The following is a 56,306-nucleotide window of genomic DNA, read 5'->3' as shown; positions in this document are numbered from 1 at the left end:
AGCACTCCCTGCGGCCGGACGTCCTCGGTGGTCGTCGGTCTCGGCGGTCAGCCGATCTTCTCCAGGGCCGGTTCGCGGCGCTCGGCGACCTGGGGGTTGCGGGTCTTGAGGACCGCCCAGCCGATGGCCAGGGCGGCGGCCCAGCCCGCCATCACGTAGAGGCAGATGCGGGAGTCGGCGTCGTACGCGATGAGGCCGGTGACGAAGAGCAGGAAGGCGATGGCGATGTAGGAGCACACCGCGCCGCCCGGCGCCGGGAAGGAGGAGGCGGGCAGGCGGCCGGCCTCGACCGCGCGGCGGTAGAGGACGTGGCTGATCAGGATCATCAGCCAGGTCCAGATGCCGGCCGCGGTGGCGACGGAGGTGACGTAGCCGAAGGCCTTCTCGGGGACGATGTAGTTCAGGATCACGCCGATGCCCATGAAGAGCATGGAGACGGTGATGCCGATCGCCGGGGTCTTGGTCGAGGAGAGCTTGCTGAAGACCTTCGGGGCCTCGCCGTTGTCCGCGAGGGTGCGCAGCATGCGGCCCGTGGAGTACATGCCGGAGTTGCAGGACGACAGGGCGGCCGTCAGGACGACGAAGTTGACGATGCCCGCGCCCGCCGGGATGCCGATCTTGGCGAAGGCCTCGACGAAGGGGCTGACGCCGGGCGCGAACTCGGTCCACTTCACCACGCACAGGATGACGGTGAGGGCGCCGACGTAGAACAGGGCGATGCGCCAGGGCAGGGTGTTGATCGCCTTGGGGAGGGTCTTCTCCGGGTCCTCGGACTCGCCGGCGGTGACGCCGACCAGTTCGACGGCGAGGTAGGCGAACATGACGCCCTGCAGGGTCATCAGGGACGAGCCGATGCCCTTGGGGAAGAAGCCGTCGAACTGCCAGAGGTTGGCGACCGACGCAGTGTCACCGGCGGAGCTGAAGCCGAAGGTGAGGACGCCCAGGCCGATCACGATCATGCCGATGAGCGCGGTGACCTTGACCATCGAGAACCAGAACTCCAGCTCGCCGAAGAGCTTCACGGAGATCAGGTTGACCCCGAAGAGGATCACCAGGAAGACCAGTGCCGTCACCCATTGGGGGATGGACGGGAACCAGTAGTTGACGTAGATCGCGGCGGCGGTGAGTTCCGCCATGCCGGTGACGACCCACATCAGCCAGTACGTCCAGCCGGTGAAGTAGCCGAAGAAGGGGCCGAGGAATTCGCGGGAGTACTCCGCGAAGGAGCCCGAGACGGGGCGGTAGAGCAGCAGCTCGCCGAGGGCCCGCATGATGAAGAAGATGATCACGCCCGCGAGGGCGTACATGAAGATGAGACTGGGGCCGGCCTTGGCGATGTTCGCTCCGGCGCCCAGGAAGAGGCCGACGCCGACGGCACCGCCGATCGCGATCATCTGGACCTGGCGGCTGCCGAGCCCGCGCTCGTACCCCTCTTCAGGGGTGTTGTCCTTGTCGACCTGCACAGAGGTCATGTGTGGTGCGCCTTTCTCCATACCGAACCGGGCCTTGCGTCGGCCTCGGATCGGGTCTCGATCCCCCCGGATTACTGGAGCTGTGCCTGGCCGGCGATCCGCCGGCTCGGTGGCGCACCCGGCGGAACATGGGTGGTGTTCGCCGGGCGGTCGTGAAGATTTACCACGACCGCAATATTGATCGCCTGGGCGGCGAGTGGCGCATCACACAAGAAGAAGCGGCCAAAGGGTGCACAAAGTGGACACAGTCGGCCGCTGCGGTGATGGGATCGTTATCCGGACTTGAGCGTCCTCTGAGCGAACACCCTGCCGGATGGATCAGGACATACGGGGATCAGGGCATGGGGATCAGGGCATAAGGGTGGAGACCAGCGTCTCCTGGAGCCCGCCCAGCCACAGATACGCCATCACCATCGGCTTGCGCGGGTCCTCGTCCGGGAGGCGGTAGAGGAGGTCGGTGTCGTCCTCGTCGGTGATCTCGAGGCGGGATCCGATCGCCAGGCGCAGGTCGTTGAGGGCCCTCAGCCACTGGAGGGACTCCTGGGGCGACAGCTTGAGCACGCCGCCGCTGTCACCGGCGGCGGCGGTCAGCGCGTCCAGGGTGCGGATCACCGCGAGGGCGTTGTCGCGCTTGCCGGCCCGCAGGTCGTTCTCGGTGTAGCGGCGGAACTCGGCGGAGTGGGCCTGCTGCTCCTCGGCCTCCTTCGCCCCCGCGGTTCCCTCCGGGTCGCTGTAGGCGTCCGGGAAGAGCCGTTTGAGGACCGGGTCGGCGGGCGGCTCGCTCGGGCCCTCGGCGAACAGCTCGGCGAGCGGGTCGGCCGGGGCGTCCTCGGCGGGGCCGGGACCGATGAGCTCCAGGAGCTGCACGGTCAGCGACCGGATGATGGAGATCTCGACGTCGTCGAGCGCGACGGCCGCGCCGCCGCCGGGAAGCGGTTCGAAGTGTCCGGGCATGAAGGCGATTCGCTACTTCCGGTCCTGCTGGAGGGTGGCCCACAGACCGTAGCCGTGCATGGCCTGCACGTCGCGTTCCATCTCCTCGCGACTGCCGCTGGAGACGACCGCCCGGCCCTTGTGGTGGACGTCGAGCATGAGCTTGGTGGCCTTGTCCTTGGTGTAGCCGAAGTACGACTGGAAGACGTACGTCACATAGCTCATCAGGTTGACCGGGTCGTTGTGGACGATCGTGACCCAGGGGACGTCGGGCTCGGGTACGGCGAAGACCTCCTCCGCCGACTCGGTGCGTTCGATCTCCAGGGGTGCGGGTGACGTCACAGAGCCCATGCTGCCACCCGAGGGGGGTGGTCGCACAAACTGGCCGCCCCGCGCGTACCCCGATCCCCTAAATCGTCAGACTGACGAGATGGGAGTACGATTCCCCTCCATGAACACAGCGGACCTTGGGCTGCCGGTGGATGTTCCCTCGACGGCGCTCTTCACTGACCAGTACGAACTGACGATGTTGCAGGCCGCCCTGAAGGCGGGCACGGCCGAGCGTCGCAGCGTGTTCGAGGTCTTCACCCGGCGGCTGCCGAACGGGCGGCGCTACGGCGTCGTCGCGGGCACCGGGCGCGTGCTGGACGCGATCGAGAACTTCCGCTTCGACGCGGACGTCCTCGGCTTCCTGCGCGAGCACTCGGTCGTCGACGAGGCGACCCTGGAGTGGCTCGCCACGTACCGGTTCTCCGGCGATGTCTGGGGCTACCCCGAGGGTGAGGTGTACTTCCCGGGCTCCCCGATCATGCGGGTCGAGGGTTCCTTCGCCGAGTGCGTGCTGCTGGAGACGGTGATCCTCTCCATCCTCAACCACGACTCGGCGATCGCGGCCGCCGCGTCCCGGATGTCCTCCGCCGCCGGGGAGCGGCCGCTGATCGAGATGGGCGCCCGGCGCACCCACGAGCTGGCCGCGGTCGCCGCCTCGCGCGCCGCGTACGTGGGAGGCTTCGCCTCCACCTCCGACCTGGCCGCCGGCTTCCGCTACAACATTCCGACCGTCGGCACCTCCGCCCACGCCTTCACCCTGCTGCACGACCGTGAGCGGGACGCGTTCCAGGCCCAGATCGCCTCGCTGGGCCGGGGTACGACCCTGCTGGTGGACACCTACGACGTCGCCGAGGCGGTCCGTACGGCCGTCGAGGTCGCCGGGCCCGAGCTGGGCGCCGTGCGCATCGACTCCGGCGACCTGCTGCTGGTGGCGCACCGGGTGCGGCACCAGCTGGACGAGCTGGGCGCGACCGGCACGAAGATCACCGTGACCTCCGACCTGGACGAGTACGCGATCGCCTCGCTGGCCGCGGCGCCCGTGGACGCGTACGGCGTCGGTACGCAGCTGGTGACCGGCTCCGGGCACCCGACCTGCTCGATGGTCTACAAGCTGGTCGCCCGCGCCGAGTCCGCCGACCCGAAGGCGCCGCTGCTGCCGGTGGCGAAGAGGTCCACCGGCGGCAAGACCTCCATCGGCGGCCGTAAGTGGGCCGCGCGGCGGCTGGACGAGTACGGGGTCGCCGAGGCCGAGGTCATCGGCACCGGCCCGGTGCCCGGCGAGCTCGCGGACCGGCAGCTGCTGGTCGAGCTGCTCAAGGGCGGCGAGGTCGTCGCCCGCGAGCCCCTGGACGTCGTACGCGACCGTCACACGGCGGCCCTGGCCGGCCTGCCGATGTCGGCGACGCAGCTGTCGCGCGGGGAACCCGTCATTCCTACGGAGTACGTCCAGGGGCTGTCGGGTAGCTAGAGCTAGTGCCCTCACTCCCGCCCGCGCCCGCCCCCTCCCGCGCCGACCCCGAAGTCTCTAGGCTCGGAGGTTCACGGCCGGGCCCGCGCCCCCTCTCCCTCCCCTTCCTCGTCGAGATCCCATAGCCGAAGGACACCGACCATGCGCCGCGCCTTGATCGTCGTAGATGTGCAGAACGACTTCTGCGAGGGAGGCAGCCTCGCCGTGGCCGGGGGTGCCGATGTCGCTGCCGCGATCACCGAGCTGATCGGGCAGGCGCCCGCCGGCTACCGGCACGTGGTGGCCACCCGCGACCACCACATCGCGCCCGGCGGCCACTTCGCCGACAACCCCGACTTCGTCCACTCCTGGCCCGCGCACTGCGTCGCCGGCACGGAGGGGGTGGGCTTCCACCCGAACTTCGCGCCCGTGGTCGCCTCCGGGGCGATCGACGCGGTGTTCGACAAGGGGGCGTACGCGGCGGCGTACAGCGGCTTCGAGGGCGCCGACGAGAACGGCGTCTCGCTGGGCGACTGGCTCCGGGCGCGGGAGATCGACGAGGTGGACGTGGTGGGGATCGCCACGGACCACTGTGTGCGGGCCACCGCCCTGGACGCCGCACGGGAGGGCTTCCGCACGCAGGTGCTCCTCGACCTGACCGCCGGGGTGGCCGAGGAGACCACCGCGCGGGCGCTGGAGGAGCTGCGGGCGGCGGGCGTGGAGCTGACCGGCAAGCCGGTCGTCTGAGCGGCTCACACAGGGGATGCGGGCCGCCTCAGCAGGGCCCTGATCGGGTGCCACAGCTCCGGCGGGGTGACACCGTTGTCGGGGGCCGTGCGCCATATCAGGCCGTCGGGATGGTGCAGGACCGCGGTGATCTCGTCGGGGGTCGGCGGGGCCGCGTTGCCCCGCAGGTAGACGGCGCGCATGCCCAGGTTGCGGAGCCTGGTCAGGGCCCGGGCGCGGTTCCGGGCGTGGATCAGCACGCGGACTCCGGTCGAGCCGTCGATGGCGGGGCTGGGCAGGTTCAGTGCCACCACCACCATGCCGTTCGGCAGTCTGCAGAAACCTCCTGCGGCCATGCGGTCACACCCCCGTGCGCGTCGGCGTCAATAAGAAATCCACAGGACGCACCTAAACACGCTCGGCGGCAACCCGCCAAGGGGTTGCCGCCGATACGCTTCTGACCTGCGAAAACTCTGTTTACTTCACGGAAGGCCCGACCTGGAGCTTGATCGTCGAGCCGCTCAGCGGCTCATCGACGATCTTGATCCGGGTGTCGGTGTCAGTGATCTTGACGCCGGCGAGCGGGTTCGACGTGTCGTAGTACGTCGACGTGCTGTCGTCGAAGACCGGAACGCCGGCCTGCGACTTGATCTTGGCGGCGACGTCGGCCTTGTGCAGCGTGACGGCGTCGGTCGGGTACCAGCCGAACGTGGAGTCGTAGGCCTGGATGCGGTTGCGCATCAGCGTGCCGTCGGACCACTTCAGCGCCGTCGGGTGGGAGTCGATCGGCAGGATCAGGCCCTCACCCGGGTGCGCGCTGGTGTTGTCGTCGGCCTGGGAGGTGTCCCACTTCCAGATCAGCAGACCGTTCTGGTAGGCGTAGTGCTCCACCCAGTCCGGACGGGTCGTCGAGAAGCCGAAGTTGTACGGGCCGGTCTTCAACTGCTTGTCGTACGACACGTACTGGCGGTTCTCGGCGATGTAGTACTGCGCGTAGTCGTCCGTGATGGACGCGCCGACACGGGAGAAGCCGGCCGCCGTCCAGGCCGCGTCGGCGGACTCGGCGTTGTCGGAGAACAGGGCGGCGCCGTCGGCGGTCACCGTGATCCCGTCGGCCGCGAAGCCCTTCAGCGCCACACCGCCGTCGGTCTGGTAGCGGAAGCGCAGGTCGATCTTCTGGCCCGCGTACGCGTCGAGCGGGAACGTCAGCTTCTGGTAGGCGTCCACCGAGCCGGTGAGGGCGGGCTTGTCGCTGCCGTCGCGCGTGATGGCGGTGCCGTCGGCCAGAGTGCCGTCGATCGGGGTCCAGTTGGCGCCGCCGTCGGTGGAGACCTCGGTGTAGAGGTAGTCGTAGTCCTGCTCGATGTCCCACCAGCCGTCGAGGGTGAGGCTCGCGGCGGACTTGCCGGTCAGGTCGACCGAACGGGCGAGGGTGTTGCGCAGGTCGTCACCGCTGCCGCTCCACCACTGCGTGGCGCCCTGCGCCGGGGTGACGACGTCGGTGGTGACCGTCTTCTCCGGCAGCTGGACCACGACGGCCTGCGGGTTCTTGGTGTTGTACTCCGCGACACCCAGCGTGTGCGAGGACTTGGTGCCGGCCTTCGCCACGTCGTAGTCGAGCCAGCCGAGCTGGAGCTTGTCCCAGGCGCCCAGGTCGCCGGGGACGTCGCCGATGGCCTCCTTGCCGGTGCCGAGCCAGGAACCGGAGGACATCAGGGTCCAGAAGCCGGTGGAGTTCTCGCCACCCGCGGTGTCGTACTCGTCGGGCAGGCCGAGGTCGTGGCCGTACTCGTGGGCGAAGACGCCCAGACCGCCGTTCTCCGGCTGGATGGTGTAGTCGCCGACCCAGACGCCGGTGTCGCCGATCTGCGTGCCGCCGAGCTTGTTGGTGTCGGGGCCGGTGGCGCCGGCGTCGGTACCGAAGGCGTACCAGCGGTGCGCCCAGATCGCGTCCTCGCCCTGCGCGCCGCCGCCCGCGGACTCGTCCTCGCCGGCGTGCACGATCTGGAAGTGGTCGATGTAGCCGTCGGGCTCGTTGAAGTCGCCGTCGCCGTCGTAGTCGTAGCGGTCCCACTGGTCGAACTCGGCGAGCTCCGCCTTGATCTCGGCGGCGGTGTCGCCGGCCGCCTCACGCTCGGCGACCCAGGCGTTGACGCCGTCCTGCACCGCGTACCAGGCGCCGGTGGAGGCCTTGTTCGAGCCGTAACGCGCCTCGTTGTAGGGGACCTTGACCCAGTCGGTGACCTCGCCGTCGACCGAGTAGCGGCCCGAGGACTGCTTCTCGTAGTACTTCTTCAGCGATTCGACGCCGGTGCCGGTGCCGAAGTACAGGTCCTGGAAGTGCTCCTGGTTGTAGTCCGCCTGCCAGGCCGTGCTGTTGTCCTGGGTGCGGTCCGGCTCGGCTATCTCGTTGTGCAGCGGGCCGACGGTGCCGCCGTAGCGACTGTCGACCTGGTCGCCGAACTCGACGAGGATCGTGAAGATCTTGTCGGTCTTCTCGCGGCCGAGCTCGACGTACTTGCTGTCGCCCTTCGCGCCCTTCAGCTGGACGACCTGCGAGCCGTCACGGTCCTTGACCGTGGCCTCGCCGGATATGACCTGCTGGAGGGCCTCCTCGCGCTGTGCGTCCTGGGTCTTGCTCAGGGGGCCGTCGAGGTCGTGTTCCTTGGTTTTCACCGGCTGCGGGTCATGCCGGTCCACCGCGGAGGTCTCCGCGGACGTGGTCTCCGCGGCCTGCGCCACCGCGAAGGTCGAGAACGTCGCCGAGGCCGCCGCGATGGCGACGACCGTGGCGGCCGTTCTGAAGGTCCAGGTTCTACCGGTCACTTGATGTCCTCCCCTAACGCGACCGAACGCGCGGAAGGGGGGCCTGTTCATGGAAGGTCCGCGCGCGCGGTTATACGCGTGTAGTCAAGTGACGACATTTGACTACTGGTTTGCGAGAAAAGACAGACCTTGACTTGAGCAGGACAACTGCATTATGCGAAGCGGGAGTTCGTATTACGGACACGAGGTTGTTACACAACCGGCGCGCACCGCCGTCCGCTTGGTGGACGCCATGACTCCGTGCGCCCCCCGTGCACCGGCACTGTTGGTTAGGTCACGCTTACCGTTCGTTCCGCTCGGGCATGCAGCCGATTAGAGTCGACTGGCGGAAGGCCCGGAAGTCGGCGGAAAGCCAGGCCGATAGCCCTGTCTCACCCCTTTTTCTCATCCGAGGACACGATTGCCATGCCTCGTCCGACTGCCGCACAGCTCGCCTACGGTTCCTGCACCGTGATCTTCTCGACGCTCGCCATGCTGCTGCTGTCACAGACGAGTTCGGGCGTGGGGATCGCGGTCATCGCCTTCGCGGCACTCGCGCTCGGGCTCCTCGTCGCGATGACGGTCCCGCTGCCGAAGCCGCGCGCCGTCGCGCCGGCCGAGGTGCCCGTGGTCTCCGATGCGGCCGCGGGCGCCGATGTGTCCGCGGGCGCCAAGATGCCCGAGGTCGTCGAACTGCCCGCGGTCATCGAGGAGCGGGTGCCGACGGCTCCCTGAGGACGGCCCCCGACGAAGCCCGACACGCAGTCGGCGGGCCCGAGTTCGCACGGACCCGCCGTTTCTGCCGGACGCCGGACGCCGGACGCGGGATGCCTCAGACGGTGCTGACCACCACCGTCCTGGCCGCCTTGTCGTGCAGGCCCTGCTTGTAGGGCTTGTCGAAGAAGCTCCAGCCGCCCGCGATGATCGTCCAGACGCAGGCGCAGCAGAAGGCGAACGGGATCCACAGCACCGCCGCGCGAGCCAGCGCGGTCTGCGTGGAGGGCGTGGCGCCGTTGTCGAGGTTGGCCACGCGCATGCCCAGCCACTTCTTGCCGAGGGTCTGCCCCGACTTGCTGATCATGAAGGTGTCGTAGGCGATGTAGAGCACGGCGGCGACCAGGGACTGCGCGAAGGACTTGCCGTAGGAGATCTTGTCGGCGTCCACGTCGTACTCGTGGACGCCGATACCCCAGGTGACCAGCCAGACGACGATGCCGACGAGGACCATGTCGATGATCCGGGCGAGCGTGCGCTTGCCGCTGTCGGCGAGCGGGGGCATGCCGGCGAGCGGGTCGGCGGGGTACTGGCCGCCGCCGTAGGGACCTCCACCGCCGTAGGGGCCCCCACCGCCGTAGGGGCCCTGGCCGCCATAGGGGCCGCCCTCGCCGCCGTAGGGGCCTCCGCCGCCGTAGGGGGGCTGGCTGCCGTACGGAGGCTCGCCACCCGGGGGTGGAGGCTCCTGGCCGCCCGGGGGTGGAGGCTCCTGCCCGCCCTGGGGCGTGTCGTACGGCGAGCCCTCGCCCTGCCCGGGCGGGGGCTTCTTCCTGAACGGGTCGTCGTCCGGTGGCTGCTGACCGGAGCCGGGGGGCGGTTCGCTGCTCATGGGCCGAGTCGACCGCGAACCCTCCGGCTCCGCATCCGGCGAGCGGCCGTCCGGAGTACCGAGTTCGGTGGCTCTCCGTCGTATACGGCCGACCCGCTCAGCCCGCTACGAACGTGTGTGCGGCCTTGTCGTGCCAGCACTGGCGCCACGGCCGGTCGAACAGGCACCACAGGACGCCCACCACACCGATGCCGAGCAGACCGGGCACGCTGTAGACGAGCCAGCGGCGCAGGGCCGCGCCGAAGGCCGGGGGCTCGTGGCCCTCGATGTCCCGCACCTCCAGACCGAGCAGCTTCTTGCCCAGCGTGCGGCCCCACTTGGCGGTGGGCAGCGCCTCGTAGAGGACGCCGAAGACGAGCAGGACGGCGAGGACGATGCCGAGGTACACCGATGTCGTGCCGTCGAGCAGCCAGACCGTGACGGTCTCACCGGACAGCTTGGCCGCGTCGATCTTCTCGTTGACGTGGTCGAGCGCCTTCGTGCCGAGCGGTACCGCGGCGGCGGAGGTGACGGCCGCGAGGACCAGGGTGTCGACGAGCCGGGCGGCGAGGCGCTTGCCGAGGCCCGCGGGCCGGGCCGCGGCCTGCCGCCGGGCGGCCGCCTGGAACACGTCCTCGACCGGCGGCTTCCACGGCGCGACCGGCTGGTCGTCGCCCACGCCCGCCAGCCGGTGCACCTGCTGCGGCCACGACGGCTGACCGCCCCCCGGCCCGCTGGTCATCGGCGCCATCGGCATGGCGCCCGCGGCGGGGGCTTCTGCCTGTGGCTGAGGCTGCTGTGGCTGCGGTTGTGGCTGCGGTTGTGGCTGAGCAGCAGCCGCACGGTCCGCGGCGGCCTTCCCGGCGCCGAAGCCGGGGCGCCCGGTACCGGCGCCGGACGCGGGCGAGCCGACGGGTCCCTGCGGGCCGTAGCCTTCGCCCCCGAACTCTTCGGCCCCGAACCCTTCGGCCGACGGGGCCGAGCCCTGGGCCCCGATGCCCGGCGCCCCGGCAGTCCCTGCCGACCCCACCGGGCCCTGCGGGCCGAACCCGGTGGCCCCGGCACTGCCGTCGGCCGTTCCCGGTGCGCCGCCCGTATGTGCGGAAGCGCCCCCGCGCTGCGCGGTGCGCGCCCCGTCCTGCTGCGCCGTGCGCGGGGAAACTTTGCGGAAGGTCATGGTGCCGTCGTCGCCGACGGGACCGCCGGGGCGGGGGACGCCGGGAGTGGCCCGGTCGGCCGGGGCACCGGAGGCACCGGACCCCGCCGTCGGCCGGCGGAACACGAACGTTCCGTCGGAGGGGACGTCGCCGGAGTCCGCGGGCGGGATCGTCGCCGTGCCGTCCGTGCTGGCGGAGCGGCCGTCGGGCTGGGCCGCGGCGACCCGGGGGTCGGTGTCCTGCGGGCTGCCCCAGGAGACACGGCGGTCATGGTCGCCGCCGAAGCCGGACTGCCGGGAGCGGTCGGCGCCCCAGGCGGACGCCGGCTCGGGACGGCTGCCGTGCTGGGCCTCGGCCGGGGTGGCCGGGAGCTGCTGCCCCGGGTCCTCGTCGAAGAAGTGCGGGCCGGTCTCCTCGACCGGCGCGGGGGCGGGCGCGGACGCCGGCTGGGCGCCGGGCGGCGGCGTGAGCGGCGCTCCGTCGGAAGGGGTCGGACGGCTGGTGCCCGGTACCCAGGAGGCACCGTTCCAGTACCGGACATATCCAGGAATGGACGGGTCCGGGTAGTACCCTTCGCGGGGCCTGTCGTCGCCGGGTGCCGGGGTTGGGGCGCTCATGTCCGTCGTCCCGTATCTGCTCGGGGGTCCAATGGGGCCTCCACATCTACCAGACGAGCGCAACCCCCACCGCCAGTCCCGTCCGACCCGCCCCTTTCCGGGCAACCTCGTACACGTATTTCACACGCCCGGAAGGAAGTCCGGAGAAAAGTTCCGCCAATCCGCGTAATGGTTCCGGCCCTCCCCTCTCTCCTCTCGTACGGGCCCGCCCGCGAGGCCCATACGAGAGAGGACGCACGACATGCACGCCACCGTGGTAGAGCGCGAACTGGAGCTCAAGCTCGTCCTGTCGCCGGAGCGCAGCATCCCCGTCCCGGCCCGTCTCAGCTACCGCAGCGACGACCCGTACGCCGTCCACATCGCCTTCCACATCAACTCCGAGGACCCCGTGAACTGGACTTTCGGCCGTGAACTCCTGGTGGAGGGGGTGTTCCGGCCGTGCGGGCACGGGGATGTGCGGGTGTGGCCGACGAAGGTCGCCGGCCGCAGCGTCGTGCTGATGGCGCTCAGTTCACCCGCCGGGGACGCCCTGCTGGAGGCGCCGACGGCGCAGGTGTCGGCCTGGCTGGAGCGCACGCTGCGGCTGGTGCCCCCGGGGGCCGAGGGTGCGCAGCTCGGCCTGGACGACGGTCTGGCCGAGCTGCTCGCGCCGACGCCCGCGGACGACCTGTGGCTGCGCGGCCCGTGGCCGTCGGACGAGTCCCAGGACTCCAAGGGCGGCGAGTGAACCGTCGGGGTGGGTCAGAACAGCTTGCCCGGGTTCAGGATGCCCAGCGGGTCGAAGACCTGCTTGACCGCCCGCTGCATCTCCAGTCCCACGGGGCCGATCTCGCGCGCCAGCCACTCCTTCTTCAGCACGCCCACGCCGTGCTCGCCGGTGATCGTGCCGCCGAGCTCCAGGCCGAGGGCCATGATCTCGTCGAAGGACTCGCGGGCGCGCCGGGACTCGTCGGGGTCCTGGGCGTCGAAGCAGACCGTCGGGTGCGTGTTGCCGTCGCCCGCGTGTGCGACGACCCCGATCGTGAGCTGGTACTTCTCGGCGATCCGCGCGACTCCTTCGAGCATGTCGCCGAGCCGTGACCGGGGCACGCACACGTCGTCGATCATCGTCGTGCCGCTGACCGTCTCCAGTGCGGTCAGGGACAGCCGCCGTGCCTGCAGGAGCAGTTCGGACTCGGCCGCGTCGTCGGCCGGTACGACCTGGGTGGCGCCGGCGGCCTCGCACAGCGCCCCGACGGCGGCGAGGTCCGCGGCCGGGTCCGGGGTGTCGAAGGCCGCGAGCAGCAGCGCCTCCGTGGTCTCCGGCAGGCCCATGTGCGCGTGGTCGTTGACCGCCTTGACCGTCGTACGGTCCATCAGTTCGAGGAGGGACGGCACGTGGCCGCCCGCCATGATCCGGCACACCGCGTCGCAGGCGGCGGCCGTGGACGCGAACTCGGCGGCCAGCACCAGCTGCTCGGGCGGTTGCGGCTTGAGGGCGAGGACCGCCCGTACGACGATGCCGAGCGAGCCCTCGGAGCCGACGAACAGGCGGGTCAGGTCGTACCCGGCAACGCCTTTGACGGTACGGCGGCCGGTGGACATCAGGCGGCCGTCGGCCAGCACCACGTCCAGGCCGAGGACGTACTCGGCGGTCACCCCGTACTTCACGCAGCACAGGCCGCCGGAGGCGGTGCCGATGTTGCCGCCGATCGTGCACATCTCCCAGCTGGAGGGGTCGGGAGGGTAGTACAGGCCGTGCTCGTTGACCGCCCGGGAGAGGGTGGCGTTGATGACGCCCGGCTCGACCACGGCGATGCGGTCGACCGGGCTGATCTCCAGGATCCGGTCCATCTTCGTCAGGGACAGCGCGATGCAGCCGGCGGAGGTGTTGGCGCCGCCGGACAGGCCGGTGCGGGCGCCCTGCGGGACGACCGGGACACGCAGCTCGGTGGCTGTGCGCATGACGTGCTGGACCTGTTCGACGGTACGCGGGAGCACGACCACGGCCGGGGCGCCGGCCGGGCAGAAGCCGGCCATGTCATTGGCGTACGAGACCGTGACGTCGGGGTCGGTGAGGACGGCCTCGGCCGGCAGGCCGTCCAGGAGACGGTCGACGAGGTTCCCGGTCGCTTCGTCACGAGGCGCTTCGATACGGCTCATGATCACAGGTTCGCACCCGGGGCCATCGGTGTGAACCCCGTCCGCGGCTCCCGTCGGCTGCCGCGATGTGGTCGTCGTACTGCAGCACAGTGAGCGCCATGGACGCAGAACCGATGACCTCTGTGGCCTCGGCCCGCCGGCCGGGTGCCGCCAGGCGTGTCGCCGGGCGGCTGTTGATCGCCTCAGCCATGGTGTGTGTCGCGCTGGGCGCGGCGCTGATGCTCGCGCCGTCGCAGCAGCGTTCCGCGGCGCCGGTGGTCCCGGTGGCGCCGGCCGCACCGCCGGCGCCGGCCCCCGGAGCGCAGGCCCGGGCGGCGGTCGTCGGCGGATTGCCTGCCGCGCTGCCGGACCTGGCGATGCTGATCGGCGAACGCGAAACGTATCTGCGGGTCCATCCGAAGGACGCGCGGTCGTGGGCGGTGCTCGGGGCCGCGTACGTCGAGCAGGGGCGGCGGACGGCGGACGCGGCGTACTACCCGAGGGCCGAGGAGGCGCTGCGCACCTCGCTGCGGACGCACCCGACGGGCAACGCGGACGCCCTGGACGGCCTGGCCGCGCTGGCGAACGCCCGCCGCGACTTCCCGGCCGCCCGGGAGTGGGGCGAGGAGGCGCTGAAGCTGGCGCCGAAGCGGTGGACGACGTATCCGCTGCTGATCGACGCCTACACGGGGCTCGGCGACTACAAGGCGGCCCGGGGAACCCTCGACAAGCTGATGGCGCTGCACCACGCACCCGCCGTGCAGGCGCGGGCCGCGGCCGTCTACCGGGACCGGGGCTGGCGCGAGGACGCGGCGGCCCTGCTGTCCGACGCGGCGGCGGGCGCGCGGGACCCGGCGGAGCAGGCGGCGTACCAGGAGCAGGCCGGACAGCTGGCGTGGGAGCGCGGGGACCGGGAGGAGGCGCTGCGGCGCTTCCGGGAGGCGGTGCGGCTCGACCCCGACCAGCGGGCCGCGCAGGCCGGGCAGGGGCGGGTGCTGGCCGCGCTGGGGCGGACGTCGGAGGCGCTGGCCGCGTACCAGGCGGCGCTGGCCAAGCAGCCGCTGCCGCAGTACGCGCTGGAGCTGGGCGAGCTGTACGAGTCGCTGAGGCTGGAGCATGCGGCGCGGGTGCAGTACGACCTGCTGCGGGCGCGGGTGGACAGCGCGGCCGCGGGCGGGGCCGACGAGGAGCTGCTGCTCGGGCGGTTCGAGGCGGACCACGGTGATGCGATGGACGCGGTGGAGCGGCTGCGGGCCGAGTGGGAGCGGCAGCCGGGGATCGCGGTGGCCGACGCGCTGGGATGGGCGCTGCACCGGGCCGGGGATGACGAGGAGGCGCTGAAGTACGCCACGATCGCGACGGACAAGGATCACGGGGGCGGGGTGCGCAGTGCGCTGTACGCGTACCACCGGGGGATGATCGAGCGGCAGCTGGAGCTGTCCAGCCCCGCGTCGCGGCATCTTCAGGAGGCGCTGCGGATCAACCCGTACTTCTCGCCGCTGGCGGTGCCCGCCGCCCGGACGGCACTGGCGCGGCTGGGCGAGCCGCCGGACGTGGGCCTGGGCGAGGAGGACGCGGGCAGCTGAGCGCTCCGCTGGAGGCGCGGTGACGATCCTGCGGGCCGGTGGGGGCTGGTCCCGGCCAGGCGGTGAGCTCGGCCTACAGGTTGCCGCGCTTCTCCTGCTCCCGCTCGATCGCCTCGAACAGGGCCTTGAAGTTGCCCTTGCCGAAGCCCATCGAGCCGTGCCGTTCGATGATCTCGAAGAAGACGGTCGGGCGGTCCTGGACCGGCTTGGTGAAGATCTGGAGCAGGTAGCCGTCCTCGTCGCGGTCGGCGAGGATCTTCAGCTCGCGCAGGGTCTCCACGGGGACGCGGGTGTCGCCGACCCACTCGCCGAGGGTGTCGTAGTAGGAGTCGGGCGTGTCCAGGAACTCCACCCCGGCCGCGCGCATCGTCCGTACCGTCTGCACGATGTCGTTCGTGTTGAGCGCGATGTGCTGGACGCCGGCGCCGCCGTAGAACTCCAGGTACTCGTCGATCTGGGACTTCTTCTTGGCGATGGCGGGCTCGTTGATCGGGAACTTGACCTTGAGCGTGCCGTCGGCGACGACCTTCGACATCAGGGCGCTGTACTCGGTGGCGATGTCGTCGCCCACGAACTCCTTCATGTTCGTGAAGCCCATGACCTTGTTGTAGAAGCCGACCCACTCGTTCATCCGGCCGAGCTCGACGTTGCCGACGCAGTGGTCGATGGCCTGGAAGGTGCGGTGGGCCGGCGGTTCGACGATCGGGGCGGCGGCGGCGAAGCCGGGGAGGTAGGGGCCGTCGTAGCCGGAGCGGTCGACGAGGGTGTGGCGGGTCTCGCCGTACGTCGCGATCGCAGCCAGGACCACCGTGCCGTGCTCGTCCTTCAGTTCGTAGGGCTCGGCCACCGAGCGGGCACCGTGCTCGATGGCGTAGGCGTACGCGCGGCGGGCGTCCGGGACCTCGATGGCGAGGTCGACGACGCCGTCGCCGTGCTCGGCCACGTGCTGGGCGAGGAAGTGGCCCCAGGCGGTGGCGGGCTTGATCACGGAGGTGAACACGAAGCGGGCGGAGCCGTTCTCCAGGACGTAGCTCGCGGTCTCGCGGGTGCCGTTCTCCGGTCCGGAGTAGGCCACCCGGCGCATGCCGAACGCCGTGGAGTAGTAGTGCGCCGCCTGCTTGGCGTTGCCCACGGCGAAGACGACCGCGTCCATTCCCTTGACCGGGAAGGGGTCGGCCTGCCGGGCGGTCGTGTCGGGAGTGTGGTGTGTGGTCTGCGTCATAGCGGCAGCCTGGCCCGGCCTCGCAAGGTGCGCAATAGTTTGCGTGTTCGCTGGGCAATCTGTGCAGCAGTGAGCTCGTGTCGGCGGACTTTCTGTACATGATGACCATCCGGGAGGTTTCGGCATGGCGATCGATCGTCTGGACGGCCGGATCATTGTGCTGCTGGCGCGCGAGCCGCGGATCGGCGTGCTGGAGATGTCGCGCCGGCTCGGGGTCGCGCGGGGGACCGTGCAGGCGCGGCTGGACCGGCTTCAGTCGAACGGAGTCATCCGCGGATTCGGTCCTCAGGTCGATCCTGCGGCTCTCGGCTATCCCGTCACCGCCTTCGCCACCCTCCAGATCCGGCAGGGGCAAGGGCCCGATGTACGAGCCCACTTGGGATCCGTGCCGGAGGTGCTGGAGCTGCACACGACCACCGGCAGCGGGGACATGCTGTGCCGGCTGGTGGCCCGCTCCAACGCCGATCTCCAGCGGGTCATCGACCTGGTTGTCGGTTTTGATGGGATCGTCCGGGCCTCCACCGCGATCGTGATGGAGAACCCCGTTCCGCTGCGGATCATCCCGCTGGTGGAGCAGGCGGCGGAGGACCGGGACACCACCTGACCGACCGAGGGGGTGACCGCGCTTGAACTTCTGGGAGTACGTGAGCACCCGGCACCAGCAACTGCTCACCGACGCCTACCAGCACGCCAGCGCCGTCTTCCAGTGCATGGTGGTGGCGACCCTGATCGGCGTGCTGATCGGCGTCGTCACCTATCGCAGCGTGTGGGCCGGCAACCTGGCCACCACGACCACCTCCACCCTGCTGACCATCCCGTCGCTCGCCATGATCGGTCTGCTCGTCCCGATCGTGGGGCTGGGCGTGCCGCCCACCGTCATCGCGCTGACCCTGTACGGGCTGCTGCCGATCGTGCGGAACGCCATCGTGGGCCTGCGCGGCGTCGACCCCTCCCTGGTGGACGCGGCGCGCGGCATCGGCATGTCCCGGCCGGCCCGCCTCTTCCGGGTGGAGCTTCCGCTCGCCTGGCCGCCGATCCTCACCGGCATCCGCGTCTCGACGCAGATGCTGATGGGCATCGCCGCCATCGCCGCGTACGCCTCCGGGCCCGGCCTCGGCAACGAGATCTTCCGCGGTATCGGCTCGCTGGGCAGCAAGAACGCGCTCAACCAGGTGCTCGCGGGCACGCTCGGGATCATCATCCTCGCGCTGTTGTTCGACGCCGCGTACGTCCTGCTCGGGCGGCTGACGATTCCCAGGGGGATCCGTGCCTAAGACGCCTGAGACCCCTATGGCATCTGTGCCGCCTGTGGCATCTGTGCCGCCTGTGGCGCATGCGCATGAGAAGAGCACTGCGGGTGCCTCGATCGAGCTGGAGAACCTCAGCAAGCGGTATCCGGGCAACCCCAACCCCGCCGTCGACAACGTCAGCATGGAGATCAAGGCGGGCGAGACCGTCATCTTCGTGGGGCCGTCGGGGTGCGGGAAGTCGACCACGCTGAAGATGATCAACCGGTTGATCGAGCCGACCGCCGGCCGCATCCGCATCGGCGGCGAGGACGTCACCGACATCGACCCGGTGAAGCTGCGCCGGAAGGTCGGTTACGCGATCCAGGCCTCCGGGTTGTTCCCGCACATGACGGTCGCCCAGAACATCGCCCTCGTACCGAGGATGCTCGGCTGGCCGAAGCGGCGGATCGGGGAGCGGGTGGAGGAGATGCTCGACCTGGTCGGGCTGGACCCGGGCGAGTTCCACGGGCGCTATCCGCGCCAGCTCTCCGGCGGCCAGCAGCAGCGGGTGGGCGTGGCGAGGGCGTTGGCGGCCGATCCGCCCGTCCTGCTGATGGACGAGCCGTTCGGCGCGGTGGACCCGATCACCCGCGACCACCTCCAGGACGAGCTGATCCGGCTCCAGCGCGAGCTGCACAAGACGATCGTCTTCGTCACCCACGACTTCGACGAGGCCATCAAGCTCGGCGACCGGATCGCCGTCCTGCGCGAACGCTCGCACATCGCCCAGTTCGACACCCCGGAGGCGATCCTCACCAATCCGGCGGACGACTTCGTGTCCGGGTTCGTCGGCGCGGGCGCGGCGCTGAAGCGGCTCAACCTCACCCGGGTACGGGACGTGGAGATCACCGACTATCCGACGGCGACCGTCGACCACCCGCTCCAGCAGATCTTCAACAAGCTCCGCGCCAGCGGCACCAACGAGATCCTGCTGCTCGACAAGCGCGGGCGGCCGTACAAGTGGCTGCGGCGCGGCGACATGATGCGCGCCCGGGGCTCGCTGGCCCGCGCGGGCACGCTGGTGAGCGACACGGTGACCCGGGACGCCACCCTGCGCGACGCGCTGGAGGCGGTACTGACGGACAACACCGGGCGGGTGGCGGTCACCGGGCGGCGCGGCGAGTACATCGGCGTGGTCGACATGGAGACGCTCATGAACTCCGTGCACGAGCTGCTGGAGGCCGACCGGCTGGAGGCCATGGAGGCACAGCACGAACTGGAGGAGACGCGGGCCGCACAGACGCACGCCGAACAGGAAGGCGTCGGAGGGGAGGAGAAGGCGTGACCGCTCCCGAGGACACAGAGGCGGAGGGGACCGAGGCGGAGGATGCCGGGGCGCAGGGGACCGAGGCGCAGGCGCCACGGTCGCCGCGGCGCCCCCAGCGCCGGCACATCACCTGGCAGAAGCTGACCTTCCTGCCCGCGTTCCTCGTCGCCCTGCTGCTGGCGACCTGGCTGTGGTTCCGGCAGGCCCACCTGGACACGATCTCCGAGAACGCGCTGTCGCACGGCCAGGTGTCCAAGGCGCTGTGGCAGCACATCGAACTGACGGCGATCTCCACCTTCTTCGTGCTGATCATCGCGATCCCGCTGGGCATCCTGCTGACCCGCAGGTCGTTCCGGAAGGCGACCCCGGTGGCGATGACGTTCGCCAACATGGGCCAGGCCACCCCCGCGATCGGCCTGCTGGCCCTGCTGGTGATCTGGCTCGGCACCGGCATGAAGGCCGCCCTGATCGGCATGATCATCTACGCCGTCCTGCCGGTGCTGTCCAACACGATCGCGGGCCTGAAGGCGAACGACCCCGCGCTCCTGGAGGCGGCCCGCGGTATCGGCATGTCCGGGCTGGGCGTGCTGAGGCGGGTGGAACTGCCGCTGGCCGTCCCGCTGATCCTGGCGGGCGTCCGTACCGCCCTTGTCCTGAACGTCGGTACGGCGACCCTGGCGACCTTCGGCGGAGGCGGCGGCCTGGGCGTGCTGATCACGACCGGGATCACCACCCAGCGCATGCCGGTGCTGGTCCTCGGCGCGATCCTCACGATCGCCCTGGCCCTGCTCGTGGACTGGCTGGCCTCACTGGCCGAGCTGCTGCTGCGGCCGCGGGGGCTGGAGGTGAGCACGTGAAGCGCACCTGTCTGGTGGTCGCCGGGGCGCTGGTGGTGGTGTCCGGCTGCGGTCTGACCAGCGGCTCCCCCATGGTCGACGACGTCTCGCCCGGTTCGATCGGGCAGGGCGAGCCGCTCAAGGGGGCGCATCTGACCGTCACGTCGAAGGAGTTCACCGAGCAGCTCATCCTGGGCTCGATCATGGGCATCGCCTTCGAGGCGGCCGGCGCGGACGTCCTCGACCGGACCGGCATCCAGGGCTCCATCGGCTCCCGCGAGGCGGTCAAGAGCAGTGGCGCGGACGGCATGTACGAGTACACGGGCACCGCCTGGATCACGTACCTGGGCAACAGCGAGCCCATCGCCGACCCGCTGAAGCAGTGGGAGGCGGTGCGTGACGCCGACCTGAAGAACGGGCTGACCTGGCTGCCTCCGTCACGGCTGAACAACACCTACGCGCTGGCGACGAACCAGGCCAACTTCAAGAAGTACGGCACGAAGACCCTCTCCGACGTGGCGGCGCTGTCCAAGTCGGACCCCAAGGCCGTGACCCTGTGCGTGGAGGGCGAGTTCGCCAACCGGGCGGACGGGCTGCCGGGCATGGAGAAGGCGTACGGGATGAGCGTGCCGGCGAAGAATGTCACGCAGATGGACACCGGGATCATCTACACCCAGGTGGCGAAGGGGAGTTGCACGTACGGGGAGGTGTTCACCACCGACGGGCGGATCAAGTCCATGAACCTGGTGGTGATGCAGGACGACCAGAAGTTCTTCCCCAACTACAACGCGGCCCCCGTGATCAACTCCAAGGCCCTGAAGAAGTGGCCGGCGATCGCGAAGGTCCTCGACCCGATCACCAAGAAACTGGACAACTCCGTGGCGCAGACGCTGAACGCGAAGGTGGACGTGGACGGGGAGGATCCGCACGAGGTGGCGCTGGACTGGATGAAGGCGGAGGGCTTCGTGAAGTGAGGAAGTAGGCGGGCACCGAACGGAGTTGGCTTACAAAGAAGTTGTTGCAAAGGGTCCTTTGCAACGCTACCTTTGTAAGCATGACGGAGCACGAGGAACGGAAGCAGCGTCGGCTCGACGCCCGCTCACTGCGGGGCCTCGCGCACCCGCTGCGGATGCAGCTGCTGGACACGCTGCGCCAGCGCGGCCCGGCGACCGCTTCCCAGCTGGCCGAACGGTTCGGCGAGTCGAGCGGCGCGACCAGCTACCACCTGCGCCAGCTCGCCGCCCACGGCTTCGTCGAGGACGCGCCGGAGCGCGGAAAGGGGCGGGAGCGCTGGTGGCAGGCGGTGGACCAGGGACTGGTCTTCGACACCGCCGAGTTCGAGGATGCCGGTCCCGAAGTACGGGGACTGGCCGAGGTGTTCCTGTACGAAGTGGCGAACACCCACGCCCGCGAACTCTCGACCTGGCTCGGCGCCCGGAAGGACTGGTCCGAGGCCTGGTCCCGAGGCTCCGACATGAGCGACGCGACGCTACGACTGACGCCGGAGCTGGCCGCCGAGCTCGTCACCAGGATGCACGCCCTGATCGACGACTACCGCAGCCTGGCCGGCGACGAGGACACTCCGGACGCCGAGACGGTACGGATCCACACGCACCTCTTCCCCATCAGCACGGACTGAGAGGCCACACCGAGATGCACATCGAGACCCAGCTCGCCGCGCACCACACCACCGACCTCCGCGCCCGGGCCGACGCCGACCGCCTCGCCACGGAGGCCAGGCAGCCCGGTGAACTCCGCGCCCGCCTCGGCTGGACCCTCGTGGAGCTGGGCCTGCGCCTCGCGACCCCGCCCAGGCCGGCGCTCGCGCACTGAGCGCTCCGCTGGAAGCGCGATGACGATCCTGGGGCGGTGGGGGCTGGTCGCGCCCACGCGGCGGAGCCGCATATCGACACAGCCCCGCGCTCCTTACGGGGCGCGATACCGCACCGGACTTCGTCAAGGCTGCTCAGGACAGGCCGAGGACACCTAGCAGCTCGGAACCGAGCCCTTCCCCTTCTCCAGTGCCACCAGCGCGCCGACCGCGCTCTTCAGCGTGGTCACCGGAACCAGCCGCAGCCCCTTGGGCAGCTCGGACTTGGCGTCGGAACACTCGTCCTTCGGCACCAGGAACACCGTCGCTCCGTCCCGCCGCGCGGCCTGCGTCTTCAGGGCCACGCCACCGACCGCGCCGACCTTGCCGTCGGCGGTGATCGTCCCCGTGCCGGCCACGGTCCGGCCGCCGGTGAGGTCGCCGCCGCTGCCGTCGCCGTCGAGCTTGTCGACGATCCCCAGGGAGAACAGCAGCCCCGCGCTGGGCCCGCCGACGTCGGCGAGCTTCAGCGAGACCTTGACGTTCTTGTCGCTGAGGTCGAGGTAGTTCAGCGCCGCCTCGGCCGCCGCGTTCTGGGACTCCTTCATCTGCTCGGTGTTGTGCCGCTCGATCTCCTTGGTGCTCTCGCCGCTCGGGTAGACCGAGTCGCGCGGCATGATCGCCCGGTCCTTGGCGAACCAGGCGTCGATCACATCGGACAGCGAGACGCGCGTATCGGGGCTGGTCGCCTCGATGGTCGTCATGCGCAGTTGCCCGCTCGTCCCGCGGACCGGCGCACCGGAGATCGTGATCACCGGGGTGCCCTGGTTCTTGCCGAGGACGTTGGCCGTCATACCGGGCTGCGTGACCGAGAACGGCAGCGGCGCGAGGGCCGCCGTGGCGATCAGGGCCACGACGGGCAGGCCACAGACGGCGAGGGCCTGGGGGCGTGTGAGGCGAGAGAGCACGAGGTCAATCTAACGCGGCGGCGCCGGCCGGCCGGGCGCGCGGTCAGCCCTGGCGGCCCTGGCGGCCTGGACGGCCCGCTCAGCCCGCGTAAAGCTCCCGCCGCTCCCGGGTGAAGCGGCGCAGCGCGTCCGGCAGGGGTTCCGTGCCGATGCCCGGGGTGCGCGGGACCGGGAGGTGACCGTCCTCCAGGACGAACGGTTCGGTGATGTCTTCGGCGAAGTAGCGGGAGGAGGCGGAGGTGTCGCCGGGGAGGGTGAAGCCGGGCAGGGCCGCCAGGGCCAGGTTCGGGGCGCGGCCGATGCCCGTCTCCAGCATGCCGCCGCACCAGACGGGGACACCGTGCGCGTGGGCCACGTCGTGGATGCGGCGGGCCTCGAGGTAGCCGCCGACCCGGGCGGGCTTGACGTTGACGACCCGGCAGGCGTCCATGGCGATGGCGGAGGCGGTGTCGCGGGCGTTGTGGAGGGACTCGTCGAGGCAGACGGGGGTGGCGATCCGCTTCTGGAGCTGGGCGTGGGCGTGGAGGTTGTTCTCCTCCAGCGGCTCCTCGATCAGCAGCAGCCCGAAGTCGTCGAGGCGGCGCAGGTGCTCGGCGTCCGCGAGGGTGTACGCCGTGTTGGCGTCGACCTGGAGCGGCAACGCGTCCCCGAACCGCTCGCGCACGGCGCGGACCGGCTCGACGTCCCAGCCGGGCTCGATCTTCAGCTTGATGCGGACGTAGCCCTCGGCGAGGTAGCCCTCGACGTCGTCCAGGAGCTCCGGCAGGGAGTCCTTGATGCCGACCGAGACCCCGGCGGGCACCCGGTCGCGCACCGCGCCCAGATACGTGGCGAGCGGCATGCCGTGCGTGCGCAGCTCCGCGTCCAGGACCGCCGTCTCCAGGGTCGCCTTCGCCAGCTCATGGCCCTTGATCTTCGCCATCGCGGGGGCGAGCGCGGCGGTGGTGAGGCGCGGCAGGGCGGCGACGCGCGGCAGCAGGAAGTCGCGCAGCACGATCTCGGCGCCGGCGACGAACTCCGAGCAGTACAGCGGCTCGGGGTCGGCGGCGAACTCCGACCAGCCCTCGGCCGTGTCCGTGACGACGTGGAGAAGGAAGGTGTCCTTGGTCGTCATGGTGCCGAAGGACGTACGGAACGGGGTGACCAGCGGGATCGCGACGTGCACGATCTCGACGCGTTCGAGCTTCACGCGGCGCCTTCCGGGGAGCGGGTGAGGGTGTACCAGCCGTCGCGGGACATGCCGGTGGCGGTGAAGCCCTGCGCGAAGGCCTCCGTGAACACCTCGCGCACGGCCCGCCGCCAGCGCAGCGCCAGCACCGGGTCGGCGGCGCGCAGCTGGACGACATCGTCGGGCACCCGGCACCAGACGTGCAGGTCACCGGGGTCGCGGCGGGCGAGCGGGGCGCCGTCCGGGGCGAGGTGGGTGGTGGGGGCCGCCTCGCGGTCGCGGGTCTCGTACGGCTCCCTCGGCTCCCTCGGCTCCGTCAGGTCCCAGGTCACCGTCAGCCGGTCGCTCTCGTCGCCGTCGTTCACGCCGTCGGCCATCGGCCCGTAGAAGTCGACGAGGTACTCGGTGCCGACCGCGCCCAGCTTGACCAGGTTGAAGCGGGCGTTGCGGCCGACCAGCGGGTCGAAGGTCCAGCGCATGGTGCGGGCGCCGCGCTCCAGCGCCCAGGCCCGCTGCGCCTGCTTGACGGCGTACCCGAGGCCTCGGTCGGCGGCGGCGACGAAGGAGTACGTGTCCTGCTCGGCCGGCGGCCCGAACACGGCGACGGACGCCCCGGCGAGCCGCTCGCCCTCGGCGTAGGCGGCGTGCACGGCGCCGCCCGCGTGGACCAGGCTGTGCAGCACCTCGGCCGGGTAGGGCGGGGTGGTGCGCGGGGTCTGCCAGACGTCGCTGAAGAAGTCGGCGACGGCCGCGATCCCGGCGACGTCGTGAACGGTACGGATGGTGACTCCGGTCATGGATCGAGTCTCGGAGCCGATGACCTGCCCCGGGTTGTGCACCTGGACAAGGGATGCGTACGTTCCTTTATGGATCGGCCAATCAAGACCGGCCGAACCAGACCGGCCGAACCAGACCGGCCGGTCAAGACAGTGGCCACCCCCCTCCACCCACTGAGGAACCTCATGGACGCCTGCACCCTCGGCGAACTCCTGGACGTCATCGGCGGCCACTCCGTACGCCTGGACACCGCCCCCGCCGCCGGCCTGACCGCCCCGGTCACCGAGGCGCTGCTCTACGACGCCCAGAGCCCCCTGCCGCGGGTCTCCGGCGCGCTGCTCCTGGCCGTCGGGGTGCGGGCGTCGGCCGCCGGGCCGCTGGTGCGGGCGGCGGCCGAGGCCGGGATGACCGGGGTCGTGGTGCGCGGCACGGACGGGCCGATCGGCGAGGCGGAGGCGCGGGGCGTGGCGCTGCTGTCGGTCGACGAGGACGCGGCCTGGCACCACGTGCATCTGCTGCTGGCGTCGGCGATCGGCGCGCGGCCGACCCCGGCAGCGGGCGGCCTCGGGGACCTGTTCGCGCTGGCCGACGCGATCGCGGCCGCCACCGGCGGGGCGACCGCCGTGGAGGACCCGCGCCAGCGGATCCTGGCCTACTCGACCGTCCCCGGCCAGCCCGTCGACGACGACCGCCGGCAGGGCATCCTCGGCCTCCAGGTGCCGGGCAGCCCGGAGAACACCGAGCAGTACCGGATGCTGTTCGCGGCCGACGAGCCGCTGCGGCTGCCCGCCCTCGGCCCGGACGACCTGCCCCGCCTCGCGGTCGCCGTACGGGCCGGCGGCGAGACGCTCGGCTCGGTCTGGGTCGTCGACGACGGCACCCTCGCGCCCGACGCCGACGACATCCTGCGCCGGGGCGCGTCCACGGCCGCGCTGCTCCTGCTGCGCTCCCGGGCGGCCCAGGAACTCGCCCGCCACCAGAACAGCGACCTGCTGCGCCGCCTGCTGGAGGGCACCGCTGACGCGACCGCCGCGGCCCACCGGCTGGGCGTCGAGACCGTGCGGGTCGCCGCGTTCGTCCTGGACTCCGCCGCGAGCGTGCCCGACAGCGAGCAGACCGCCCGGCGCCTGCTGGACGTCGTACGCCTCCAGTGCGAGGCCCGCTACGGGCGGCACGCGTGCGTGCTCCTCGACGGGGTGGTGTACGCGCTGCTGCCCGTGCCCGGCGAGAGCGGCGGAGCACGGCACCGGCCGCTCGCCGAGGACATCGTGCGACGGGCCGGGCAGGCGTTGCGGGTGCCGGTGCGGGCGGCGCTCGGCTCGGTGGTGCCGGACCTCGGCGGGGTCGTGGCGTCGCGCGCGGACGCCGACCTGGTGCTGCGACTGCTGGACGCGGACCTGCCGGTGGCGACCGTCGACGAGCTGCGCCCGCGCGTCACCCTGCTGCGGCTGACCGCAGTGCTGGGCGAGCGGGGTGAGTTGAGCGCGGGCGCGTGGCGGCGGGTGCTGGCGTACGACAGCGAGCACGGCACCGACTACGCGCGCACCCTGGTCTGCTGGCTGGACGCGGGCTGCGACATGGCGGGCGCGGCGAAGCTGCTCGCCGTGCACCCCAACACCTGCCGCTACCGCCTGAAGCAGGCCCAGCAGCAGGTCGGGATCGACCTCGACGATCCCGACGAACGGCTGGTGCTGTGGCTGCAGCTGCGGACGCTGGCAGGGCTCAGAGGCTGACGGGGCTGACGGGGGCGGGCTTCACCCCAGCCATGTCCTGAGCCGGTCCTCGCACTCGCGCAGATGCGCCACCGGTACGTACTCCCCCGCCGTGTGCGCGAGCGACGGGTCGCCGGGGCCGTAGTTGAGGGCGGGCATGCCGAGCGCGGCGAACCGGGCGACGTCCGTCCAGCCGAGCTTGGGCCGGGGCTCGGCGCCGAGCGCGGAGACGAGCCCGGCGACCCGGTCCAGCCGCGGCAGCGCACCCGGCACGACCTCGGTGACGCGGACCTCGTACCCGGCGAAGAGCTCCCGTACGTACGCCTCCGCCTCCTCGGCCGAGCGACTCGGCGCGAACCGCGAGTTGACGGTGATCACGCACTCGTCGGGTACGACGTTCCCGGCGACCCCCGCCCGCACGGCGACGGCGCTCAGCCCCTCCCGGTACTCCAGCCCGTCGATCACGACCCGCTCGGGCGTGTGGTCGTCGAGCCGCTGGAGGACCCGGGCGGCCTTGTGCGCGGCGTTGACGCCCTTCCACGCGCGTGCGGTGTGCGCGCGTTCGCCCCGTACGACGATGTCGGCGGTGAGGATGCCCTGGCAGCCGGCCTCGACGCCGGCGTCGGAGGGTTCCATGAGGACGGCGAGGTCGGCGTCGAGGAGGTCGGGGCGTTCCCTGGCGATGGTGTTCAGCCCGTTGCGGTCACCCTCGATCTCCTCGCACTCGTAGAAGACGTAGGTGAGGTCGCGGGTCGGGTGCTCCAGGTGCGCCGCCAGCCGGAGGGCGACGGCGACGCCGCCCTTCATGTCGCAGGCGCCGAGCCCGTGGACGCGGCCGTCGGCGAGCCGGGAGGGGAGATTCCCGGCGGCGGGGACGGTGTCCAAGTGGCCTGCTATCAGGGCGCGTTGCGGTCGCCCGAGGTTCGTACGGGCGACGACCGAGTTGCCGACGCGCTCGACGGTGAGGTGGGGAAGGGCACGCAGGGCGCCCTCCACGGCGTCCGCGAGCCGGCCCTCGTCCCCGCTCTCGGAGGGGATGTCGACGAGGGCGCGGGTGAGGTCGACGACGTCGGCGGTGAGGTCGAGGGGCGGTGGGGTGAGGGGGTTCAGGGGGTTCACACGAGTTCCTGGTGCTGATTGAGCTCGTTGGGCTGGTTGAGCTGGTTGAGCTTGGAGTGTCGGATGCCGTAGAGGCCGTAGATCACCAGACCCACGGCCATCCACGCCCCGAACGCGATCCAGGTGTCGGCGCCCAGGCTGAACAGCATGTACACGCAGAAGCCCACGCCCAGGATGGGCGTCACCGGGGAGAAGGGGACACGGAAGGAACGGGGCGCGTCGGGGTTGCGGCGGCGCAGCAGCACGACCGCGAGATTGACCAGCATGAAGGCGAAGAGGGTGCCGATGCTGGTGGCGTCGGCGAGGCTGCCCAGCGGGACGAGCGCGGCGAGGACGGCGATGAAGCCGGAGACGATGACGGTGTTGGCGCGCGGGACCCCTGTGGTGGGGTGCACCTTGGCGAACAACGGCGGCACGAGCCCGTCCCGGGCCATGGCGAACAGGATGCGGATCTGCCCGTACTGCACGGTCAGCACGACGCTGGTGGTGGCGACGACCGCGCCGACGGACAGGAGGATCGGCCACAGGCTGCCCCCGCCTACGGACTGCACGAGCACCTCGCTCAGCGTGGCCTCCGTCCCCTCGAACTTCTGCCACGGCATGGCACCGAGCGCGGCGACGGCGACGATGACGTACAGGGCGGTGACGAGGACCAGGGAGAGCAGAATCGCCCGGGGCAGGTCGCGCTGCGGGTTCTTGGCTTCCTCCCCCGCGGTCGACGCGGCGTCGAACCCGATGTAGGAGAAGAAGAGCGAGGCCGCTCCGGCGCTCATGCCGGCGGTGCCGAGCGGGAAGAGGGGCTGGAAGTTCCCGGCGTGGAACGCGGTAAAGGCGACCGCGCAGAACATCACGAGGGCGGCGATCTTGACGGCGACCATGATGGTGTTGGCGACCGCGCTCTCCTTCGCGCCCCGCAGCAGTACGACCATGGCGAGTACGACGATGAGGGCGGCCGGGATGTTGAGCGTGCCGCCGTCCCCGGGCGGGGCGCTGAGGGATTCGGGCAGGGTCACCCCGAGGGTGAGGTCGAGCAGCTCGTTGACGTACTGCCCCCAGCCGACGGCCACGGCGGCGACGGACACCCCGTACTCGAGGATGAGACACCAGCCGCAGACCCAGGCGACCAGCTCGCCGAGGGTGGCGTAGGCGTAGCTGTACGACGATCCCGAGCCGGGGATCATGCCGGCCAGCTCGGCGTACGACAACGCGGAGAACAGTGCCGTCACTCCGGCGAGCACGAAGGACACGATGATCGCCGGCCCCGCCTCGGGCACGGCCTCGCCGAGCACGACGAAGATCCCGGTACCGAGGGTGGCGCCGACGCTGAGCAGCGTGAGCTGTGCGACCCCCATGGTCCGCCTCAGCGAACTCCCGGCGGCGTCCTCCACCAGCGCGCCGACATCCTGCCGCCGCGTGAGCCGCCACCCGCCGGACCGCGCCTCCGGCCCACTTCGGGGCCGTGTTCCCACCGTGTCTGTGTCCACCCTGCCACTCCGTCCACCGCATCGGGCCTGTCTGGCCTGATGATGCGGAGGGGAGAGCGGGTGACGGTGGGGGGATCGGCCAGAGGTGGGGGTGGGGGTTTGGGGGATCGGCCAAAGCCAGGGGGAGCTTGGAAACACGCCCGTTCAGGCCGGCGGCTCAGCAGGGCCTCCGTGCGGGCAGGCGGCTCAGCGCAGAGCCTCCGTTCGGGCAGGCGGCTCAGCGCAGAGCCTCCGTTCGGGCAGGCGGCTCAGCGCAGAGCTTCCGCGACCTCTCGAGCCGCATCGACAACCCGCGGCCCCACCCTCTCCGGCACCGCGTCCGCCAACATCACCACACCCACACTGCCCTCGACACCGGTGACCCCGAGCAGGGGAGCGGCCGCCCCGCTGGCCCCGGCCTCCAGCTCCCCGTGCGTCAGGGTGTACCCCGGCTCCCCCGAAGGCTTCTGCCGCGCGGAGAGAATCGCCTTGCCCGCGGCCCCCCGCTCCAGCGGATGCCGGAACCCGGCCCGGTACGCCACGTGATAGTCCGTCCACGTCGGCTCGACGACGGCCACGGCCAACGCCTCCGACCCGTCCACCAGTGTGAGATGCGCCGTCGCTCCGATGTCCTCGGCCAGCGACCGCAGCGCCGGCAACGCGGCCTCCCGTACCAGTGGATGCACCTGTCGGCCGAGTCGCAGCACCCCCAGCCCGACCCGTGCTCGCCCGCCCAGGTCACGCCGTACGAGCGCGTGCTGCTCCAGCGTGGCGAGCAACCGGTACACAACGGTCCGGTTCACGCCCAGTTTGTTGGAAAGCTCGGTGACGGTCAGCCCGTGGTCCGTGTCGGCGAGCAGCTTGAGTACTTTGAGTCCCCGGTCGAGCGTCTGAGAGGTCTCCGCGGTCACGACGCCCACTCCTTAGGTGGTGAGGTCGGCAGCCCCCTCGCGGCGGATGCGTCACAGAGTCCCGTCCCTGACGCGCTTCAGAGGCCGCCGATCGGCAGGACGGCCCGGTCTGTCCGGGCCCAGTCGCTTCACGGCTGCGCTCCGCGGCGGCGCTGCCACGGGGCGTGTGCGTAGCCGGACAGTAGCGAAGCCGGTTCGCTCAGCGGAAGGCTCCGTCCAGAATCCGGTCACCAGCCGGTATGGACTACCTGTGTTTGTCCCGATACGTACAGCGCACGACTTACCATGCGCGCCACCCCCGCACCTCGAACTCCTCACACCACAGCCGCTCACACCACAGCCGCTCACACGCCGGGCGTCACCGCATCCGGGTGGCCCACTCCTGCACCTTGGCGATCCGCTGCCGCAGCTGTCCGGCCGTCGCCTCGGCGCTCGGCGGTCCGCCGCACACGCGTCGCAGTTCGGTGTGGATGACCCCGTGCGGCTTGCCGCTCTGGTGGACGTACGCACTGACCATCGTGTTGAGCTGCTTGCGCAACTCCATCATCTCCTTGTGGGAGACGACCGGCCGCCGCTCGGCGGGCAGTTCGAGCAGGTCGGCATCCTCGTCCGGCTTCTTGCGGCTGTGCGCGATCTGCCTGGCCTGCCGCTTCTGCAGCAGCAGCTGCACCTGGTCGGGTTCGAGGAGCCCGGGGATACCGAGGTAGTCCTGCTCCTCCTCACTCCCCGGGTGGGCCTGCATACCGAACTCGGCGCCGTCGTAGAGGACCCGGTCGAAGACGGCCTCGGACTCCAGGGCCTCGAAGGAGAACTGCTCCTGCTCCCCGGTGTCCTCGTCCTGCTCCTTGTTCGCCTCCTCCATCTCCTTCTCGGACTCGGCGTACGGGTCCTCCTCGCCCTCCTTCTTGGGCTTGTCGAGGGCGTGGTCGCGCTCGACCTCCATCTCGTTGGCGAAGGTGAGGAGGTCGGGGACGGTCGGGAGGAAGACGGAGGCGGTCTCGCCGCGCCGCCGGGACCGCACGAAGCGTCCGACGGCCTGGGCGAAGAAGAGGGGAGTGGAGATGGTGGTGGCGTACACCCCGACCGCGAGCCGCGGCACGTCGACGCCCTCGGACACCATACGGACGGCGACCATCCAGCGGTCGTTGCTCGCGCTGAAGTCGTCGATCCGCTTCGAGGCACCGGTGTCGTCGGAGAGGACCAGCGTGGCCTTCGTCCCCGTGATCTCACGGATCAGCTTGGCGTACGCGCGCGCCGAGTCCTGGTCGGAGGCGATGACGAGGGCGCCCGCGTCCGGGATGGCCTTCCTGACCTCGGTGAGCCGCCGGTCGGCGGCGCGCAGCACGCTGGGCATCCATTCACCGCGCGGGTCCAACGCCGTACGCCAGGCCTGGCTGACGGCGTCCTTGGTCATCGGCTCGCCGAGCCGGGCGGCGATCTCGTCGCCCGCCTTCGTCCGCCAGCGCATGTTGCCGCTGTAGGAGAGGAAGATGACGGGCCGGACGACGTGGTCGGCCAGCGCGTTCCCGTAGCCGTACGTGTAGTCGGCGGCGGACCGCCGGATCCCGTCGTTCCCTTCTTCGTACGTCACGAAGGGGATGGGGTTGGTGTCGGACCGGAACGGCGTACCGGTGAGCGCGAGCCGCCGCGTGGCCGGCTCGAAGGCCTCCAGGCAGGCCTCGCCCCAGGACTTGGAGTCACCGGCGTGGTGGATCTCGTCGAGGATGACGAGGGTCTTGCGCTGCTCGACCCGGTTGCGGTGCAGCATGGGCCGCACCCCGACGCCGGCGTACGTGACGGCGACGCCGTGGTACTCCCTGCTGAGCGGACCCGCGCTGTACTCGGGGTCCAGCTTGATCCCTATCCGCGCGGCCGCCTCCGCCCACTGCTTCTTCAGGTGCTCGGTCGGGGCGACCACGGTCACCTGCTGCACGACGTGGTGGTGCAGCAGCCAGGAGGCGAGCGTCAGCGCGAAGGTCGTCTTGCCGGCGCCAGGGGTGGCGACGGCGAGAAAATCACGCGGCTGCTCCTGGACGTACCTCTCCATGGCCCCCTGCTGCCAGGCACGCAGCTTGCTGGCGGTACCCCAGGGGGCCCGGCCGGGGAAGGCGGGTGAGAGGTGATGGGAGTGCGAGGCAGAGCTGGCGGCGGCGGTAGTCACGGTCTCCGGTTCGGGGGGTAGGGCGGCTCGGCTACGTATGACAACCGGGCCACCCTACCGGCGGGCCGGTGGTGGCAATGTGCGGACGAGGCCGGGTCACCCGGGGATGGGACTGAGGTCACAGTCAGCGCGCGAAACGCGGCAACTGGGCTGCGATCTTGGGCACGTCCAGGGCGCCCTGACAGACGTCGAACACGAACCTCTCGGCCTCGTCGACGTCGAAGTCCGCGTCCAGTGGATGGCCGTTCACGTGCAGGAAGACCCAGGTCGCGTACCAGGCGATGCGCTTGTTTCCATCGACGAGGGCGTGGTTGCGCGCGAGGGACTCCATGAGCGCGGCGGCTTTCTGCCACACGTCCGGATAGGCGTCCTGCCCGAACACGCTCGACTGTGGACGAACCAGCGCCGAGTCGAGCAGCCCGTAGTCGCGTACCTCGTCCGCCCCGAGCCGCTTCGCGAGGTTCAGCAGCTCGGGGAGCGTGAGGTAGTGCATCAGGCGAGCCTCCGGTTCAGCTCTGCACTGGCCTTCAGCACATGTTCGGCCGCCTCGTCGAACAGTCGTGAGTGCTCGTTTATGGCCGCGATCACCGCGTCATGCGCGAAGGCCTGCATGCTGCGCCCTTCCGCGGCCGCACGCTCACGCAGCGCGTCGAGCTCTTCGTCCGTAAACCGCAGATTCAGTCCAGCCATACGGTGATGGTACCGCGTGGTACCACTCTGGCATCACCGCGGATCGGCCCGCAGCCGCGTGGTCACCAAGGCCCCCACCAGCGCCAACCCCGCCATCGGCAGGAACACGACGGCGAAGGCGGCCGGATGGGCGGAGCCGGAGGCCGCCGTGGCCGTCGTGTGCGCGACGGTGCCGCCGCCGAACGCGGCGAAGGCGGCACCCCCGGTCGCCAACAGCAGCGCGTTGGACAGGCCGTCGGAGATCTGGAGGGCGGCGGAGTTGGCACCGGCCTCCTCCGGGGCGGAGAGGTGGAGCAGCAGCACGCTGGTGGAGGAGATCACGAGCCCCATACCGAAGCACCCGAACCCCCACGCCACGGCGACGGTCCAGACGGGCACGGAGTGGATCAGCACGCTGGGCGCCGCGGCGATGGCGGCCGCGACCAACACCATCCCGAGCGTCATCAACCGCTCCCGGTACGGCTCCACCCGTGGCCGCGACTGCACCCACGAACCCAGCGCCCACGTCCCGCCACCCGCCGCGAGCGAGAACCCGGCCAGCGTCGGCGACAGCCCCCGCTGCGTGACCAGCATCAGCGGTACGAAGGACTCGGCGGCGACGAAGGACCCGGCCGACAGCCCGCGCAGCAGCACGACCGAGGGCAGCCCGCGCGCCGCCCGCCAGGTACCGCGCGGCAGCAGCCCGAGTACGGCCGGCACGAGCAGCCCGGCGCCTACGACACCCGGAACGAGCGAGAGGGGACGCAGATCCTGGGCGGCGTACTGAATCAGCCCGGCGCCGAGCGAGATCCCGAGGGCGAGGCGGATACGGCGCCGGTCGAAGGTGGTCGCAGGGCCGAGCCCCACCGGCCCGGCCGCACGCCGCCGTATCTGCGGCAGCGCAAGCGCGAGCGGAAACACGACAAGCACCGGTATCCCGAGGAACACCCACCGCCACCCGAGATGCTCGGTCACCGCGCCGGAGGCAAGCGGCCCGACGACCGACGGCACGACCCAGCTCGCCGCGAACGCCGCCATGATGGCCGGCCGCAGCCGCTCCGGATAGGCGCGGCCGACGACGACGTACAACGCGACGATCACCAGCCCACCGCCGAGCCCCTGCACGGCCCGCCCGACGATGAACAGCCACATCGCCCCGGCGGTCCCGGCCACCACCAGCCCGGCGGCGAAAGCGGCGATACCGCTGGTCAACGCCCCCAGCGGCCCTCTCCGATCGGACCACTGCCCGGCAAGCACCATCCCGGACAGACTCGTCGTGAAGTACCCGGAAAACGCGAACGCGTACAGCGACACCCCGTCCAGCTCCCGCGCCGCGACGGGCATCGCCGTCCCCACCGCCGTCGCCTCGAAGGCGATCAACAGCACGACCGACACGATGCCGATGCTCAGCGCCCGGTAGGACCGGCTCAGCACGGTGGACTCGTCGCGCTCGGCGGCCGACGGGACGTGAGCGAGGTCTGCGACGCCGGTGTCGCGCGGTTCCAGGGCGGTCATGCTGGCCAGCGTAAGGTCCACGACCCACTTTGACCCCTGTCGGGAGGAGGGGGTGCGCCTGGGACCTTGGTCGTACGACCAGAGCGACCAGCGAGACCGGGCGCGGGGCGCGAGGCCCCCGTTCATGAACGGCGTATGGCAGTCCCATTGCAGCCCCGCCCGTCCCCTTGAGCCCCTCCCCCGCCCCGCCATACGGTCATGTCACCGAGTTCGGACCGGAGCAGAACGCTCCACCCGACCCGGCCGTGTGCCCGAGTGGTTTAGGGACTCGCCTGCAAAGCGAGTTACGTGGGTTCGATTCCCGCCACGGCCTCTACAGGCTTCGACCAGGCGACGATGTCGGGTACTGCCTCGCGCAAGCTCCCGAAGTGGCGGTGCACGCCGTCCACCGCGACCGGGGCGTTGACTCCCCACACCGTCATGCCGGCCCGCAACCCGGACTCGACTCCGGACGGCGCGTCCTCGATGACGAGGCAGTCTTCCGGCTCCGCACCGAGCCGCTCCGCGGCCAGCAGGTAGGGGACCGGCGACGGCTTGCCTTCCTCGACCGCGGCGGCGTCCACGAGCACGCCCGGAACCGGCAATCCGGTCCGGGAGAACCGTCCGCGCACCCGGTGCTCGTAGTTCGAGGTCACCAGCCCCCAGCACCCGGAGGGCAGAGCGGACAGCAGTTCCGACGCACCGTCGAACGCGGCATAGACGCCGGACCGGACGTCGTCGTCCTCCAGTTCATGCAACGCGGCCAGGCACTCCTGCGGATCCCGACCGGGGACGACCGCCTCGAAGGTCTCCATCGGCCGCGTCCGCAGCGCCACTTGATAGACCTCGTCAGGGTCCAGCCCGTAGCGACCCGCCCACGTCGCCCAGACCCGGCGCTGGTTGTCCACTGCGTCGATCAACGTACCGTCGACATCGAACAGGACATACTTCCCGGCACCGGGCCGGGTTGGTTCGCTGGTCACGCCTTGATCATGTCAGCAGCCTGCTTCCGGGCCTCATCCCCGAACACCCCCGGCCAGTACCGCCACCCGTCGTCCGACGGCGTCGACGGAGTCGGGTCGCAGGCGATCGGGTCGGCTGTGGCGAGGGTTCGGGACATCGTCTCGGCCAGTTGGTCGTAGGCGTCGGTCAGGGCGTGGATCGTGGCGAGGGACTTTTCGCGGTTGATCAGCCACAGGGTGAAGGCGAGCGTGGACACGTCGGCGTTGAGGGGGCGCAGGGTGGTGTCGGGCTCGCTCCAGCACAGGACCGCGCCGGTGGTGCCGTCGATGAGGAGGCTGGTGTCCTCCAGGAGGTGGCCGAGGCGGATCAGGCGGTCCGCGCCGGCCGGGAGGTGGGCGGCGGTGATGCCGTCCTCCCGCTCGGTCGCGCAGATCGCTTCGTACTCGGCGAGGGTCGGCAGTGGCACGTCCGTGTCCAGGGAGAACCAGTAGCCGTCCTCCGGCAGGCCCGTCTCCCGCAGGAAGCGGCGGGTCGGCTCGTGGGTGAGCGTGGACGGGAAGTCGACCTCCTCGAAGCGGGCGATCCGGCCGGGGCCGAACGCCTCGTCCAGCAGGCGGGGTGGCAGGTCCAGCGCCAGCCCGGATGTCGTGCCCGGGCCCGCCACCAGGGACAGGGGGCGGATCACCGCCGTCATCTTCCAGAAGGGGCCCGGGTCGCCGTCCGTGCCCTCCTCGAAGAGGGCGAGGAGTTGGCGTGACGCCTCCGCCACCGCCTGCGGTCCCAGTCGGCCCGCGTACGAGGCGAACTGGCCTCGCAGCGCCGCCAGCTCGTCCGCCGCCGTCGCGAACCGCACCAGCTTCTCCAAGGAGGGCGCCAGCGGGCGGGTGTCCATCAGGTCGGGGCGGTCGTGCAAGAAGTACGTCGTCGAGATCTCGCCCGTCGCGCCGTCGAGCAGGACCGAATCGGTCTCGCGGCCGTCCGCGCCCAGGATCCCGCCTATGACCAGCCGGTCGCGCAGCTCCGCCGCCAGTTGGTCGGGGTCGCCCATCGAGTCCCCGACCGTGCGCAGGCCGTCCGTGCGCAGTGCGTCGAAGGACAGCAGGTCTCCGTCGGCGGGCAGTCCGGGACCGCTCAGCCAACGGCGCGTCGGTGCGTGTGTGACGTATGGATCCAGATCGTCCTCGGTGAGTGTGATCACCGCGGTGCCGACGGTGCCGGCGATGTCGGTCGTGCTCATTGTTCCCCCGTGCGTGAAGTCGCCATCCCCCGGGAAGGTCGTCCAACTGGCGCCGTCCCACTGCCCAGAACACTATGCGGCACCACTGACAACGGCCCCAGTCAGAGAGACGTCAGGCAACCCTCGCGCGTTCCCGTCCCGCCAGGATCGCCTCCACCGTCTCCCCCACGGTCAGCTCCGAGGTGTCCAGCCACAGGCCGAGGCGTGGGGTGACAACCACCTCGCGCATCAGGTGAAGTACACGCCGCCCAGCACCACGACCACCGCCGCCAGTACGAACAGCAGGACCCACATCAGCAACTTGCCGACGCCGGGTGCCGGTTCGTAGCGCGGGTGCTCGGGCTCGGGCTCGGGCGCGGTCACTGTGCCGTCACCACCGCGGCCTGCGGGCGGATCGGCAGCCGGTTCACGGGGCGGCCGGTGGCTGCCCGTACGGCGGAGGCGATCGCCGCGGGCGACGTCACCACCGGAACCGCGCTGACGGCTTTCGCCCCGAAGGGCGCGACCACGTCCCGTTCCTCGACCAGCTTGACGATGCGGATGTCGGGCGCGTCCAAGGCGGTGGGCAGGGCGTACCCGGTGAGGTCGGGGTGGCGGACGAGGCCGCGCGGGGTGCGCAGGTTCTCCGTGAGGGAGATGCCGACGCCCTGGGTGACGCCCGCCTCGATGCGCGCGGCCAGCTGGGTCGGGTTGAGGATCCGGCCGACGTCCTGGGCGACGGCCAGTTCCACGACCCGTACCGAGCCCAGTTCGATGTCGACGTCCACGACCGCGCGGATCGCGCAGAAGGCGAGTCCTACGAAGGCGTCGCCCTGGCCGGCCTCGTTCAGTGGCTCCGTGGGGTGGGGGCGGCACTGGGCCGTGGCCCACAGTTCCTTGCCCTCCAGGGCCTCCGTGACGGTGGTGGACAGGACTCCGTCGTACGACGTGATCTTGCCGTCGGTGATCTGGAGCAGTTCGGTGGACATGCCGAACTTGTGTGCCAGGGGCTGGAGCAGTTGCGTACGGACCATCTTGGCGGCCCGTTCGACCGCGCCGCCGGACACCCAGGTGTGACGGCCGCGGCAGCCCGGCCCCGCGGGTGGCTGGTCGGTGTCCACCGGTGCCACGTGCACCTCGTCGATGCCGAGGGTCTCCTGGACGATCTGCCGGGCCAGCGTGGTGAAGCCCTGGCCGGTCTCCACCGCCGCGCAGAGCACGGTCGCCACTCCGTCGTGGACCTTCACCGTCGCCGTGGACACCTCGTCGGCACCCTCCGCGCCGAGCATGTGCACCATGCCCACGCCGTAGCCCACGCCCCGGCGTACCGCGCCCGGTTCGCCCGCGCCCTCGGGGCCGCCGGGCAGCAGCCACTCGTCCTCGGGGGCGTCCTTGGGGAGCTGCGGGAGGGGAAAGTCGCGTACCGCCTGGAGGAGTTCGGCGACCGGTGCCGGGCAGGTCACCGTCTGGCCGGTCGGCAGGACGTCTCCCGTGGCCATGGCGTTGCGCAGACGCAGTTCGGCGGGGTCGAGGCCCAGCTTCTTCGCGAGCTTGTCCATCTGTGCCTCGTAGGCGGCGCACACCTGCATGGCGCCCTCGCCGCGGACGTGGCCGGAGGGCGGGTTGTTGGTGCGGACGGCCCAGCCCTCGATGAAGGCGTTCGGGACGACGTACGGGCCGCAGGCGAAGGAGACCGCGGCGGCCAGGGCCTCGGCGGAGGTGTCGGCGTACGGGCCCGCGTCCAGCAGGATCTGCGCCTCGACCTTCACCAGCCTGCCCTCGGCGTCGGCGTGGTGGCGGTAGCGCAGCAGCGTGGGGTGCCGGTGGACGTGGCCGAGGAAGGACTCCTCGCGCGTCGCGGTCAGTTTCACCGGGCAGCCGGTCTTCAGCGCCAGCAGGCCGAGCGGGAGTTGGAAGCCCTGGTCCTCGCGGTCGGCGGTGGCGCCGGGGACACCGGTGACGACGATCTTGACGCGTTCCGGTTCGAGGCCGAAGCAGGCGGCGGCGGTGTCGCGGTCGGCGTGCGGGTCGGTGGAGGCCAGGTAGAGCTCGACGCCGCCGTCGGGGCGGGGCACGGCGAGGCCGGCCTCGGCGCCGATGGGGGCCGGGTCCTGGCGGCCGATGCGGTACTGGCCCTCGACGACGACCTCGCCGACCACCTCCGCGTCGCCGTGGTGCAGCGGGATGTGGCGGATCAGGTTGCCGTCGGGGTGCAGGGGTTCCGCTTCGAAGGCCTGCTCGGGGTCGGTGACCGGCTCGTGCACCTCGTACTCGACGATGACGGCCGCCGCGGCCATGCGTGCGGTGTCCGGGTGGTCGGCGGCGACGGCGGCGATGGGCTCGCCGTGGTGGCGTACGACGTCGGAGGCGAAGACCGGGCGGTCGGCTCTGCCGCGTCCGTACAGCGCGCCGCCGGGGACGTCCTCGTGGGTGACGACGGCCCGTACGCCGGGCATCTCGCGCGCGTGGGAGGTGTCGATGGAGACGATGCGCGCGTGGGGGTGCGGGGAGCGCAGCACGGCCGCCCACAGCAGGCCCTCGGCCCACAGGTCGGCCGCGTACGGGAACGTGCCCTCGGTCTTGGCGCGGGCGTCGGCGGGCCGCAGGGAGGCGCCGAGGCCGTGCGGGATCGGTTCGGGGGCGGGGGCTGCCTCGGCGGCGGTGGTCGCGGTGGCGGCTTCGTTGCTCACGCCTGGCCTCCGTCCTGGCCGTACGTCCGGTCATGCGTCCCGTCGTGCGGTCCCGGTGTTCCGGGGGTTCCTCGGGTGCCTGGGGGGTCGAACGCAGACGCGTTGACGCCGCCGGCGCCGGGGCCCGCCTGGTGCGGGATACGTGCCTCGTCCGCGTCCGGGTCGGCGTCCGCCGCGGCGTGCGCCTCGCGTTCGGCGACCACTTCGCGTACAGCGTCCAGGAAGCCCCGGTAGCCGGAGCAGCGGCACAGATTGCCGCACAGGGCCTGGCGGGTCTCCAGCTCCGTCGGGGCGGGGTTGCCCTCCAGGAGGTCGTGCACGGTCATCGCCATGCCCGGCACGCAGAAACCGCACTGCACGGCGCCGCACCTGGCGAGCGCCCGCTGCACGTCCGAGGACCGCCCGTCGACGGCCAGGCCCTCGACGGTACGGACCTCGCTGCCGGCGGCGGTGACGGCGGGCACCAGGCAGGAGGCGACGAGCCGGCCGTCGACCTGGACGTTGCAGGCGCCGCACTCGCCCTGCGAGCAGCCGTCCTTGGCGCCCGCGAGGCCGAGCCGCTCGCGCAGCACGTACAGCAGCGACTCGCCGATCCACGCGTCGGCGACGGGGCGCTCGGAGCCGTTGACGCGCAGGACGTAGGAGGCGAGGGGGTGGTCGTCGTGGGGTGGTGTCGCGGGGGTGGCGTCCGCCGGGGCGGCGGGGCGCTCCGGGGCGGCGGTGTGCTCCGGGGAGTCCGGGGCCGCCTCGTCCGCCAGTGCCGGTTCCTCCGGGGTCGCGCGGGACTCCTCGGCCTCGGCGGCGGGGCCGGCGGGCTCAGTGGCCTCCTCAGGCGCCTCAGCGGCTCCGTGGACGTTCTCGGGCGCGTCATCGGCCCCCGGGGCCTCCTGGGCCACGTGGAGGGGCTGCGCGGGCGCGTACGGCTCGGTGTGGGCGTCCGGCGCGGGCGTCGGCGGCTGCGCGAGCGCCTGCTGCCCCCACGGCTGTCCCGTCGCGCCGGTCGCACCGGTCGCCCAGGGCGCGGGCGCGCCGCCGGGGAGGGTGGACGGCGGGGTTCCACCCCACTGCTCCACCAGTGCCGACGTGGTGAACTCGCCCGATTCATCCGGAAGGTCGCCGCCGGCGACGGGGATCGACCACTGGCCGGTCACGTCGTGGCCGGGGGCCGGGGCGGACTCGGCGACCGTGGTGTCCTCGAAGTTCCACTGACCGGTGACCCCGGGGTGGTACGTGAACTGGTCGCCTCCGCCCGCCTCCTGGGGCACGGCGTTGGGGTCGGGCCACTGGACGGCGTCCGCGGGCACCGCCCACATGCCGGTGACTCCCGGGTCGGTCGCCGCGTCCGGGTGGGAAGTGACCGTTATCTGCGGTGGCACGTAGCCGTGGCCGGGCGCGGCGAGCGGGCTGTCGCCGCGTGCGGCCAGGAGGGCGTCGATGCCGCCCTCAGGAAGCTTCACGAAGGCGGTCGCGCCGTCGTCGTAGTCGCCCTGGGGCAGCGGATCCCAGCGGCCACTGCCCTGGGACGCGCCCTGTCCGTGCTGGTCGTCGGTCACGACAACGCCCTCCCCAGTGCTCGTCGGGCCAGCGCGGCGACGGTGCGCCGCAGGTGCAGTACGGCGGGCGGAAGCTGCGGCACGGAGCCGTCGGCGTCCGGCACCGGGTCGGGAATGCAGGCCGCGGCGACGTACTCGCCGAAGGCGTTCAGCGCCTCCGGGACGATCGCACGGCCGTTGTCCCAGTCGATGAGCCGGGCGACCCACTGCTCGGCCTCCAGCGGCCGCAGCGGCATCGGCGCTATGGCGCCGACGGCGCACCTGACTCCGCGCCGGGCGGGGTCCAGGACGAGCGACACGGACGCGGTGGCGCGCCCGGGCCCGGTGCGGCCGGTCGCCTTCAGGAAGACCTGCGGGGCGTGCAGCAGCGGCACGCGCACGTAGCCGATGAGTTCTCCGGCGCGCAGCATCTCCATGCCCGCCAGCAGGTGCGACACGGGCATCTCGCGGCGGGCTCCGCCGGGGCCCGCGATGATCAGCGTCGCCTCCAGGGCGGCCAGCACCGGCAACGCGTCCCCGGTGGGCGACGCGGAGGCGATGTTGCCGCCCAGGGTGCCCGCGTTGCGGATGTGCGGCGGGCCCGCGGCGCGCGCGGCGGCGGCGAGCGCGGGGATCAGGGCGGCGAAGTCGGGGCGGCCCATACGCGCGTGGGTGAGGCCCGCGCCGAGCAGCGCGTGTCCGTCCTGGTACTGCCAGCCGCGGATCTCGCTGATCCGGCCGAGGCCGACCAGGGCGGCGGGCCGGAGCTGGCCGGAGTTGACGGCGGCCATGAGGTCGGTGCCGCCGGCGACGGGCACGGCGGCGGGCACCGCGGTAAGTGCCGCCACGGCCTCGTCCAGTGTCGTGGGCAGCGTGACGGCCTGCCCCGCCTGCGGTGCGTGCGTGGTCAAACCGGCTGCCCCTTCCCGCTGCCCCACCTGGTCCCACCTGTGCTGCCGTACGGTACGTGCTGACAGGGCGGACGTGGCAACTCTGGCACATCTTCGCAGGGCCCGAACGCGGGGGTCCGCTAGGAGGCATTCGCCCACCTCACCGAGGAGATGGACCGTTTTCGCACGGCATCACCCGTGCATAACGATTGACACTCTTCGGTGACCCTTATGCGTCTTTTCTGTGACCTGTTCGAGGCAAGCCTGGCGACAGCCGTCCCTATCGGCTCGGCGGTGGGCCGTCGATCGGGCGGCCGGGCACACCGGGGCGCCGCTGCCACGGGTGCGGACCGGCGGGCGGCCGGTAGGCGACGCCCAGGGCGTCAAGTCGACGGTAGTGGACGGCCATCCGCCGCTCGAAGTCGGCGAAGTCCCGTTCCGCCGGGGCGGGCAGCCGGCCCCAGGCGACCTCGGCGAACGCGGCGAGCCTCGGGAAGGCCTGGTAGTCCACGCGCGCCTGGTCCTCCATCACCTCGGTCCACAGGTTGGCCTGCGTGCCCAGCACGTGCCGTGCCTGTTCCTCCGTCAGCTGCGCCGGGACGGGCTCGAAGCGGTAGACGTCCTCCAGGGTGCGGACGTAGCCGATCGGGACGGGCTCGTCCTCGCCCGCGTCCTGCCGGTGGTCCAGGTACACCTGCTGCTCGGGGCACATGACGACGTCGTGGCCGGCCCGCGCGGCGGCGATCCCGCCCTCGTAACCGCGCCACGAGGACACCGCCGCCCCCTCGGCCAGCCCGCCCTCCAGGATCTCGTCCCAGCCGATGAGCCTGCGCCCGCGCGCGGAGAGCCACGTGTCGAAGTGCCTGATGAACCACGCCTGGAGTTCGTCCTCGTCGGCGAGCCCGAGCTCCTTGATGCGGGCCTGCGCGGCGGGCGACTGCCGCCACTGGTCCTTGAGGCATTCGTCGCCGCCGACGTGGACGAACTCCGACGGGAACAGGTCGAGCAGTTCCTCGAACACCCCCTCGTAGAAGCGCAGGGTGTTGTCGGTGGGGGCGAGTACGTTCGGAGAGATCCCCCAGTTGTCCCAGACGGTGAGGGCGGAGGTGTCGATGACGTCGGTGTTGCCGAGTTCCGGATACGCGGCGATGGCGGCCTGCGAGTGTCCCGGTACGTCGATTTCGGGGACGACGGCGATATGCCGCTCGGCGGCGTAGGCGACGATCTCCCGGATGTCGTCCTGGGTGTAGTAGCCACCGTGCGGCTTCTCCTCCCACAGCGGGGAGGAGCGGTGGCCGAATTTCGTGCGCGAGCGCCAGGAGCCGGCCTCCGTCAGCCTCGGGTACCGCTTGATCTCGACGCGCCAGCCCTGGTCGTCCGTCAGGTGGAAGTGGAAGACGTTGAGTTTGTGCGCGGCCATCAGATCCAGATAACGCAGCACGCCTTCCTTGGGCATGAAGTGCCGGGCGACGTCGAGCATGAGGCCGCGCCAGCGGAAGCGGGGGGCGTCGTGGATGGTGACGGCGGGCACCTCCCACTCCGGCTTCCGGGCGAGTGGGGCACGGCGGAAGGCGTCGGCACCGAGCAGCTGACGGAAGGTCTGGGCGCCCCAGAACAGGCCCGCCTCGCTCGCCCCGTCGATGGCGACGACGTGGCCGTCGGCGGTGAAGCGGTACGCCTCGGGGCCGCCGAGTTCGTCGGCGAGTTCGGGGATGATCCGCAGCAGAATGCGGTTCCCGTTGCCCGAGTGGGGAGGCAGCGGATATCCGGTTGCCGCGCCGACGGTCGCGCGCAGCCACTGCGCGACCCGCCCGGTGCCGGGCGTCGCCTCGATCTCGGTCTCCTCGTCGACGAGGTACCCCGTACCGCCGCCGATCGAGGGCGACAGGCGGCTCGGGGCGGGAATCAGCTCCACGTCGAGCCCCGGGAACAGGTGGTACGGAATGTCACTCATACCGTCAGTCCTTTACCGCTCCGCCCAGTCCGGAGACCAGCCGTCGCTGTACGAGTACGAAGAAGATCAGCACCGGAATCGTCATCACCGTTGAGGCGGCCATGACACCACCCCAGTCCGGCTCGTCGGGCTTGTAGAACACGAGAAGAGCCATCGGCAGGGTCGACTGGGACATGTCGCTGATGATGAAGGACTTGGCGAACAGGAAGTCGTTCCAGGCGGAGATGAAGGAAAACACGCTCGTGGCCACGAGCCCCGGCAGGACGAGCGGGAAAAGGATCTGCCAGAGGAATCGCGCACGGCTCGCTCCGTCGATGTACGCGGCCTCCTCCAACGCCTCCGGCACGGCTTTCACGAACCCCCGCAGCATCCAGATCGCGAACGGCAGCGAGAAGGCGATGTGGGGCAGGATCAGCGACCCCAGGGTGTTCAGCCGGCCGAAGTCCCGCATGAGGAAGAACAAGGGGATCGTGAGCGCCTCCACCGGCACCATCTGGGCCACCAGGAACATGATCAGCAACGTGGTCCGGAAGCGGAACCGGAATCGTGTCACTGCGGTCGCGGCGAGAAACGCGATCAGCGCGGAGGCGATCACGACGGAGCACGCCACAACGAGGCTGTTGAGGAAGTAGCGGCCGAATTCCTGCTGCCCGAACACCCGGCGGAAGGAATCCAGGGACGGCGCCATGGTCCAGGGCCGCGGCTCGGCCGACTCGATCTCCCCGGCCGGTTTGAAAGCGCTCAGCACCATCCAGTACAGGGGGAAGGCGACCACGGCGGCGATCAGCAGCGTCGCCGCCTCGGCGACCGCGCGCCCGGGTTTCACGACCCTGATGATGCTCAAGGTCCTCACGACTCTCACAGCTCCTCCCCCTGCCTGCGCAGCAGCCGCAGGTACACCAGCGTGACGGCGAGCAGGATCAGCAGCATCACGACGCCGATCGCCGAGCCGAGGCCGTACTGCGAGGACGCGAAGGCCTTCTGGTAGGCGTACACGTTCAGGACGAGGTTCTGGCCGGCGATGCCGCCGCCGTTCGTCATGACGTAGATCTGGGTGAACACCTTGAAGTCCCAGATGACCGACTGGATGGTGACCACCGTCAGGATCGGCCGCAGCATCGGCGCGAGCACCGAACGCCAGATGCGCCACTGCGAGGCGCCGTCCAGTTCGGCCGCCTCCAGCACCTCGCCCGGTACGGTACGGATGCCGGCGTAGACCGTCACCATCACGAACGGGAAGGAACACCAGACCACTTCCAGCAGGACGAGGAAGAAGGCGCTGTACCGCCCGTACGTCCAGGAGTGGTCGCCGAGCCCGAGGAGCCGGTTCACCGGTCCGAAGTCCGGGTCGAAGAGGAGCAGCCAGACCGTGGACCCGGTGACGGCCGGGGTCGCCCAGGCGCCGAGCGCGGCCAGCATCAGGGCGAGCCGGGGCACGGCACGCACGCGCGTGAGCAGCACGGCGAGCGCGCATCCGACGGCGAGGGTCGACACCACACAGGCCGCCGCGAACAGCACGGTCGCCAGCAGCACCTGCCAGAACTGCTCGTCCCCCAAAAGGGTCGCGTAGTTGCCGAAGCCCTGGAAGGTGGTCGGTTCGCCGCCGCTGACCTGGGCCTGGGTGTACTGGAAGAAGGAGATCAGGCCGAGCTGGTAGACCGGGTAGACCAGCAACCCGCCGAGGACGACGAGGGCGGGGGCCAGGTAGAGCCAGGGGGTCCAGGTGGCGCGGTTGCCCATCCGCCTCACCCGGCGGTGCCGAACGCGTCGTTCATCTTCGTCGCCGCGTCCTTCGAGGCCGCCGCCACGTCCTTCTTGCCGCTGATGACCTCCTGGAACATGGTCGGCAGGACGAGGGAGGAGTCGATCTGGGACCAGGCGGGAGAGGCCGGGACGAACTTGGTGCCGGCGGAGAGGGTCTGGACGAAGGGCTTCACGTACGGCTGCTTGGCCGCCGCCTTGTCCCGTACGTCCGTGAACGTGGGCAGGAAGCCCATCGCGTCGAAAAGTTCGGTCTGGCTCTGCTTCGACGCGAGCTGTTCCATGAGGTCGACGGCGAGGGTGCGGTGCGAGGTGCTCTTCAGGACGCCGATGTTGTTGCCGCCCGCGAACGCCGGGGCGATCGAGCCGGACGCGACACCCGGCAGCGGGACGACCGCGTACTCGCCCTTCACCTTCCCGGCCTCCACGGCCGTGTGGCTGAAGTCGCCGCCGATCGCCATGCCCGCCTTGCCCGCGGCGAACGCGGTGACCGTGTCGTTGCCGCCCATGCCCGCGCACTTGGCGGCGGGACAGTTGTCGTCGGAGAAGAGGGAGGTGTAGGCCTTGATGCCCTCCTGGGCGGCCGCGCTGTCGATGGCGGAGGCGTACGAGCCGTTCTTGCCGGCGGCGAGTTCGCCGCCGTTGGCCCAGATGAAGGGCATCGCGCCGTACGTGTAGGCGCCGCCGACGACCAGGCCGTAGAGGTCGGGCTTCGCGGCGCGGATCCTGCGGGCCGTCGAGGCCAGCTCGGCCATCGTCTTCGGGACTTCCAGGCCCAGTTCCTCGAAGACGTCCGTGCGGTAGTACAGGGCGCGGACACCGACGTAGAAGGGCGCGCCGTAGACCTTGCCGTCCACGGTGACCGACTGGCGGGCCGTGGGGTCGGTGTCCTTGGCCTCGCTCCAGGTGCGGAACTCCTTGGTGACGTCGAGGAGTCCGCCGTCGTGGACGTAGCCGGCGGTGTCGGTGTTGCCGTACTCCATGACGTCGGGGGCGGACTTCGGGTCGTTGAACGCGGCCTTGACGCGCTGGGCGCGGGTCTCCACGGGGATGTACTCGACGTCGACCTTCGTACCCTCGTGGGCCTTCTCGAAGGCGGCGACGACGGAGTCGACGACCTGTTGCTTCGGCTTGTTGCCGACCTCCTGGAAGAGCCACACGCGCAGCGTGCCGGTCTTGTCGTCCTTGTCGGAGGTGGAGTCGGCGGAGGTCTGAGGGGCGCAGGCGGCGCCTGCGAGGGTGACGGCGAGCAGGAGGGCCGCTGGCGCGGCGCGTCGGACGGACAGCTTCATGGCGTACTCCTCCGATGAGGCGTTGCAACATGCGCAATGACGGTTTCGCTCTGCACAACACTGCGGAGGCTAGGGACTTCATGAACACGCCCACAAGAGGTCTCAACCACTCTGTGACCGGCCGACGCACTCCTTGCAACGGCAAAACACACGAAGGCCCCCGGAGTGCACCAAAGTGCGCTCCGGGGGCCTTCTGAAAGTTCGGGAGGTTCTGAAGGCGAAGGGCTACTTCTTGCCGTCGCCGCCCTTGCCGTCGCCGCCACCGGCGCCCATGGAGTCGTAGATCTCCTTGCACATGGGACACACCGGGTACTTCTTCGGGTCGCGGCCGGGCACCCAGACCTTGCCGCAGAGCGCCACGACGGGGGTCCCGTCGAGGGCGCTCGCCATGATCTTGTCCTTCTGGACGTAGTGGGCGAAGCGCTCGTGGTCGCCGTCGCCGTGGGACACCTGTGGCGTCGGCTCTACGAGGGTCCCCGTACCAGTCCCGCGCTCGGGCTCAAGAGTGCTCATATCGCCAAGGGTACTGAAGCTCACAGGCATCAGTTGAGCGAAGGGTCGTCCGGATACGTGGCCACCATCGCCAGTTCGTTGCGCTGGCGGCGCAGGACCTCGCGCCAGAGTCTCTCGGGGGACGGGGAGGAGACGTCGCCCGGTTCGGACTCGACGACGTACCACGCGCCCTCGACCAGTTCGTCCTCCAGCTGGCCGGGGCCCCAGCCGGCGTAACCGGCGAAGATCCGCAGGGAACCGAGGGCGGAGGCGAGCAGCTCCGGCGGGGCCTCCAGGTCCACGAGCCCGATCGCGCCGTGCACCCGGCGCCAGCCCAGCGGCGCCCGTTCGGCCGAGCCGCCGCCCGGGATCACCGCGACGCCCAGCGCCGAGTCGAGGGAGACCGGACCGCCCTGGAAGACCACGCCGGGCTCGCCGGTCAGATCCGCCCAGCCCTCCAGGATGTCGCGCACGCCCACCGGTGTAGGGCGGTTGAGGACGACACCGAGGGAGCCCTCCTCGTCGTGGTCGAGAAGGAGCACCACCGCACGGTCGAAGTTCGGGTCCGCCAGGGCGGGCGTTGCCACGAGCAGCCGCCCTGTGAGCGAGGACACCTCGGTCATGCCAGACATGATCCCGCATCTGCCCACCATGTGGGGAGCCAATCGGGCACGGGAGTGAAGGCGGCCGAGGGCGCACGGACGCACCCCACCCGCACGCCCGCGCCGGTGACCCCATGTGCCCGATTGGGAACGGTTCGTGTTGTGACACAGCTATGACGTTGCTGGGCGGTACTTGGGCTTACGGGAGAGGGGTGCGCGGCGATTAGTCTGTCTCATCTCCCCTGCCCAACTCATCGGAACGCGAGATACATGACCGTCAACGACGATGTCCTGCTTGTCCACGGCGGAACCCCGCTGGAGGGCGAGATCCGTGTCCGCGGTGCGAAGAACCTCGTACCGAAGGCCATGGTCGCCGCCCTGCTGGGCAGCGCGCCAAGCCGGCTGCGCAACGTTCCCGACATCCGTGACGTGCGGGTCGTACGCGGTCTGCTCCAGCTGCACGGGGTGACGGTCCGTCCGGGTGAGGAGCCGGGCGAGCTGGTGATGGATCCGTCGCACGTGGAGAGCGCGAACGTCGCCGACATCGATGCCCACGCGGGTTCGAGCCGTATCCCGATCCTGTTCTGCGGCCCGCTGCTGCACCGCCTGGGCCACGCGTTCATCCCGGGCCTCGGCGGCTGCGACATCGGCGGCCGGCCCATCGACTTCCACTTCGAGGTGCTGCGGCAGTTCGGCGCGCGGATCGAGAAGCGGGCGGACGGCCAGTACCTGGAGGCGCCGACGCGGCTGCGCGGCACGAAGATCCGGCTGCCGTACCCGTCCGTGGGTGCGACCGAGCAGGTGCTGCTGACGGCGGTCCTCGCGGAAGGCGTCACCGAGCTCTCGAACGCGGCGGTCGAGCCGGAGATCGAGGACCTGATCTGCGTCCTGCAGAAAATGGGCGCGATCATCGCGATGGACACCGACCGCACGATCCGCATCACCGGCGTCGACTCGCTCGGCGGCTACACCCACGCGGCCCTCCCGGACCGCCTGGAGGCCGCCTCGTGGGCGTCCGCGGCGCTGGCGACCGAGGGGAACATCTACGTCCGCGGCGCCCAGCAGCGCTCGATGATGACGTTCCTGAACACCTACCGGAAGGTGGGTGGCGCCTTCGAGATCGACGACCAGGGCATCCGCTTCTGGCACCCGGGCAGCCAGTTGAAGTCCATCGCCCTCGAAACGGACGTGCACCCGGGCTTCCAGACGGACTGGCAGCAGCCCCTGGTGGTCGCCCTGACCCAGGCCACGGGCCTGTCCATCATCCACGAGACGGTCTACGAGTCCCGCCTGGGCTTCACGTCCGCCCTCAACCAGATGGGCGCCCACATCCAGCTCTACCGCGAGTGCCTCGGCGGCTCTGACTGCCGCTTCGGCCAGCGCAACTTCCTGCACTCCGCGGTCGTGTCCGGCCCGACGAAGCTCCAGGGCGCCGACCTGGTCATCCCCGACCTCCGCGGCGGCTTCTCGTACCTCATCGCCGCCCTGGCCGCCCAGGGCACGTCACGCGTCCACGGCATCGACCTGATCAACCGTGGCTACGAGAACTTCATGGAGAAGTTGGTGGAGCTGGGGGCCAAGGTGGAGCTGCCGGGCAAGGCACTCGGCTGACCGCAGCCCCACAGCTCCGGCCCAGGGCAGCGCCGGTCTCGGCTGGGGGTCCGGGGGCCCGCGGCGAAGCCGCTGATGTCGCCGCCCCCGGATAGACACAGCATGGAGAAGTTGGTGGAGCTGGGGGCCAAGGTGGAGCTGCCGGGCAAGGCACTCGGCTGACGCCGTACATACGACGATGGGGCGGCCCCCGGTGAGGGGGGCCGCCCCATTGGCGTCGCTTAAGTCTCGTACGTCGTCCCGAGACGCACGCGGGGGCTTACTTGCCCTTCGCGGCTTCCTTGAGCTTGCTGCCCGCGGAGACCTTCACGCTGTAGCCGGCCGGGATCTGGATCGGGTCGCCGGTCTGCGGGTTGCGCGCGGTGCGAGCGGCACGGTGGGTGCGCTCGAAGGTCAGGAAGCCGGGGATGGTGACCTTCTCGTCGCCCTTGGAGACGATGTCGCCGACGACCTCGGCGAACGCGGCCAGCACGGCGTCGGCGTCCTTGCGGGTCACCTCGGCGCGGTCGGCCAGCGCGGCCACCAGCTCACTGCGGTTCATGTTGTTACTCCCGTGTTCTTCTTGCCGTTGAGGCGTGCCACGCGGCGGAGCCGCATATTGGGCACAGCGAAGTCGATGCTGCCAGGGGCCTCGGACAGTCCCCGGACCGGGTCCGTCCTCAGACCCTCGCGCCCAGAGACGCATCCTGCCCCCACCTGCGGCGGGAAAGCCAATCCGGCACCCGCAGGAGTCGTGAGAACACCCTTGGGAGTCACACGAAAAGAGGGGCCCGAGCCCGGCCGTCACGATAGAGGGCTGCCGGGTGCCCGGGTTCCGCGACGCGCCGGGGCGAAACCCGACCGTGGCAATCGTCACAGCACCCGCACAGCGACCGGGTTTCCCGCACTCCCCGAGCCTACGAGGCCGACGCTCCCGCGGCCTTCGCCGCGGCCCGTACCGCACCCGCGACCGCGCCCGCGACCTTGTCGTTGAACACGCTCGGGATGATGTAGTTCGGGTTCAGCTCGTCCTCGGTCACCACGTCGGCGAGGGCCTTCGCGGCGGCCAGCATCATCTCCGTGTTGACGGTCCGGGACTGCGCGTCCAGCAGGCCGCGGAAGACACCCGGGAAGACCAGCACGTTGTTGATCTGGTTGGGGAAGTCGGAGCGGCCGGTGGCCACAACTGCCGCCGTCTGGCGGGCGATTGCCGGGTCCACCTCGGGGTCCGGGTTCGCGAGCGCGAACACGATCGCACCGTCGGCCATGGCGGCCACGTCGTCGCCGTCGAGGACGTTCGGGGCGGAGACGCCGATGAAGACGTCCGCGTCGCGCACGGCCTCCTTCAGCGTGCCGGTGAGGCCCTCGGGGTTGGTGTTGTCGGCGATCCAGCGCAGCGCCGAGTCCGGGGCGGCGTCCACCAGGTCGGCGCGGTCGGCGTGGACGACGCCGTGGATGTCGGCGACGACGGCGTTCTTGACGCCCGCGGCGATGAGCAGCTTGAGGATGGCCGTGCCGGCCGCGCCGGCGCCCGACATGACGACGCGCACGCTCTCGATCGCCTTGCCCACCACACGCAGGGCGTTCGTCAGGGAGGCGAGGACGACGATCGCGGTGCCGTGCTGGTCGTCGTGGAAGACGGGGATGTCGAGGGCCTCGCGCAGCCGGGCCTCGATCTCGAAGCAGCGGGGGGCGGAGATGTCCTCGAGGTTGATACCGGCGAAGCCCGGGGCGATCGCCTTGACGATCTCGACGATCGCGTCGGTGTCCTGGGTGTCCAGGCACAGCGGCCAGGCGTCGATGCCGGCGAAGCGTTTGAACAGGGCGGCCTTGCCCTCCATGACCGGCAGGGCCGCCTTCGGGCCGATGTTGCCCAGGCCCAGCACGGCCGAGCCGTCCGTCACGACCGCAACGGAGTTGCGCTTGATGGTGAGGCGGCGCGCGTCCTCGGGGTTCTCCGCGATCGCCATGCACACGCGGGCCACACCCGGCGTGTAGATCATGGACAGGTCGTCACGGTTGCGGATGGGGTGCTTGGACTGCATCTCGATCTTGCCGCCGAGGTGCATGAGGAACGTACGGTCCGAGACCTTGCCGAGGGTGACGCCCTCGATGCCGCGGAGCTTCTCGACGATCTCGTTGGCGTGCGCGGTCGAGGTGGCCGCGATCGTGACGTCGATCTGGAGCTTCTCGTGCCCGGATGCGGTGACGTCGAGGCCGGTCACCGAGCCTCCGGAGGACTCCACGACGTTGGTGAGCTGCGAGACGGCGGTTCCGCTCGCGGGCACCTCCAGCCGGATCGTCATCGAGTAGGAGACGCTGGGCGCCGTTGCCATGGCCGACTTCCTCTGCACTGCTGGTCGTGGGTTTGCCGTCCGATCGTCGCACCTACCGGCGAGTAGGAGAAAGCCGCCCTGGATTGAGATCGTTGTGTTCTCAATAAAAGAGGCCCACATCACATGGGTGATGTGGGCCTCTTCCACGTTTATGACACCGACCCGCCATGCTCGCCTCGCGGCAAGTGGTCGCTCGTAGCGACGAAGGTTGGGCCCGGGGGCTTGGATCGAGCCGGTGTCACACCCAGGCTAACAAACGGATCCCGCAACACCATTCCCGTCCGGGGAGTTCACAGGAAACAGCGGCCTCCGGGTTCACCGGGATCAGTCCCTGAGAAGGTCCGGCACCCCCGTCGCATCCGGCTCGTCCCGCTCGGCCGAGACCACCGTCAGCTGCTGGGTGGCCCGGGTCAGCGCGACGTACAGCACGCGCAGCCCCGCCGGTGACTCGTCCGCGATCTCCGCGGGCGACACGACGACCGTCGCGTCGTACTCCAGGCCCTTGGCCTCCAGGCTGCCGAGCGCCACCACGCGGTCGCCCAGCCCGGCGAGCCAGCGCCTGGCCTCCTCGCGGCGGTTCATGGCGACGACGACGCCGATCGTGCCGTCGACCCGGTCGAGGAGCCGGGCGGCCTCCTCGCGGACGGTCTCGGCGAGCGACTCCCGTACGCCGGCGCCGGATCCCTTGTCCGTACTGCCGTGTCCCTTGTCCGTGGGGACGTGTTCCTTGTCCGTACGGACGAAACGCGGCTCGACGCCCGTGGAGCGGACCGCGGACGGGGACACGGAGCCCGGCATGGCGAGCGCGAGCACCTTGGCCGCCAGTTCGGCGATCTCGGCCGGGTTGCGGTAGTTCACCGTCAGCTGGAAGCTGCGGCGCGGACGGCTGCCCAGGGCCTCGTCGCGTGCCTCGGCCGCCTCGTCGGGGTCGGACCACGACGACTGGGCCGGGTCGCCGACGATCGTCCAGGTGGCGTGCCGGCCACGCCGGCCCACCATGCGCCACTGCATCGGCGTCAGGTCCTGCGCCTCGTCGACGATGACGTGCGCGTACTCGACGCGCTCCTGCGCCAGCCGCTCGGCCCGCTCGCGCTGCGACTCCTCGCGTACGGGCATCAGCTCCTCGAGACCGGTGAGCTGGTCGAGCGGGTCCAGCTCGCGCCTCTTCCGGGGGCGGGCCGGGGCGCCGAGGATGGCCTGGAGCTCGTCCAGCATGGCCACGTCGTGCACGGACAGGCCGTCCCGTCGGAGCGAGCGGGCGACCTTGCGTGCCTCGCCGGGGTTGAGGATCCGCCGGGACCAGCGCCCGAGCCGCCGGTCGTCGGCCATCGCCGCCAGCACGGCGCGCGGAGCCAGCTCGGGCCACCAGGCGTCGAGGAACTCGATGAAGCTGTCCTCGGAGGTGACGTCCTCGTCGAAGGAGGAGCGCAGCTCGGCGGCCAGCTCGGGGTCCGTGTGCCGGCCGGCCGCGCCGGACTGCTCCCACAGGGCGTCGAGCAGCAGCTTGCGGGCGCGCGGACGCAGCAGGTTGACGGGCGCGGTGCCGCCGAGGACGTTGTGCCGGATGCGATCCAGCTGCCCGGCCTCCAGCTCCAGGCGGCGGCCGAAGGCGACGACGCGGAGGCGGGTGGGCGAGTCGTTCGACTCCAGTGCCCCGCGCGCCGCCTTCCGCAGCACCTTCAGCATCCGGTACGAGCCCTTGGCGCGGGCCACCGCCGGCGAGTCGTACAGGGTGGCCTCCGCGCCGTCGACGAGGGAGCCGATGGCGCGGATGGCGACCTGGCCCTCCTCGCCGAGGGACGGCAGGACGCCCTCGGTGTACGCGACCAGCAGGGGCGTGGGCGAGACGATCAGGATGCCGCCCGCGTACCGGCGCCGGTCCTGGTAGAGGAGGTAGGCCGCCCGGTGCAGGGCGACGGCCGTCTTGCCGGTGCCGGGGCCGCCCTCGACGTACGTCACGGAGGCGGCGGGGGCGCGGATCACCAGGTCCTGTTCGGCCTGGATGGAGGCGACGATGTCCCGCATGGTGTGGCTGCGGGCCTGGCCGAGGGCGGCCATCAGGGCGCCGTCGCCGATGACGGGCAGCTCCCGGCCGTCCAGCGACGCCTTCAGTTCGGGGCGCATCAGGTCGTCCTCGACGCCGAGGACGCGGCGGCCCTTGGAGCGGATGACCCGGCGGCGCACGACCCGGCCGGGGTCGACCGGGGTGGAGCGGTAGAACGGCGCGGCCGCGGGGGCCCGCCAGTCGATGACCAGGGGGGCGTAGTCCTGGTCGAGGACGCCGATGCGGCCGATGTGGAGGGTCTCGGCGATGTCGGCCGTGTTGTCGTCGCGGACGGCCCCCTCGGCGGGCTCGACGGCGGTGTACGCGCCGTCGGGGCCCTTCTTGCCGTCCTTGCCGAGGAGCAGGTCGATACGGCCGAAGAGGAAGTCCTCGAACTCGTTGTTCAGCCGGTTGAGGTGGACCCCCGCCCGGAATACCTGCGCGTCCCGCTCGGCGAGCGCGCCGGGCGTACCGACCTGGCCGCGCTTGGCCGCGTCGTTCATGAGGTACTCGGCCTCATGGATCTTCTCCTCGAGCCTGCGGTACACCCGGTCCAGGTGTTCCTGCTCGATGCTGATCTCCCGGTCCCGTACGGAGTCTTGCACTGCGTTGTCTCGCACTGCGTCGTGAACCGAACCGACCGCGGTTTCCTGTTGAGCCTGAGCGGCCACCGGGCCCCCTTCTGACGTGCTGGGCAGCCGTCAACCGTACGCGAAGGGGGCCCGCCCGGGAAGCGACAGGTCCTAGGAGTCGACCTCCACCAACCGCTTCCCGTCGAAGGTCATGACTTCGAAGTGGTCGATCTCGTTGGGGGTGAAGGCGGCGCCGCCGTGGACGTAGAGCGGGTTCTTCGCCTCTTCGGTCTTGGCGTTGGGCAGGCCGTAGCCCCAGTTCGGCACGGACCAGGAGGTGACGGTCTCGCGCTCGCCGTTCTTGCCGACGGCGATGAGCGAGCACTTCTCCGGGCCGGTGACGTTCTTGAGCTGGAGGACGGCGTGGGTGCCCCAGGCCTTCTTCTCCACGGCCACGGTCGCGGTGACGTGCGTCGTCGGGTCCGTGGCGGACTTCTTGTCGGTCATGGTCTGGAAGGCGGTCTGAGCGGGGCCGGCCGCCATGTTGCCGCTGTTGTCCGAGCCGCCGGTCGCCGCCAGCACCGTCAGCGGGCCGCCGATGATCAGCGCGGCCGCGGCCGCCACGAGGTAGAAGCTGCGCCGGCGCTTGACGGCGCGGCGCTCGGAGACCTCGTCGACGAGCTTCTCCGCCAGCCGTGGGCTGGGCTTGGCGGACAGGGACTCACCGATCGCGGGTGTGCCGGCGCCCGGCAGGTCCGCGAGCGCGGCCAGCATCGGCTCCATCCCGGCGAGCTCGTCGAGCTGCTGGGCGCACCATTCGCAGGTCGCGAGGTGGGCCTCGAAAGCGGTTGCCTCGGCGTCGTCAAGAATCCCGAGGGCGTAGGCGCCGACAGTCTCGTGCTCGTTCGGGGCCGATGATCCCTCCATGGGGCCAGACATACCCGAACCACCCGTTCCGAACCCCCCGTAAACGCTCATCACGCTGTCACCCCCCGCTCCTCCAGTGCCAGCTTCATCGACCGCAGGGCGTAGAACACCCGGGAGCGGACCGTGCCGCTCGGGATGCCCAGCGTCTCGGCCGCCTCATTGACCGTACGCCCCTTGAAGTACGTCTCGACGAGGACCTCCCGGTGGGCAGGGGTCAGGTCGTCCAGCGCGTCCGAAAGCGTCATCAACCAAAGCGCCTTGTCGATCTCGTCCTCCGCGGGGATGACCTCCAGCGGCGACGGATCGACCTCCTGCGGCCGGGCCTGCCGGCTGCGGTGGCCGTCGATGACGATGCGGCGTGCGACCGTCACCAGCCAGGGGCGTACCGATCCGGTCGCCCGGTTGAGCTGACCGGCGTTCTTCCAGGCACGGATGAGCGTCTCCTGCACGACGTCCTCGGCACGCTGCCGGTCTCCGGCGACCAGCCGCAAGACATACGCAAGGAGGGGTCCGGCGTGCTCTCGATAGAGAGCACGCATCAGCTCCTCGTCAGGTTCCGAGGGCTGGGACATGCGATGTCGGGCCCTCGATCCACGTTCATTGGCCACGACGGAATCCTTGCGCACGCCCACCTCCGGTGTCCGGGGGTTCCCCCAGTCGGTCGCTCGTGCACGGGTACGGATGCGGGTCGCGTGATGTTCAAAGCGAGGCGACAGTTTTCTTGTGCGTGACATGACGTGACGGACATGGATGCACATTCCCACCGCACGATCTTTACATTTCCGTCACATCGGCAAGATCGCTCCGACTGCCCGTGCGGCGCCGGAGGCAAACAGAGGCGAACGGAGTGTTGTCGAAATCACTTCGACAATGCTTCGACGCTCCCCTCACAGAAGGTGCATAGCAGACACCTAGGCTTGGCTGAGGGCCGCGCGACGACGGTGCCGGGCCACCCTTTCGCGGTTCCCGCAGACCTCGCTGGAGCACCAGCGCCTCCGGTGTCCACGGGACGTATCCAGGTAGACTATCGGGCAGTTGTCGCCCTCGCACTGCCGCAGTCCGGCCCGGGCGACCGGGTCCGTGAGCAGTTCCACGCAGTCCCGGGCGACGGCGGCGAGCAGCGCGGCGCACTCCGGCGGACCGTCCAACTCCCGTACGAGCCTGCCGTCCTCGCCGCGGATCGCCCGCGGGACGGGCGGCGCGGTACGGGCGAACTCGTTGACGCGGGCCAGGGCAAGGTCGTGGGGCCGCGCGTCGGTACCGTCGGTACTGCCGTACGGGCGGACCTGGGCGGCGAGGTGCCCACGCACCAACCGTCCTGCCTGCGCACGCAGTTCTCGGAATCCGACGAGCCACGACGCGTCGGCGTGTGTGAGCGGGGTGCCCGGCGGGACCAGCCCGGACCGGGTGATCCAGGCGCACAACGGGGCGAGGGAGTCGAGCCGTTCCCCGGGGTGGGTGGTCGCGAGGAGATCCAGGCAGATCCGCCCGGCGTCGAACCGCGTCTCGTACGGGGCCGTGGCCGTACCCAGTGCCATGTGCCTGTCACCGCCTAGGGATTGCCCCGGTGGGATGCAGTGGTGAGGTCTGCGGGGGGGGGGAGGTCTGTGGGGAGGGTCTGGAGAACCGTTCCCTCCCACAGTGCCTGCCCGCTCGCCCGGCCGGAACCCCTTGTACCGCCCCTCGGCGTTTCAGCCCGATCGGCGTTACAGGACAAGGCCGTTCAGGCCGAAGCGGGGGCCTGGGGGCGGCGACCTGCCTCTGTGCGGCGGCCCGGTCGGCTGCGGTCAGCCCGCGGTCGCG

At 70.8% G+C, this 56,306-nt stretch carries 51 protein-coding genes and 1 tRNA gene; 15 read left to right on the top strand and 37 right to left on the bottom strand.

The genetic code is table 11. The features are described from left to right. Positions 1 to 47: 47 nt before the first annotated feature. The 3 genes from ABT114_RS07565 to clpS form a co-directional block, all read right to left on the bottom strand. Positions 48 to 1,472: an amino acid permease gene (locus ABT114_RS07565; RefSeq protein ID WP_351139661.1), complete on the bottom strand. Its 1,425-nt coding sequence runs from the start codon at positions 1,470 to 1,472 to the stop codon at positions 48 to 50. Positions 1,473 to 1,820: 348 nt separating this feature from the next. Continuing rightward, entirely contained in the window at positions 1,821 to 2,426 is a 606-nt protein-coding gene (locus ABT114_RS07560) for a DUF2017 domain-containing protein (RefSeq protein ID WP_351139659.1), read from the bottom strand. A 12-nt stretch (positions 2,427 to 2,438) separates the two neighbouring features. Next, complete coding sequence (clpS, locus tag ABT114_RS07555; RefSeq protein ID WP_152892859.1) at positions 2,439 to 2,756, bottom strand: ATP-dependent Clp protease adapter ClpS; 318 nt, start codon at positions 2,754 to 2,756, stop codon at positions 2,439 to 2,441. 100 nt (positions 2,757 to 2,856) lie between these two features. Here clpS and ABT114_RS07550 point away from each other — a divergent pair, with 100 nt between their 5' ends. Further along, on the top strand, positions 2,857 to 4,203 hold the full coding sequence (locus ABT114_RS07550) for a nicotinate phosphoribosyltransferase (protein ID WP_351139657.1): 1,347 nt from the start codon (positions 2,857 to 2,859) through the stop codon (positions 4,201 to 4,203). A gap of 141 nt (positions 4,204 to 4,344) precedes the next feature. Beyond that, positions 4,345 to 4,929, top strand: a complete 585-nt coding sequence (locus tag ABT114_RS07545) for an isochorismatase family protein (protein ID WP_351139655.1) — start codon at positions 4,345 to 4,347, stop codon at positions 4,927 to 4,929. Positions 4,930 to 4,934: 5 nt separating this feature from the next. Here the strand turns inward: ABT114_RS07545 and ABT114_RS07540 are convergent, their stop codons facing one another. Together ABT114_RS07540 and ABT114_RS07535 are read right to left on the bottom strand one after the other, a co-directional pair. Next, a complete protein-coding gene (locus tag ABT114_RS07540; protein WP_351139653.1) occupies positions 4,935 to 5,264 on the bottom strand; it encodes a hypothetical protein in 330 nt (109 codons plus the stop codon). Between the two features lie 121 nt (positions 5,265 to 5,385). Continuing rightward, positions 5,386 to 7,734: an immune inhibitor A domain-containing protein gene (locus ABT114_RS07535; protein WP_351139651.1), complete on the bottom strand. Its 2,349-nt coding sequence runs from the start codon at positions 7,732 to 7,734 to the stop codon at positions 5,386 to 5,388. A gap of 405 nt (positions 7,735 to 8,139) precedes the next feature. Between ABT114_RS07535 and ABT114_RS07530 the strand changes: the two genes are divergently transcribed. Beyond that, complete coding sequence (locus ABT114_RS07530; RefSeq protein WP_351139649.1) at positions 8,140 to 8,448, top strand: hypothetical protein; 309 nt, start codon at positions 8,140 to 8,142, stop codon at positions 8,446 to 8,448. 97 nt (positions 8,449 to 8,545) lie between these two features. Here ABT114_RS07530 and ABT114_RS07525 read toward each other — a convergent pair whose 3' ends face one another. After that, complete coding sequence (locus ABT114_RS07525; RefSeq protein ID WP_351139647.1) at positions 8,546 to 9,316, bottom strand: RDD family protein; 771 nt, start codon at positions 9,314 to 9,316, stop codon at positions 8,546 to 8,548. A gap of 97 nt (positions 9,317 to 9,413) precedes the next feature. After that, positions 9,414 to 11,069: an RDD family protein gene (locus ABT114_RS07520; RefSeq protein ID WP_351139645.1), complete on the bottom strand. Its 1,656-nt coding sequence runs from the start codon at positions 11,067 to 11,069 to the stop codon at positions 9,414 to 9,416. Between the two features lie 241 nt (positions 11,070 to 11,310). On the opposite strand from ABT114_RS07520, the gene ABT114_RS07515 reads away from it, so the two are divergent. Next, positions 11,311 to 11,796 carry an SsgA family sporulation/cell division regulator gene (locus tag ABT114_RS07515; protein WP_351139643.1) on the top strand — a complete coding sequence of 162 codons (486 nt, stop codon included), beginning with the start codon at positions 11,311 to 11,313 and terminating at the stop codon, positions 11,794 to 11,796. A gap of 14 nt (positions 11,797 to 11,810) precedes the next feature. On the opposite strand, the gene ABT114_RS07510 is transcribed toward ABT114_RS07515, so the two are convergent. After that, positions 11,811 to 13,217, bottom strand: a complete 1,407-nt coding sequence (locus tag ABT114_RS07510) for an FAD-binding oxidoreductase (RefSeq protein ID WP_351139641.1) — start codon at positions 13,215 to 13,217, stop codon at positions 11,811 to 11,813. 92 nt (positions 13,218 to 13,309) lie between these two features. Here ABT114_RS07510 and ABT114_RS07505 point away from each other — a divergent pair, with 92 nt between their 5' ends. Further along, positions 13,310 to 14,776: a tetratricopeptide repeat protein gene (locus tag ABT114_RS07505; RefSeq protein WP_351139639.1), complete on the top strand. Its 1,467-nt coding sequence runs from the start codon at positions 13,310 to 13,312 to the stop codon at positions 14,774 to 14,776. Between the two features lie 73 nt (positions 14,777 to 14,849). On the opposite strand, the gene hppD is transcribed toward ABT114_RS07505, so the two are convergent. Then, positions 14,850 to 15,998, bottom strand: coding sequence for a 4-hydroxyphenylpyruvate dioxygenase (hppD, locus tag ABT114_RS07500; protein WP_351139637.1), 1,149 nt, complete (start codon positions 15,996 to 15,998; stop codon positions 14,850 to 14,852). A gap of 124 nt (positions 15,999 to 16,122) precedes the next feature. Between hppD and ABT114_RS07495 the strand changes: the two genes are divergently transcribed. From ABT114_RS07495 to ABT114_RS07465, 7 genes are all read left to right on the top strand, one after another. Beyond that, positions 16,123 to 16,602, top strand: coding sequence for an Lrp/AsnC family transcriptional regulator (locus tag ABT114_RS07495; RefSeq protein ID WP_351139635.1), 480 nt, complete (start codon positions 16,123 to 16,125; stop codon positions 16,600 to 16,602). A 22-nt stretch (positions 16,603 to 16,624) separates the two neighbouring features. Beyond that, a complete protein-coding gene (locus ABT114_RS07490) occupies positions 16,625 to 17,272 on the top strand; it encodes an ABC transporter permease (RefSeq protein ID WP_351139633.1) in 648 nt (215 codons plus the stop codon). 16 nt (positions 17,273 to 17,288) lie between these two features. Beyond that, entirely contained in the window at positions 17,289 to 18,572 is a 1,284-nt protein-coding gene (locus ABT114_RS07485; protein ID WP_351139631.1) for a betaine/proline/choline family ABC transporter ATP-binding protein, read from the top strand. Beyond that, positions 18,569 to 19,411, top strand: a complete 843-nt coding sequence (locus tag ABT114_RS07480; protein ID WP_351139629.1) for an ABC transporter permease — start codon at positions 18,569 to 18,571, stop codon at positions 19,409 to 19,411. Before ABT114_RS07485 ends, ABT114_RS07480 begins: the two co-directional genes overlap by 4 nt. Continuing rightward, positions 19,408 to 20,364, top strand: a complete 957-nt coding sequence (locus ABT114_RS07475) for a glycine betaine ABC transporter substrate-binding protein (RefSeq protein WP_351139627.1) — start codon at positions 19,408 to 19,410, stop codon at positions 20,362 to 20,364. Before ABT114_RS07480 ends, ABT114_RS07475 begins: the two co-directional genes overlap by 4 nt. Positions 20,365 to 20,444: 80 nt before the next feature. Continuing rightward, positions 20,445 to 21,029 carry an ArsR/SmtB family transcription factor gene (locus ABT114_RS07470; protein ID WP_351139625.1) on the top strand — a complete coding sequence of 195 codons (585 nt, stop codon included), beginning with the start codon at positions 20,445 to 20,447 and terminating at the stop codon, positions 21,027 to 21,029. Between the two features lie 14 nt (positions 21,030 to 21,043). Then, positions 21,044 to 21,223, top strand: a complete 180-nt coding sequence (locus ABT114_RS07465) for a hypothetical protein (protein WP_351139623.1) — start codon at positions 21,044 to 21,046, stop codon at positions 21,221 to 21,223. A 153-nt stretch (positions 21,224 to 21,376) separates the two neighbouring features. Here ABT114_RS07465 and ABT114_RS07460 read toward each other — a convergent pair whose 3' ends face one another. From ABT114_RS07460 to ABT114_RS07450, 3 genes are all read right to left on the bottom strand, one after another. Beyond that, the gene (locus ABT114_RS07460) at positions 21,377 to 22,168 is read right to left on the bottom strand and encodes a S16 family serine protease (RefSeq protein WP_351139621.1); all 792 of its coding nucleotides are present in this window, start codon (positions 22,166 to 22,168) and stop codon (positions 21,377 to 21,379) included. A gap of 79 nt (positions 22,169 to 22,247) precedes the next feature. Next, positions 22,248 to 23,357 carry an o-succinylbenzoate synthase gene (gene menC, locus ABT114_RS07455; protein WP_351139619.1) on the bottom strand — a complete coding sequence of 370 codons (1,110 nt, stop codon included), beginning with the start codon at positions 23,355 to 23,357 and terminating at the stop codon, positions 22,248 to 22,250. Then, the gene (locus ABT114_RS07450) at positions 23,354 to 24,133 is read right to left on the bottom strand and encodes a chorismate synthase (RefSeq protein WP_351139617.1); all 780 of its coding nucleotides are present in this window, start codon (positions 24,131 to 24,133) and stop codon (positions 23,354 to 23,356) included. Before ABT114_RS07450 ends, menC begins: the two co-directional genes overlap by 4 nt. Positions 24,134 to 24,298: 165 nt before the next feature. Between ABT114_RS07450 and ABT114_RS07445 the strand changes: the two genes are divergently transcribed. Next, positions 24,299 to 25,846, top strand: a complete 1,548-nt coding sequence (locus ABT114_RS07445) for a PucR family transcriptional regulator (RefSeq protein ID WP_351139615.1) — start codon at positions 24,299 to 24,301, stop codon at positions 25,844 to 25,846. A gap of 21 nt (positions 25,847 to 25,867) precedes the next feature. Here the strand turns inward: ABT114_RS07445 and dapE are convergent, their stop codons facing one another. The 7 genes from dapE to ABT114_RS07410 all read right to left on the bottom strand — a co-directional run bounded on the left by dapE (position 25,868) and on the right by ABT114_RS07410 (position 33,663). Next, the gene (gene dapE / locus ABT114_RS07440) at positions 25,868 to 26,944 is read right to left on the bottom strand and encodes a succinyl-diaminopimelate desuccinylase (protein ID WP_351139613.1); all 1,077 of its coding nucleotides are present in this window, start codon (positions 26,942 to 26,944) and stop codon (positions 25,868 to 25,870) included. Beyond that, complete coding sequence (locus ABT114_RS07435; RefSeq protein WP_502987884.1) at positions 26,941 to 28,428, bottom strand: amino acid permease; 1,488 nt, start codon at positions 28,426 to 28,428, stop codon at positions 26,941 to 26,943. Before ABT114_RS07435 ends, dapE begins: the two co-directional genes overlap by 4 nt. Positions 28,429 to 28,676: 248 nt before the next feature. Beyond that, the gene (locus tag ABT114_RS07430; protein WP_351139611.1) at positions 28,677 to 29,318 is read right to left on the bottom strand and encodes an IclR family transcriptional regulator; all 642 of its coding nucleotides are present in this window, start codon (positions 29,316 to 29,318) and stop codon (positions 28,677 to 28,679) included. A gap of 358 nt (positions 29,319 to 29,676) precedes the next feature. Beyond that, complete coding sequence (locus tag ABT114_RS07425; RefSeq protein ID WP_351139609.1) at positions 29,677 to 31,479, bottom strand: DEAD/DEAH box helicase; 1,803 nt, start codon at positions 31,477 to 31,479, stop codon at positions 29,677 to 29,679. 124 nt (positions 31,480 to 31,603) lie between these two features. Then, positions 31,604 to 31,972 carry a type II toxin-antitoxin system death-on-curing family toxin gene (locus tag ABT114_RS07420; RefSeq protein WP_351139607.1) on the bottom strand — a complete coding sequence of 123 codons (369 nt, stop codon included), beginning with the start codon at positions 31,970 to 31,972 and terminating at the stop codon, positions 31,604 to 31,606. Further along, positions 31,972 to 32,169 carry a hypothetical protein gene (locus ABT114_RS07415; protein ID WP_351139605.1) on the bottom strand — a complete coding sequence of 66 codons (198 nt, stop codon included), beginning with the start codon at positions 32,167 to 32,169 and terminating at the stop codon, positions 31,972 to 31,974. The genes ABT114_RS07420 and ABT114_RS07415 overlap by 1 nt, the downstream gene beginning before the upstream one ends. 33 nt (positions 32,170 to 32,202) lie before the next feature. Further along, positions 32,203 to 33,663, bottom strand: coding sequence for an MFS transporter (locus tag ABT114_RS07410; RefSeq protein WP_351139603.1), 1,461 nt, complete (start codon positions 33,661 to 33,663; stop codon positions 32,203 to 32,205). Positions 33,664 to 33,904: 241 nt separating this feature from the next. Here ABT114_RS07410 and ABT114_RS07405 point away from each other — a divergent pair. After that, positions 33,905 to 33,976 (top strand) — tRNA-Cys (locus ABT114_RS07405). Here ABT114_RS07405 and ABT114_RS07400 read toward each other — a convergent pair. The 12 genes from ABT114_RS07400 to ABT114_RS07340 form a co-directional block, all read right to left on the bottom strand. Continuing rightward, a complete protein-coding gene (locus ABT114_RS07400) occupies positions 33,948 to 34,625 on the bottom strand; it encodes an HAD family hydrolase (protein ID WP_351139601.1) in 678 nt (225 codons plus the stop codon). The genes ABT114_RS07405 and ABT114_RS07400 overlap by 29 nt on opposite strands. Further along, complete coding sequence (locus tag ABT114_RS07395; RefSeq protein ID WP_351139599.1) at positions 34,622 to 35,842, bottom strand: SUKH-4 family immunity protein; 1,221 nt, start codon at positions 35,840 to 35,842, stop codon at positions 34,622 to 34,624. Before ABT114_RS07395 ends, ABT114_RS07400 begins: the two co-directional genes overlap by 4 nt. Before the next feature lie 228 nt (positions 35,843 to 36,070). Beyond that, positions 36,071 to 36,205: a hypothetical protein gene (locus tag ABT114_RS07385; protein ID WP_351139597.1), complete on the bottom strand. Its 135-nt coding sequence runs from the start codon at positions 36,203 to 36,205 to the stop codon at positions 36,071 to 36,073. Beyond that, the gene (locus ABT114_RS07380; RefSeq protein WP_351139595.1) at positions 36,202 to 38,511 is read right to left on the bottom strand and encodes a xanthine dehydrogenase family protein molybdopterin-binding subunit; all 2,310 of its coding nucleotides are present in this window, start codon (positions 38,509 to 38,511) and stop codon (positions 36,202 to 36,204) included. The genes ABT114_RS07385 and ABT114_RS07380 overlap by 4 nt, the downstream gene beginning before the upstream one ends. Further along, positions 38,508 to 40,064, bottom strand: a complete 1,557-nt coding sequence (locus ABT114_RS07375; RefSeq protein ID WP_351139593.1) for a 2Fe-2S iron-sulfur cluster-binding protein — start codon at positions 40,062 to 40,064, stop codon at positions 38,508 to 38,510. The genes ABT114_RS07380 and ABT114_RS07375 overlap by 4 nt, the downstream gene beginning before the upstream one ends. Then, positions 40,061 to 40,954, bottom strand: a complete 894-nt coding sequence (locus ABT114_RS07370; RefSeq protein ID WP_351139591.1) for an FAD binding domain-containing protein — start codon at positions 40,952 to 40,954, stop codon at positions 40,061 to 40,063. Before ABT114_RS07370 ends, ABT114_RS07375 begins: the two co-directional genes overlap by 4 nt. A gap of 259 nt (positions 40,955 to 41,213) precedes the next feature. After that, positions 41,214 to 42,887 (bottom strand): beta-N-acetylhexosaminidase, encoded by a 1,674-nt coding sequence (locus tag ABT114_RS07365; protein ID WP_351139589.1) that lies wholly within the window; start codon positions 42,885 to 42,887, stop codon positions 41,214 to 41,216. A gap of 4 nt (positions 42,888 to 42,891) precedes the next feature. Next, positions 42,892 to 43,731 (bottom strand): carbohydrate ABC transporter permease, encoded by an 840-nt coding sequence (locus ABT114_RS07360; protein ID WP_351140504.1) that lies wholly within the window; start codon positions 43,729 to 43,731, stop codon positions 42,892 to 42,894. A gap of 14 nt (positions 43,732 to 43,745) precedes the next feature. Then, complete coding sequence (locus ABT114_RS07355; protein WP_351139587.1) at positions 43,746 to 44,627, bottom strand: carbohydrate ABC transporter permease; 882 nt, start codon at positions 44,625 to 44,627, stop codon at positions 43,746 to 43,748. A 5-nt stretch (positions 44,628 to 44,632) separates the two neighbouring features. Then, on the bottom strand, positions 44,633 to 45,940 hold the full coding sequence (locus ABT114_RS07350; protein WP_351139585.1) for an extracellular solute-binding protein: 1,308 nt from the start codon (positions 45,938 to 45,940) through the stop codon (positions 44,633 to 44,635). Positions 45,941 to 46,165: 225 nt separating this feature from the next. Then, positions 46,166 to 46,453 (bottom strand): DUF3039 domain-containing protein, encoded by a 288-nt coding sequence (locus ABT114_RS07345; RefSeq protein WP_351139583.1) that lies wholly within the window; start codon positions 46,451 to 46,453, stop codon positions 46,166 to 46,168. Positions 46,454 to 46,482: 29 nt separating this feature from the next. Next, complete coding sequence (locus ABT114_RS07340) at positions 46,483 to 47,055, bottom strand: YqgE/AlgH family protein (RefSeq protein ID WP_351139581.1); 573 nt, start codon at positions 47,053 to 47,055, stop codon at positions 46,483 to 46,485. Positions 47,056 to 47,304: 249 nt separating this feature from the next. Here ABT114_RS07340 and murA point away from each other — a divergent pair, with 249 nt between their 5' ends. Then, entirely contained in the window at positions 47,305 to 48,645 is a 1,341-nt protein-coding gene (gene murA / locus ABT114_RS07335; protein WP_351139579.1) for a UDP-N-acetylglucosamine 1-carboxyvinyltransferase, read from the top strand. A 259-nt stretch (positions 48,646 to 48,904) separates the two neighbouring features. Here the strand turns inward: murA and ABT114_RS07330 are convergent, their stop codons facing one another. The 6 genes from ABT114_RS07330 to ABT114_RS07305 form a co-directional block, all read right to left on the bottom strand. Continuing rightward, the gene (locus ABT114_RS07330; protein WP_004000874.1) at positions 48,905 to 49,186 is read right to left on the bottom strand and encodes an HU family DNA-binding protein; all 282 of its coding nucleotides are present in this window, start codon (positions 49,184 to 49,186) and stop codon (positions 48,905 to 48,907) included. Positions 49,187 to 49,541: 355 nt separating this feature from the next. Continuing rightward, positions 49,542 to 50,960 carry an NAD-dependent malic enzyme gene (locus tag ABT114_RS07325; protein ID WP_351139577.1) on the bottom strand — a complete coding sequence of 473 codons (1,419 nt, stop codon included), beginning with the start codon at positions 50,958 to 50,960 and terminating at the stop codon, positions 49,542 to 49,544. A 324-nt stretch (positions 50,961 to 51,284) separates the two neighbouring features. Then, positions 51,285 to 53,675 (bottom strand): HelD family protein, encoded by a 2,391-nt coding sequence (locus tag ABT114_RS07320; RefSeq protein ID WP_351139575.1) that lies wholly within the window; start codon positions 53,673 to 53,675, stop codon positions 51,285 to 51,287. A gap of 72 nt (positions 53,676 to 53,747) precedes the next feature. Further along, complete coding sequence (locus ABT114_RS07315; protein WP_502987854.1) at positions 53,748 to 54,554, bottom strand: anti-sigma factor family protein; 807 nt, start codon at positions 54,552 to 54,554, stop codon at positions 53,748 to 53,750. Next, the gene (locus tag ABT114_RS07310; RefSeq protein ID WP_010039908.1) at positions 54,554 to 55,075 is read right to left on the bottom strand and encodes a sigma-70 family RNA polymerase sigma factor; all 522 of its coding nucleotides are present in this window, start codon (positions 55,073 to 55,075) and stop codon (positions 54,554 to 54,556) included. Before ABT114_RS07310 ends, ABT114_RS07315 begins: the two co-directional genes overlap by 1 nt. A gap of 339 nt (positions 55,076 to 55,414) precedes the next feature. Beyond that, positions 55,415 to 56,041 carry a CGNR zinc finger domain-containing protein gene (locus ABT114_RS07305; protein ID WP_351139571.1) on the bottom strand — a complete coding sequence of 209 codons (627 nt, stop codon included), beginning with the start codon at positions 56,039 to 56,041 and terminating at the stop codon, positions 55,415 to 55,417. Positions 56,042 to 56,306 lie beyond the last annotated feature (265 nt).

Origin of the sequence: Streptomyces sp. NPDC002088, from assembly GCF_040296605.1 — a bacterium.
Classification (GTDB): Bacteria; Actinomycetota; Actinomycetes; order Streptomycetales; family Streptomycetaceae; genus Streptomyces.
The sequence above is the reverse complement of the archived record's forward strand: the minus strand, read 5'-3'. Positions and strand labels throughout refer to the sequence as shown.

Bases quoted from the DNA above. Each gene is read 5' to 3' on its own strand.
- ABT114_RS07565 (WP_351139661.1), bottom strand. From the start codon at position 1,472: ATGACCTCTGTGCAGGTCGACAAGGACAACACCCCTGAAGAGGGGTAC.
- ABT114_RS07560 (WP_351139659.1), bottom strand. From the start codon at position 2,426: ATGCCCGGACACTTCGAACCGCTTCCCGGCGGCGGCGCGGCCGTCGCG.
- clpS (WP_152892859.1), bottom strand. From the start codon at position 2,756: ATGGGCTCTGTGACGTCACCCGCACCCCTGGAGATCGAACGCACCGAG.
- ABT114_RS07550 (WP_351139657.1), top strand. From the start codon at position 2,857: ATGAACACAGCGGACCTTGGGCTGCCGGTGGATGTTCCCTCGACGGCG.
- ABT114_RS07545 (WP_351139655.1), top strand. From the start codon at position 4,345: ATGCGCCGCGCCTTGATCGTCGTAGATGTGCAGAACGACTTCTGCGAG.
- ABT114_RS07540 (WP_351139653.1), bottom strand. From the start codon at position 5,264: ATGGCCGCAGGAGGTTTCTGCAGACTGCCGAACGGCATGGTGGTGGTG.
- ABT114_RS07530 (WP_351139649.1), top strand. From the start codon at position 8,140: ATGCCTCGTCCGACTGCCGCACAGCTCGCCTACGGTTCCTGCACCGTG.
- ABT114_RS07525 (WP_351139647.1), bottom strand. From the start codon at position 9,316: ATGAGCAGCGAACCGCCCCCCGGCTCCGGTCAGCAGCCACCGGACGAC.
- ABT114_RS07520 (WP_351139645.1), bottom strand. From the start codon at position 11,069: ATGAGCGCCCCAACCCCGGCACCCGGCGACGACAGGCCCCGCGAAGGG.
- ABT114_RS07515 (WP_351139643.1), top strand. From the start codon at position 11,311: ATGCACGCCACCGTGGTAGAGCGCGAACTGGAGCTCAAGCTCGTCCTG.
- ABT114_RS07505 (WP_351139639.1), top strand. From the start codon at position 13,310: ATGGACGCAGAACCGATGACCTCTGTGGCCTCGGCCCGCCGGCCGGGT.
- hppD (WP_351139637.1), bottom strand. From the start codon at position 15,998: ATGACGCAGACCACACACCACACTCCCGACACGACCGCCCGGCAGGCC.
- ABT114_RS07495 (WP_351139635.1), top strand. From the start codon at position 16,123: ATGGCGATCGATCGTCTGGACGGCCGGATCATTGTGCTGCTGGCGCGC.
- ABT114_RS07485 (WP_351139631.1), top strand. From the start codon at position 17,289: ATGGCATCTGTGCCGCCTGTGGCATCTGTGCCGCCTGTGGCGCATGCG.
- ABT114_RS07470 (WP_351139625.1), top strand. From the start codon at position 20,445: ATGACGGAGCACGAGGAACGGAAGCAGCGTCGGCTCGACGCCCGCTCA.
- ABT114_RS07465 (WP_351139623.1), top strand. From the start codon at position 21,044: ATGCACATCGAGACCCAGCTCGCCGCGCACCACACCACCGACCTCCGC.
- ABT114_RS07450 (WP_351139617.1), bottom strand. From the start codon at position 24,133: ATGACCGGAGTCACCATCCGTACCGTTCACGACGTCGCCGGGATCGCG.
- ABT114_RS07445 (WP_351139615.1), top strand. From the start codon at position 24,299: ATGGACGCCTGCACCCTCGGCGAACTCCTGGACGTCATCGGCGGCCAC.
- ABT114_RS07420 (WP_351139607.1), bottom strand. From the start codon at position 31,972: ATGCACTACCTCACGCTCCCCGAGCTGCTGAACCTCGCGAAGCGGCTC.
- ABT114_RS07415 (WP_351139605.1), bottom strand. From the start codon at position 32,169: ATGGCTGGACTGAATCTGCGGTTTACGGACGAAGAGCTCGACGCGCTG.
- ABT114_RS07410 (WP_351139603.1), bottom strand. From the start codon at position 33,663: ATGACCGCCCTGGAACCGCGCGACACCGGCGTCGCAGACCTCGCTCAC.
- ABT114_RS07395 (WP_351139599.1), bottom strand. From the start codon at position 35,842: ATGAGCACGACCGACATCGCCGGCACCGTCGGCACCGCGGTGATCACA.
- ABT114_RS07365 (WP_351139589.1), bottom strand. From the start codon at position 42,887: ATGAGTGACATTCCGTACCACCTGTTCCCGGGGCTCGACGTGGAGCTG.
- ABT114_RS07355 (WP_351139587.1), bottom strand. From the start codon at position 44,627: ATGGGCAACCGCGCCACCTGGACCCCCTGGCTCTACCTGGCCCCCGCC.
- ABT114_RS07350 (WP_351139585.1), bottom strand. From the start codon at position 45,940: ATGAAGCTGTCCGTCCGACGCGCCGCGCCAGCGGCCCTCCTGCTCGCC.
- ABT114_RS07345 (WP_351139583.1), bottom strand. From the start codon at position 46,453: ATGAGCACTCTTGAGCCCGAGCGCGGGACTGGTACGGGGACCCTCGTA.
- ABT114_RS07340 (WP_351139581.1), bottom strand. From the start codon at position 47,055: ATGACCGAGGTGTCCTCGCTCACAGGGCGGCTGCTCGTGGCAACGCCC.
- murA (WP_351139579.1), top strand. From the start codon at position 47,305: ATGACCGTCAACGACGATGTCCTGCTTGTCCACGGCGGAACCCCGCTG.
- ABT114_RS07330 (WP_004000874.1), bottom strand. From the start codon at position 49,186: ATGAACCGCAGTGAGCTGGTGGCCGCGCTGGCCGACCGCGCCGAGGTG.
- ABT114_RS07325 (WP_351139577.1), bottom strand. From the start codon at position 50,960: ATGGCAACGGCGCCCAGCGTCTCCTACTCGATGACGATCCGGCTGGAG.
- ABT114_RS07315 (WP_502987854.1), bottom strand. From the start codon at position 54,554: ATGAGCGTTTACGGGGGGTTCGGAACGGGTGGTTCGGGTATGTCTGGC.
- ABT114_RS07310 (WP_010039908.1), bottom strand. From the start codon at position 55,075: ATGTCCCAGCCCTCGGAACCTGACGAGGAGCTGATGCGTGCTCTCTAT.
- ABT114_RS07305 (WP_351139571.1), bottom strand. From the start codon at position 56,041: ATGGCACTGGGTACGGCCACGGCCCCGTACGAGACGCGGTTCGACGCC.